We start from the raw sequence: 48,326 nt of genomic DNA, 5'->3' as shown, positions 1-48,326 counted from the left end.
CTATCCTTTTAAGGAACACCTCAATTCTCACATCTGATTCCTGATTGCTATATAAAATTTGCTAATCAAACCAAAATGAAACAAAAATCCCTAAAAATTATTTTAGGATCAATCTTAACCAGCTTATTAATAATTTTCACTTCCTGTCAACCAGTTCCCAAGTGTTACTTACTATCAACCAGTACACAAGGAATTCTTTGACAATGCTGGTGGTGAAGAAAAATTAGAGGGAGTGGAAATTTTAACTCTTAAAGGAATGCAAAGATATCAGATTGATAAAAAGACTGCCGATCAATATAAAATTACTAATATTCAACAATTAAAAGAGCCAGAAATAGCCAAACTTTTTGATTCAGATAAAGATGCTAAAGCCAATTTAGTTTGTTGTAATACTGGTTGGGGTTGTGAGCTAACTATAGACCATCAAATTGAAGCTTATTAACTACAAGATACTGTAGAACATACTCTTAAATATTCAACCTGATAGTATTGAGAGATAATTTTTCATCTTAATAAGATACGCTTTTTTTTCTAATTTTCTCTTTCCATAATCAGGAAATTTATTCCTAACTACTGAATTACAGTTTTTAAATCCAAGCAAAATGAAACAAAAATCTCTAAAAATTATCTTAGGAACAATCCTAACTAGCTTATTAATAATTTTCACCTCCTGTCAACAAGTTCCTAATTCTAAAACTGCAACTATTCGGACTGCTCATAGTACCTGGATAGAAGAGTCATTTCAAACTAATATTGTTAATCTAGGTCTAGAAAAACTCGGCTATGAAGTCGAAAAACCAAAACAAATTGAATATTCTGCTATTTATATTTCCATGGCTAATGGAGATTTAGAATATAGCACCATTTACTACCAACCATCCCATGAAAAATTCTTTGAAAAAGCTGGTGGAGAAGAAAAATTAGAGAAAGTTGGAATTTTGACACCTGATGGGATGGCTGGATATCAAATAGACAAAAAAACTGCCGATAAATATAAAATTACTAATATTCAACAATTAAAAAATCCAGAAATAGCGAAGCTTTTTGACTGGGATAAAGATGGTAAGGCAAATTTAGTTGGTTGTAATCCTGGTTGGGCTTGTGAGTTAAATATAGACCATCAAATCGAAGCTTATGGATTAGAAAATACAGTAGAACATACTCGAGGCCAATATAATCTTCTATTACTAGATGCTATTACTCGCTACAAACAAGGGCAATCAATTCTTTATTTTGCTTATAATCCTCACTGGATATCTGCTATTTTAAAACCAGGTAAAGATGTAGTTTGGTTAGAAGTGCCTTTTACCTCGTTCCCAGATATGAGAAATATAACAGAAAAAGATACATTACTAGATGGAAAAAATATTGGCTTTTCTAGAACTAAACAGCGTATTGTAGCTAATAAAAAATTTCTAGAAGCTAACCCAGTTGCTAAAAGGTGGTTTGAATTAGTAGAAATTTCAGTTGCAGATATGAATGCTGAAAGTTTACGGATTAAAGAAGGAGAAGACAAACCAGAAGATATTTTACGTCATGCTCAAGAGTGGGTAAAAAATCATCAGCAAAAATATGATCGTTGGTTAGAAACAGCAAGACAAGCAGCTAATTAAATTCAAAGCTTTTTAACTTTAAAAAACAAAAAAAATTAGCTGAGAGTATATTTAAAAAATAGATAAATTTAGCTGTAAATACTATTGAAAATTTCCACAATTCCAGCTTGTTTAATTTCCTAATTTACTTGATTCTTAAATGAAGGAAAAAATTATCATCAAATCAAATATTCAACTTGATACTATTTATATAGGTTTTCTTCCCTTAGTGAGATACAATTATCTGTCTTCTTTTCTGTTCCCTAAAATCAAAAACTTTGTACCTCACCAATAGACATCTTGTGAAAAAGAACAAGAATGTATGGAGGTTCCATGCGGCACTAGAAAAAAATCTGAGACTAGAAAAAAATAATGAAGTCTCCATTCTAAAAATTATTGCAGATTATCAGAACTCCATACTATTCAATTTCCCAATTTGATTGCTACTTCATTCAGCCAAAAATTACTAGAAAATAAAATATTAAATCAGAGATTATTTTTTATACTAAAAATTTGCCAATTGAACCAAAATGAAACAAAAATATATCAAAATAATCTTAGGAACTATCCTCACAAGTTTATTAATAATTTTCACCTCCTGCCAACCAGTTCCTAATTCCCAAACTGTCAGCATTAGGAGCGCCTATAATAGTGCTTGGATAGAAGAATTATTTCAAACTAATATTGTTAATATTGGTCTAGAAAAACTAGGCTACAAGGTCGAAAAACCAAAACAAAGTGATTATCCAGTAATTTATATTTCTATCGCTAATGGAGACTTAGAATATAGCACAGTTTACTACCAACCAGGACACGAAAAATTCTTCAAAAATGCTGGCGGAGAAGAAAAATTAGAGGGAGTTGGAACTTTAACCCCTCCAGGAATGCAAGGATATCAAATTGACAAAAAAACAGCCAATAAATATAAAATTACTAGCATTGAACAATTACAAGACCCAGAAATTGCTAAACTTTTTGACTCAGATGGAGATGGTAAAGCAAATTTAGTTGGTTGTAATGTAGGTTGGGGTTGTGAGTCAAAAATAGATTACCACCTCAAAACTTACGGACTGGAAGATATAGTAGAACATAATAAAGGACAATATACAGTTCTCCTGGCAGATGCCATTACTCGGTACAAGCAAGGACAAGCTATTATTTATTATGCTTATAATCCCCACTGGATATCTACAGTATTAAAGCCAGGAGAAGATGTAGTCTGGTTAGAAGTACCCTCCACCTCCTTACCAGAATCTATGGGAAATATAACTGAAAAAGATACATCAGTAGATAGAAAAAATCTTGGCTTTTCTGGAAGTAAACAGCAGATCGTAGCTAATAAAAAATTTCTAGAAGCTAACCTAGTTGCTAAAAGATGGTTTGAATTAGTAGAAATTCCCGTTGCAGATATGAGTGCTGAAAGTTTACGCATTAAAGAAGGTGAAGACAAACCAGAAGACATTTTACGTCATGCCCAAGAGTGGGTAAAAAATCATCAGCAAAAATATGATAGTTGGTTAGAAACAGCAAGAGAAGCAGCTAATTAAATTCAAATCATTTTTACTTTGAAAATTTGAGAAATTTAGCTATAAATACTACCGAAAATTTCCACAATTCCAGCTTGTTGAATTTTATAATTTGCTTGGTACTTAAATTAAGACCAAAATTATCATCAAATCAAATATTCAACCTTATCTATTGATATAGGGTTTCTCAGCTTCATCAGCTTATACCATTTCTCATATTCAAAAAAATGAGGAATTCCGGGGTCATTGTCACGTAAATTTAGACAAAAAATTATTTTTAATTATACTACAAAATTTTTTTGCAAGAGGTCTATTCAGAATAAAAGCTGAATGCTTAATCAATTATTTCATTTGGTGGAATTTGATTCACTGTTTCCTCTGTTTCATCTTCTAAAACTAGGTTAACAGTTTGCTCAATTCCTAACTCTTCTAATTGACGAATTTTGATTTGATCTAAACGAGGACCTTCAGCAGAAATAACAGTAAATTCAAGATTTTGGTAGGATAACTTTTCTCCTCCAGTAGGAATTTTTTGTAATTGATAAATCAAAAATCCCCCCAAAGTCTGATAATCTTCACTCACTGGCAAATCTAAATTTAAAAGTTGATTAACTTCTTCAACACTTAACTGAGCCTGGACAATAAAAGTACGATCGTCCAACATTTGTAAAGCAAGTTCTTCAGTGTCAGTTACTTCATAACTATCACCACTAATAATTTCAGCAATCAAATCCTCCCGCGTAATTAATCCAGCAGTTCCACCAAACTCATCTACCACTATTACCATTTCTGAATGCTGAGGACTATTTGGGATTTGACGCATTCTTTGCATTAATGATAATAACTCATTCAGATACGTTTGTTCAGAAACGAATCTTGCAGGGCGAATCCAAGAGACAACTGAAGTTTGTGGAGATAATAATCCTTGAGCTAAAGGTTTGGCCAATTCTTTAAAATCAATAATACCCTGAATATCATCTATGGATTCACCAACTACAGGATAGCGGGAATGACCAGATACCTGAATTTCATCTAACAAATTTTGAAAAGTAGCTGCAATTGAAATAGTATCTATATTTGTCCGTGGAACCATAATTTCTACAGCTAATACTTCTCCAAATTCAAATACATTGCTAAGTAATTGTCGTTCTTCTGCTTCTAAACCTGTTGATTCAGTAGAAGTAGAGATAATTAATTGCAATTCTTCTGGAGTAACTGGTGCTTTCCAAGCACTGCCAGTATATTGAATTCCTACCAGTCGTAATAACCAATGAGTAGATTGATTTAATATCCAAATAAACGGATTAAAGAAGCGAGAGATAGCTAGACTCAGAGGGCCTAATAATCTAGATAACTGTTCTGAATAAAGTAGCGCTACTGACTTTGGACATAATTCTCCCAATACAATTTGTAGGTAAGCCAAAATAAAAAAGGTGACAATAGGTATAGCTAGGGAGTGGGCGATCGCTTGACTAATATGAATAGGTAGTGGTAAATTTGCTATACATTTTCTGACAATTATAACCATAGTTCCTTCACCAATCCAACCCAAAGCCAAACTAGATAAAGTAATACCTAACTGAGTTGTTGAAAGTAGTCGGTCTATATGTCTTTGAAGTTGCTGAACAATTTTTGCTGGAACATCACCTTGATCTACTAATTGATTAATGCGTGACCTTCGCACAGAAACAATAGAAAATTCTGCCACGACAAAGAAGGCATTTATGGCAATTAGCAGAAAAACTGAAAAGATGCGTGATAGTATATCTGTCCACGTCATATCTCTCCAGATCAGCATTTCTAAGCCTGGCATCTCTAGCAAACTTATTGCCATTGATTTTGCCTCAGACCTATGAACATTTTCATGTTTAAAATTTACAATTTTTGATCAAAAAATTCGGTTTAAAGCCTCCCCACTCAAAATTAAAAATCAACTTAATCTATTTTAATTTTAGACATTTTCAAATTTAACTTTTGAGCTGGATAATCTGTAAGTTCTAAGGACAGTTCTTTAGCATTATCTAATAAAGTAATTGGGATGGTAATAATACCATAATATCTTCTACCATTTGGTGGCAGTTCTCCTGGTAAATCCTCTGTGCTGGCACTAAGAACTCTTCCCTGCTCATCTGTAATATTCAAAAAACTATATAAAAATCTTACAGCTCGATCTCCTTGGTTTTTTAAATTAACATCCAAGACTAGAGAGTTGCCCCACTTGCGAACATCATTAACTTCCAATACTATTCCAGCATCACTACTTACAATTGGAAAACTTTGCTTGGATTTAGTGTCTTGAGAAGACTTGGCCTTAGCTGTTTTTTTCTGGGAATTTTCTTTAGTAGTTTTTTTCTCAGCGATTCCACCATTTATAATAGTATTTTTTACATTGATAATAATTTTTTCCTCCTTTAACATGACCACTTCTTCTCGACGATTTGAACTGTCTTTAGCACCTACTAAATTATTGGTAGGACGAGTATCTGGTTGAGTAATTCCTTTTAAGGCTTCCCTGCCCAGTTTAAATCCCCAAGAAGCACTACCCAAACCAGCACTAAACATTAGAGCCAGCAGACTTAGAGTTAGCACAATACTAGAGTTCATAGTTTTTTCTGTCTAAGCTACGATCTTGTTTTTTGTTATGATATACTATAAATTATTCCTATGTATTAATGTCCAAACTTACCTATTCTAATTTTCTCTTTACTTTTAACTTAAGTCAGGAAAATATGTAATAATATAAAATTAGTGTAAGGCTATATCGTTGATATATAATAACTGAGAAATAAGCGCCTTTGGCCGATTGGGGAGGCAGCGAGCTCATAATTCGCTTTCAGGCTGGTTCGATTCCAGCAGGGCGCATTTCTAATTCACTAAAAAATTTAATATTTCCTAAGTAATGGCAGATGCCATAGTTTTTTGTTGGTTAATCAAAATTTGGTAAACCAAAATCTTGGCTGTTGCATAAATGCGGGATGATTTTAATAGTTTTGTAGAATGGGTATATTGCCTGTTTGTTACATCAAATCCCCTTGCGCGTGGAATTTTATAGAACTCCTGAAGGTATATTTGTCAGGGACCCGCGTTTTTTACCAGGAAGACCGAGGACCGAGGACAGAGTCAGGAATGGGTTTTATAAGAAACCGAGTTTATGGGAGGTAGATGTTAGTATGGTAGGGAATTTAATACTTTCATACTTTCCCCGAAATAATATACTTTTTTATACCGATACTACCTGATTTGATATTAAATGAACTCAGAAGTCAGAATACCACTTTGAAAAAAGAATGCTACAAAAATGTGCATCTCAATCGCAGAACCGAAAAATTGTGGTCATTAGCCTCCCCTTGGATAGGGGATAAAAAGTGGTCGTTTAGGAGCATGGAGTAGGATGGGATGGATGGGTTACCTAACCATATCCAATCGACCAAGAGAAAAGAAACTATTCCTGATGTCAATCCCGATGCTTCAGCTAGAGGTACTGATAACTGATAACTGATAACTGAAATGACCTTGTAGGGAAGTTCCATGGAACCTCACTACTGTGGTCTACTTCTCAAATATAGTCCGTGCTGCTTTCTTTAACTTCTGACTTCTAACTTTGGTAGTCCTGTATAGTAATGGTAGATGGCGATCGACAATGCTGCTTCATGGGAGCAAGATCCTGCCACTACTGTTCCCCTTGAGCAAAATAATTACAATAGACCACCATTACAATGCACCACCACCCTAAATTTTAACTTCTAACTTCAGCAATACTTCCTGAATACGAATTTTGAGCCTCTGCGCTAAAACTTGAATATGAGGTTCAAGCATCATAGTTATATGGTCTCCCGGTACAGTCTCAAGTTCCACAGAACCTTGAGAAAGTTGCTCCCAACCTAAACAAGAATTCTTTTGCAGTTGGTTGCGAATAGCATCAGTCACACCAATGGCGCTATTCCAAACACGAACATCACTACTACGGAAAAGAGTAATAGGAGTCGGATAAAGTTTCTCTGGGTGATAATGACCCATAGCATAAACACTAGCCTTTAAAACTTTGACAAAACCATGTACCTGTCTTGTTGCTGCTGCCGAAGGACGCACATGAAGCTTTTGTACTAACCGCTCTGTTACATAATCTAATTGTTCATCAGGAGAAAAAACCTTCAGATCGTTGTAGGATATCTCTAAATTTTCCTTTAAAAAGTATTCAAATAACCTCACCACCTCACTCATATATTTAGTATCATCCCAACCCGCAATTATAAAACTACTAAATAAGGGAGCAGGAATATCAAAAATAGCAAGTAAACCGATTTCATCTCCCTGTTTTTGTAACTGTTGGGATATCTCAAATGCTACCTGACCCCCGAAAGAATGACCTCCCAAAAAATAAGGACCTTGGGGTTGAATATTTTTTAATGCGTCGATATAGTCGGCAGCGATCGCTTCTACATTTGTTTGAGGTTCTGCTCGGTCATCCATTCCTCGTGCTTGTAGTCCGTAAAATGGTTGGTCTTGACCAAGATGAAAAGCTAGAGAGTGAAGATAAAATGCTGTTCCTACACCTCCAGGAATACAGAAGAAAGGAGGTTTAGAACCCTTTGACTGAATTGTTATTACCGGGGAGGCAAAACCCGAACCTAAACTTTCATCTGCAACTAACCCAATATCATAATTTGCAGATGGTTGTGGGGAAAGCACTTCTTTTGCCAGATAATTAGCTAAAGCTGCAACTGTGGGATACTCAAAAATTAGTGTTGCCTTAAAAGAAGTTCCCAAACTATCTTGCAGAAGATCGCTCAACTCAACAACGGTCAGAGAATCTAATCCCATGCTAGTTAAAGGTTGTTCCCAGTCTAATTGAGATGGATTTACTTGGAGAATATTTGAGATTAATATCTGAAGATGAGATATTAGTAATTCCTGCCGTTTTTCGGGTGTAGTAGCTAAGAGTGTTTTTCGATCCAAGGTGGCTTGCTTTTCTTTTTCTTGCCGATCCAATTCTTGATAAATACTTTTGCCGACAACATCAAGACTTCCTTCTAGAAAACCTGCTTTGCAAGCATGGCGCTGAATTTTATTACTAGAAGTCTTAGGGATAGTTCCTGTTTTCAATAATAAAATTCCATAAACTTGTAACTGATGCTGTTCCGATACAGCTTGACGGATCGTGTTAACCACCTGTTCTACATCCAGTTGTTCTAAGTAAGCCTCCTGAACCTCCTGAACAATAACCAATCTTTCCTCACTTTCCACCTCTACCGAAAATGCTGCACCACAACTAGGTCGTAAAGCTTGATGACTTCTATCTACCGTTAACTCAATATCCTGGGGATAATGGTTGCTACCTCGGATAATAATTAAATCTTTGAGACGACCAGTAACAAATAATTCATCATCAAGCAAAAATCCTAAGTCACCCGTTCTGAGAAACGGACCTTCGTTTGTCTCTTTTAAGTAATTCTGAAAAGTTTCTGTAGTTGCCTGCGGTCTATTCCAGTAACCTTGAGCAACACTCGGACTAGATACCCAAATTTCCCCTACTTGGTAGCTTGAACATTCGGTCAAGGTTTCTGGGTTAACGATCAGAATTTTTTCACCTGAACCAGCACGACCACAACTAACAATTTTTTGCGTACTTTCGCTTTCATCAGCAGCTACTATAATCTGATTTTTAGTAAACTCAGATTTATCAATATTCAGAATAACTGGGGAATCTGTTGTCACCCCTAAAGTAATAGCGACAACACTCTCAGCCATTCCATATCCAGCAGTAAATGCCTGTCTGCGAAAGCCAGAGGGTGCAAAAGTGGAGGCAAACCGTTCGATAGTTTCTGCCCGAACAGGTTCAGCACCGCTCACAGCCAACTCCCAACTACTGAGGTCAAGCATTGCTCGTTCTTCGGGGGTTGTTTGAAAACAAACTAAGTCATAAGCAAAGTTAGGAGCTAAACTTTGAGTGGCTTTGTAATGGGAAATTGCCATTAACCAACGCAACGGTTTTTGCAGAAAATCCAACGGTGACATGATTTTAACTGGGAAATTACCGTAGAGAGGTTGTAAAACTCCTACTACTAATCCCGTATTGTGACTAAAGGGCAACCAAGTCACAGTATGACTTTCGGGTGTAGTTCCAGATTGTTCGTAACCCATAGCTAAATTGTGGAGAATGTTCTTATGAGCGAGCATTACCCCCTTTGGTTTTCCAGTTGAGCCAGAAGTGTATTGTAGAAAAGCTAGGGTATCACCATTAATAGTCGGCTCTTGCCAATGCGCCCCCATATTCTGAGCAATAATATTATTGCTGTCTAACAACTGCATTTTTGCCAGTGTAGAATTTTCAGCAAAGCGACCTTGTAAATAAGCTAATAGAGGTGTGGTAGTAAGAACAAACTTTGCTTGAGCATCTGCTGCAATTGCTTCTAATCTGGAAATTGGCTGGTTAGGGCGGGGTATAGAGGTAGGTATAGCGATCGCTCCAGCATACAAACAGCCAAAAAATCCTGCCATCAATTCTAGTCCAGGAGGATACAATAACAAGACCCTTTCGCCTTTTGCATTCAGGGACTGAAGATTAGCTGCTATGGCCTGGGCCTCTTGTTCTAAAGTTTTATAGGTAAGACTATCACTTTCTGTTTCACCATCTTGGAGAAAAGTATAGGTTTTTTGCTCCGGTTGATTTAGCGTTCTATATTGTAGGAGGTCTATTAAAGTATTAAATTGCATATTATCTGGTAATTTTGTCAATTTATCAATATAAGGTAAATTAATCAAAGCATTAATCCCCCAATTGTATAATTAAATGTAACATCTTGTCAAATCAATTCTTAGAGATGGTAAATATTTATTTTATCCAGAACTAATTTGCTATCTTTTTCAAGATTAAGTTTTTTTAACTATGAATACCACTTATGAAAGCGTCATGTATTTTACATTTAAATTCTCTAGCTAAATTACCCAAGATTAGATATTATTAGCGAACTAACTGATTAAACTCTAACAAAGATACAAAGCAACCCAGATTTTAGTTGGTGATTTATAATTCACAATATTTTCTCAAATTAACAAGTAAAAAATCTGATAAATTTACCTCTGAAATTAAAAGTAATTTGGCAGATGCAAAGTAAACAAAATTAATAATTATTGCTATTCCTAATTCATGGCCTAGTGCTATAAATTGTTCTACTAAAGCAAGTTTTCGACTCCAACATTGCATAATTAATTTTATTTGGTTTCCAAGTTATATGAATAACAGAATAATAACACCATATTTTTTATTCCTGGTACTTGAGAATATAATCAATAAAAATAACAAAGCGCGATCGCATCACAATAACCTCAATAGATCCATCAATCTTAAGTAAATATAGAACTTAGTGTAATTTTTAATTCATCTGCCTAAAATGAAATATAATTTTATATTTTGCTCCCAAGGCCATAAACAATAAAACAAGATGAATCTCACCAAAAAAACTATTGCAGCCTTTGTCTCTCCTGGAATACCCCTTTCTGCTCTTGGCCTTCCTCTTCTAGTTTACCTTCCCCCATTTTATGCAGAAGAAATGGGACTTGGCCTTTCTCTGGTGGGCACAGTTTTTATGATTACCCGTTTCTGGGACGTTTTTACCGATCCAGTTCTTGGTGTTCTCAGCGATCGAGTGACAACTCCTTTAGGTCGTCGGCGTCATTGGATTATATTATCTGTTCCTATTTTAATGATTTGCGTTTACAAAGTATTTATACCGGAAGCACCAGTCACAGGAAATTATCTTCTGTTTTGGATGCTGTTGTTGTATGTTGGTTGGACTCTGCTGAGTATCTCTCATATGTCTTGGGGTGCAGAATTATCATCAGATTATTATGAACGAGCGCGAGTTCAAGGTTGGCGAGAATTTGCTTTAGTCTTTGGTATGTTAGCTGTTTTGATACTTCCGACTATTCTGGAACAGACTGGAGGTGCTGATAGTGGAACTAAAGTTGCTGCTATGGGTTGGTTTACAATTATACTGCTGCCAATCACTGTAGCGATCGCTGTTAGTAATGTCAAAGAAAAACCTGTGGGACCATCTTGTCAACTTGGTTTGTTCAAGTCAACCTCTGTGCTGTTGAAAAATAAACTGCTAATACGAGTGCTAGTAGCAAATTTAATGACTGGTCTTGCTCCAGGAATTGTTGGATCGATCTACATTTTTTTTGTCAGTTATGTCATGCAACTAGGTGAATGGTCTAGTCTAATGCTCTTACTCTATTTCATAGCTAGTTTTTGTGGCATTCCTTTTTGGATGCGTCTTAGTTATAAGTTAGAGAAGCATCGGACTTTTGGTGTTGCTAAAATATATGGTTGTGTAATTCTTATCGGTTTATTGCTCGTTCAACCAGGAAACTTATGGTTGTATGCTTTAGTTAATATTCTTTTCGGCATCGAATCTGGTGCAGGAGCGTTTTTATTGCGCTCAATTATGGCAGACGTTACAGACCATGATAACTTGGAATCAGGGACACAGCGTACAGGTCTTTACTATTCTCTGTTAACCATGACTAACAAAGTTGGTTCTGCTTTGGGAGTTGGGATGATTTATCCTATTTTAGATTGGATAGGTTTTGTTCCTGGGGGCGAAAATACTGCTGGAACAATTGAAGCACTTAAATATATATTTATTTGTGTACCTATTCCAATTAGTCTTTTAGCAGCGATCGTTATCTGGAACTTTCCACTAGATAGCACTCGACAAAAAGAATTACGTCGTCTGTTAACGGAACGTGATTCTATGGTTAGCTCAAAAGACATCTCCGAAAAAGATATAGACTTTTTGTCAGAGTAGACAACAGGAAAAACTTAAGGTGGGAGAAGTGATAACATGGATTGAATGGGACTCAATATAATTGAATACCTCATCTATAATTAAAAAATAATTAGGATTGCTCTCAACATAATAAATAATCGGAGCAGAATCTAAAAAAATCCGATTTAGCTGTTCTAAAACAGTCTCAATTTTCAGAGAATTTAAACAATTTATTGTTCTCGTTGTTGCCACTATTGACATAATTCACTAACCCATTCTTGAGCATCTACCATCTAGGAGTTTTACTTTTAGAGTGTTCGCTCTTAAGTGTGCTTGACATCTCCAGGGGTTGAAACACCATGCTGTGTGTGTTTAACCCACTGCAAAGATGTCCTGTCTCTGGGAATCTACTTATAAAGCTAGTTGAGGCTATATTTGGGCTGAAAAATTGTTTAAGTCCCAGTATTCAAAAGTGAAAGCCGGAACGATATTAAGTTTTGATGCCGATTGAATTCAAAACCCAAAAGCCTTTAATAGAAATACTTTTAGCATTTTTGGTGATGCTAACAGCTTCTAAGCGCATGAGGCAAGTTGTGAGGATTTGCTCAGAAATTTTTTCTGCAACTCCTCAAAAGTGCATAACCTGACTTGCATCAGATATATGTACTGCTAGAGGAAAGAACTTGATTCCTTTTCAACCAAGAGCCATCCCTAAGCATCTACCATCTAGGAGTTTCACTTTTAGAGTGTTCGCTCTTAAGTGTGCTTGACATCTCCAGGGGTTGAAACACCCTGCTGTGTGTGGTTAACTCACTGCAAATGGGATCAATCCACATTTGCTTCAAGCCTATCAACAGATTCCTACACTCTTCGGTATAGACCGAAATCTAGCTGTGAGCTTACCTTTTTTTGTAGCTTTCCGAGTGGTTTTAGTCGGCGGTGTTGGAGCAATAAATCGCTGCTGATCTCTGCCTACTTACTTTTCCTTTCCTTCGGAATGCTAAGCAAACGGAATGCGGAGCTAACAGCCGTCGTAGAAAACGCGCGTTCCCGTCTCCTGGGAGCCGGAATTTCACGCTAACTAGCAGTCATGTCATAGCTACAAACCTTGTTCTTACTCGTATCCGACTATCATAGCAGACTTTTACTCCAGGTTAAAACCCGCTTGTCGTTATTCAACCAGCCATTAAAACAGGCGCTGTGTAATACCTCCCGTCATTTTTTATGTTTTTAACCATTGTCACCCCGTGAGCTTAAATAGTCAACATAGTGATCGAATTGACTTAAAAGTCGTCTAGATTACAATTTTAAGTAACTTTAAGTTATTTGAAGCAACCTTAAGTAACCCACTGTACAGAGGATCAACAAAAATGATCGCAATAAATGAATTAGCTCTTACTCAAGACACATCGAAGTTTTCTAAAATTCTCAATAAACTTATTGAGCAAACAAATTCTGACATTTACGATCCCTTTAAAGAACTTGTTTGGCCAGAAGATATAGAGCAAAACAAGTTGTGGATGTCCCTTAATTTAATGTCGGTTCATGGAACTCGTTTTGAACATGAACTCACTCAAGAACAATTAATTGAATTAAGCAAGTGGGAATTTATTAATTTCTGTAGTCTAAATGTGACAGGTATTCGTGAACTGTTAGTAGAAATGACAGGACGACTTCATACACCAGGGTTTGAATTTCTCTCGGAATATCTACATTATTTAATCGCAGAAGAGAATGAGCATATGTGGTATTTTTCAAAATTCTGTCTGCAATATGGGAAAAAAATCTATCCAGACCGTGCTTTAGCCATGGCAAATTTACCAGAAGCTGATATCGCCAACTTCATGCTCTTTAGCCGTATTCTGATTTTTGAAGAAATCGTTGATTTTTATAATCGTCAAATGGCTAAAGACAGCACTTTACCAAAGTTCATTCAGGACATTAATAAACTTCATCATGCTGATGAAGGTAGACACATCACCTATGGTCGTCAGTATATCAACTTAGTATGCCAGGAGCTAAAAAATAGATATTCAGAACAACGGATCATGGAAATTGAAATAGCTGTGAAAAGTTTTATGAACCTAGCTACACAAAAGCTCTATCGGCGTGAAATCTATGCTGATGCTGGATTTGAAAAACCAGGTCAGATTCGTAAAGAATTACTAGCTAATTCAGTCCGTCACCAATTTAATAATAAGTTATTAGAACGTGTCACTAAATTTTTTACAAAAATCGGCTTATTCTCAAAGCCCAGTACTCACTAACAAACAGACCTGATTATGAGTTAGTCATCTAATTCCTTAAACATTAACAAAATGTTTAAGTCAAAAATAAACTATTAAAATTCAAACGTCTGCGAAATATAAACTTGCAGAATGTTAATTTTAATAGTTTTACATAACAGGTTTTGTCGAACTTAAATTTCTCATTAACTTTTTAAACAAAGAAAAACACTCATGTCCCAAAGAATTCTCACATCGCTACTATGGCAAGCAGCAGAACGTTGGCCAAATCGGGTGTATTTGGATGGAGAACATACATATACATATGCACAAGCAGTTAGCGCAGTTTATCAGTTAGCAAAACGCTTAGAGTCTGTAGGCGTTCAGCGTTGGGATCGAGTGCTAATAGTTGCCCAAAATCGACCCGAAATTTTATTAGCTTTGTTTGCTGCCAATGTTCTCGGTGCGACCGCAACGATCTTGCATCAAGCTAGCACTGAGATAACGCTAAAAAATATTCACAGTCAGCTTCAACCACAAGCAGTGTTGTTAGATGACAAAACGAAGTCACATTTTCACTGTTTTCAAGGTAGTTCCTTACTCGATATTTCAGTGCTCAACAACCTTGAATTTATTCCTTTTGAACAAAGCCTAGAAAGTATTCAAGCCTTAAGTTCCAAGCGGGGAACAATTGATACTGATCCTGCTTTAATTATTTATACTTCGGGGTCAACAGGAAAACCCAGAGGAGTGGTACTGACTCAGGATAATATACTCTTTGTCGTTGAAAAAATTCAAAAGCGACTAGGTTATTCCTTAGAAGACTCAATTGGGCTTTTTCTCCCTCTCTCATTTGATTATGGTCTATATCAAGGTTTTCTTGCTGCACAAGTTGGTGCTAGACTTATTGTGAATAGCTCGGAGTTGGCAGGTCCATCATTGATTGGAACTTTACGCAAAAGAAACATCAACATTCTTCCAGGGGTTCCTAATCTTTTTGAATCCTTGTTAAAAATGTTAGAGAGACGGCAAGAAATCTTACCAGAAATTCGTCTTGCTACTAACACTGGCGCACACTTGAGCGAACAACATATTCTTCGATTACAAAACGCACTTCCTCAAGCTTCAATTTATCCGATGTATGGATTGACAGAATGTAAGCGTGTCTCGATTTTATCTCCCGAAGAAGCCAAAAAACGTCCTGGATCTGTCGGTCGTCCACTTGATGACACGGACGCATTTGTCATTGATGACTTAGGAAATCGACTTTCTCCTGGTCAAGTCGGGGAACTGGTTGTCTGTGGGCGTCATCTTGCTCTAGGATACTGGAAAGCTACTGTTGAAACCGAAGTTCGCTATCGACCTCATCCATCGGGAATAGGACGCGCTCTTTATACAGGGGATAACTTCAAAATAGATGAAGAAGGATATCTCTACTTTGCTGGGCGCAAAGATGAACAAATAAAGCGGCGAGGGTTCCGCCTTCATCCTCTAGAAATTGAAAAAGCAGCTTTGGAATTGGAGGAAGTTAAGAACGCTGCAGTTATACAGCTAGAAGAGCATCTCATTTTATTTATTATTACCGCTCAAGCAGGGATTTCTCAGGAGATGATTTTGTCAAAACTCAGTGAAGTTTTAGAGTCATACAAGATTCCTGATTTTGTCGAGATATTAGAGAATTTTCCCAATACTTTGAATGGAAAAGTTAATCAACGAGCATTAGAGGAAATCTGGCGAAAAAAATCTGAAAAACAATCAATCGCTCCCTTAAGGAAGCAGAAAATTTCATCCTTAACGAATCGGTAGTCAAGTAGTCTACGAAGCAAGAATCCACTCCATGAAATGAGTGGAGTGTCAAAGGCAAATCACTTAGCAGTGCTAAAACTGATATTTGCTGTTAGTTTTACCTTGAAAAAAATAATTGAATGCATAAAAACTTATGCCTAATGTTAAAGACTTAGAAACTCAACAGAAAGCTTTCGATAATTGGCGTTCCCTAGTCGCTAGATTTGGCTCTCCCCTTTATGTATATGATCTTGATATTGTGGAACATCAAGTCAGGGAATTAAAACAGGCTTTGCCTACTAATGCCAAAGTGTTTTATTCTCTCAAAGCTAATCCACTACCAGCTATTGTCAAAACCGTACAAACGGCTGGGTGTTGTTTAGAAGTCTGCTCAAACCATGAACTTAGTGTTGCTTGTAATTCTGGAATTTCTATTGAACAAATCCTCTATAGTGGTCCAGGAAAAACGACAGAGGAAATTGGTCAAGCTATTGCCATAGGAGTCAATCATTTTTCAGTAGAGTCTTATACCGATCTAGATCGTCTGGAAAAGGCTGCTGAAACAGCCCAAAAAAGCATCCGTTTATTGCTGAGGGTTAACCCGATGGAACCACTCCAAGGCGGACTAGCGATGAGTGGTACCCCCTCACAATTTGGTTTTGAAGAAAGTGTTCTACTTAATGGTGCTCAACGACTTAGTCAACTGAGTTCTTATGTGGAGATTATTGGGTATCACATTTACTATGGAACTCAGATCGACAGTGAAGAATCTCTGATTAAATCATTTAAAGCAGGTATTGATTGTACTGAGAGACTTACCAGTCAGCTTGGATTTACCCCTCAAGTGATTGATTTGGGTGGCGGTTTTCCTTGGCCTTTTGCCAATCAAAAATCAGCGATCGCTCTTGATAATTTGCGTTTTCGTTTAGAGCAACTACTGGCTCAACGAAAATACACAGCAGAAGCCGAAATTTGGTTTGAATCAGGACGTTACCTTTCTGCTTCAAGCGGTACACTACTGGCTACAATTCTGGATATAAAACCCGGAAAATTTGATTCTCAATTTGTGGTTTTAGATGCCGGAATTAATCATTTAGGCGGAATGTCAGGATTAGGACGAATTCCCAGAGGTTATGTTTTGATGTATAACCTTTCATCTGAACAAGAAGCTTGGTCAACAGAAACAGCTAATGACGGACGAACCTTAGTTGTTGGTCCATTGTGTAGTCCACTTGATTGTTTGACACGCAGAACCGAGTTGCCTCCATCGGTGAAGATCAATGATATTGTTGCTATTCCAAACGTTGGAGCTTATGGATTAACAGCTAGTTTAGTAGCTTTTCTAAGTCGTCCTGCTCCCTTAGAAGTCTCTTTACGTAATGGAATTCCAGTAGATTTATCAAGTCTGCGAACTGGCCATGAATCTCTGCAATTTTTACTTCCTGAACCAGAAAATTTATCCATCAATATAACAGGAGACAGTATCCATGAACAATACGCTTGAACAACTTAAAGTTTGTATGGTTGAACATTTGAAATTGGTAACATCCGTTGACCAAATTGATAATGACACAGAACTTACAAGCTTAGGATTAGATTCTATGGCAGCCACAAATCTAATGCTTGATCTTGAAGATGAGTTTGAAGTCACCTTTCCCGATGAGTTATTAACTCCCGATGTATTTAAAACTACGAATACCCTTAATTCTGCTATTGAAAAACTTCTTGCTTGACTTATGAAAACATACGATCTCGAAACACTTCTAACAAGAGAATCCTTAAACAATCAGCTATCCACTGGTAGTCGCATACAGCTATCTTCTCTACAGCGAGCTTATTGGATAGGAGAACAAACGAGCTTTGATCTGCACGTTCATCCTCATCTTTATTTAGAGTTTGAGCTATTTGATTGCGACATCCAGGCACTTTACCAAGCCCGAAACACTTTGTTAGCTAGACATCCCATGCTGCAAGCTAAAGTTTTGCCTACTGCTGAAATTTTTGTAGAAGAGGGATTCTTTGATTCTGACATTCCAGAACATGACCTGAGTCAAATGAATCATAAAGAAGTGACTGAGCAGCTTGAACAGATTAGGAAACGACTTTATCGGGCTGACATCAAAGCCGAAAACCCTCCCAATATTCATCTAGAAATTACCAGACTCAAAAATGTAACGCGGATTCACATCAATATAGATTTATTGTTTCTTGATGGCAGTAGCGTTCGCACTGTTTTGTCTGAACTGTCTCAGATGTATACCAATACCTACCAGAAATGGAGCGAGAAATCCTTTGACCTTTCTGGTTATGAAGTCCACCGACGACAAAAGCAGACATCAGAGCGTTATCAACGAACAAAAAACTACTGGTTTGAACGGCTGAAAACTTTACCAGGAGGACCTCTTTTACCCTTAAAATCCAATTCCGTTGTCCCTCGTCGTTCCCACCTCGTTCGCCGTCGCCATGTCCTTTCTGCAATGCAGTGGGAAATCATTACTAAACGAGCTAAAGAACAAGATATAAATCCCACAACCCTCTTGTTAACAGCTTTTAGTTTAATAGTCGCTTATTGGTCAAAAAACCAACATTTTTCCCTGACAATGATGGTTCAGAATCGAGATCCAGAATTTGGGGATCTTTCTGGGGTAGTAGGAAATTTTGCCAGTACTGTCTTGGTAGAAGTGAACTTCAGTGAAGCCAAGTCATTTGCCCAACATACTGATGATATTCATCGCCAGGTTTTTCGTGATGTTGCTCGCTCCATGGTATGTGGTTTAGAGGTCTTACAAGAACGAAATCGCCAGCAAGGGTCTGCTTTTTACGCATCAAGTCCAGTTGCATTTGTCAGTATGTTAGACAAACCTGATGAATCAGTGACACCAGGTATCTTTCAACTCGAAGGAGAGAACATGGTTTTCTGCGGGTTAGAAACGCCCCAAGTGTTATTAGATCATCAAGCCATTAGTAGAACGGATGGAGGTGTTGCGTTAGTTTGGGACACGGTTGACTCAGCTTTTGAGGAAGGAATCTTAAACGATATGTTTGATGCCTACATTTCTCTAGTCTCTCGTTTAGAGAAAGAGGAAACTTGGCAGGAATCTTATTTTGATTTTCGTTCTCCACAACAGCAAGCAAGTCATCAAGAATATAATAAGGTTCAAGCACCTCTTACAGAGCGATGTTTGCATGAATATCTCTATGAGCAAACCCAGAAGACACCAGATCAAACACTGCTTATTGACTCACGACGGACTTTCAGTTATCAACAAGCAACTGAACTTTCCAATCGTATTGCCTGGACTTTACGCGAGCAGTATCAAGTCAAGCCTAATGAATTAATTGCAGTTTATGCTTCTAAAGGTTGGGAACAAGTAATTGCTGCTCAGGCAATTATAACTTCAGGGGCAGCTTATGTTCCCCTCTCTCCTAGCTTTCCCGACAATCGGAAACAGGACATCTTAGAACGCTGTGGTTGCCGTTTGGTCTTAACAAATTCTGCTCATCTCAATGATAGTTGTCTCAAAGAGGTAGAAAAAATTGCTGTTGATGTCAACGATAATCTAGTGAAGAACTGCGAGAACTTACCTCGAATTCAGTCCCCTAATGACTTAGCTTATGTGATTTTTACTTCGGGTTCAACGGGAACACCCAAAGGCGTTGTCCTAAATCATCTTGGACCTGTCAACACCATTGAGGACATCAATCGTCGCTTTGGGATTACTTCACAAGATACTATCTTTGGTATTTCCGAACTGACGTTTGACTTGTCAGTTTATGATATATTTGGTACTATGGCAACAGGAGCTACACTTGTTTTGCCACCAGAGGGGATAAATCGAGAACCTGCCTTGTGCGCTCAATTATGTAAAAAACACGGGGTAACTGTTTGGAACTCAGTTCCAGCCTTAGCGCAACTCTTGGTTCAGTATTTTGAAAGTAATTTATTGACTAGCGACTTATCAGTTCGCTTGTTCATGATGAGTGGAGATTGGATTCCTGTCAGATTACCTGGCAAACTCAAAGAACTGTTTTCATCACGAACTATCAGTTTAGGAGGCGCAACAGAAGGTTCTATTTGGTCTATTTACTACGACATTGATCGTGTCGATCCGAAGTGGAAAAGCATTCCCTATGGCTATCCTCTTAGTAATCAGGAATTTTATGTTCTCGATAGTCGAAAACAGCCACGACCTGATAATGTTTCCGGAGAACTGTATATCGGTGGCGTAGGTGTTGCTCAAGGATACTGGAAAGATGAACAAAAAACAGCCCATTCCTATTTGGAACATCCGGTTACCCATGAGCGAATTTACCGAACGGGAGACTGGGGTGTACGCCGTTCAGACGGTTACATCGAATTTCTAGGACGGGAAGATGGTCAAGTCAAAGTTCGGGGATATCGGATCGAGTTAGGAGAAATAGAAAGCACTCTTCAACGGCATCCGGCAATAGTTAATGCTGCGGTCAAAGTAATTGGAGAACAGCCACAAAATGCTTATCTAGCTGCTTATCTAATTGCTAAAAATGACACAGAGGTAGATTTGCAAGAAGTGAAACAATACGCTGAAGAATTCTTGCCTGATTATATGATTCCTACCCGTTTCATCTTTCTCGAACAACTACCTTTGGGAGCAACTGGAAAAGTTGACCGCAAAGCTCTGCCAATTCCCAGTGATTACCAACATTCTAAAAATAGCGAACCACCTGACACTGAGACAGAAAGGAATTTAGCCAGATTGTGGTCAGAAATTCTGGGCATAGAAACTCTGATGCGAGAGGATAATTTCTTTGAACTAGGGGGAAATTCATTCAGTGCCATTCGTCTCATGGCTTTAATCGCTGATACCTTTGATTTGGATATTCCTGTAACCACTCTTTTACAAAATTCCACTATCAAAGCACTTTCTCAATTTATTGATGAACACTATCACAGTGGAGTAGATAGTAGTGAAACTTCTTTAGTTTCAATTACTGGTCATCAATCTAAACCTCCAATATTCTGGTTCCACCCATCAGGCGGCGGAATCCTCTGTTATAAAGACCTAGCACAGCTTTTATCAGAACGATTTGGTTGTTTAGCCCTGGAAGCATCTGGTACAAGTAGACAAAAAAGCCAGCTGTCCCTATCTGAAATGACCAAACTCTATCTAAAAGAGATCCACTCTGCTAATCCATCAGGTCCATACCATCTTGGCGGATGGTCAATGGGAGGGGTTATCGCTTATGAGGCAGCCCAGCAACTTACGAAGCAAGGAATTAAAGTTGATAGCTTAGTGTTAATTGATAGTCCGGCTCCATTACGTCAAGAGGCTACAGAATTTAAACAACTTATTTCTTGGTTTGTGTCCGATCTTGCTGAAGTAGATCAAGACCTAGCATTGAATTGTCTTCAAGAAGAAAACAATTCTACAAATCTATTGCTTCAGGCACTCACAGAAGCACAACAAAAACATTGGCTACCCGCTGGGAATATACAGGATTTAATTTCTCTTTTTGAGATTTTTCGGTCTAATATTGAGGCACTTCATAGTTATCAGGCTTTGCCCCTAAAAGCTGAGATTCCTTGCCTAGTTGTGATGGCAACGCAAAATGTTGAAGAGCGTGTGGCGAGTAATTCTATAGAGGTATGGCATTCCTTGTTGCCAAAAACAACTTGGTTTTCTGAGCTAGAAGGAAATCATTATTCTCTTTTAAAATCTCCAACAGTTAATCAACTGGCCAAACTGATTTTAGAGACTTCTCAAAATCAATATTAAGTTTTTCCACTTTCTAACAAGTATTGTAGTCGAATAACGGAAATAAAATCGAGAAAAAATGTAAGCATTCAGCCGTCAGCTATTAGCTATCAGCTTTATTACCTTTAAAAGAGGAAAAAGCAACTGAGAGGTTTCAAAGAATTAAAAGTTACTGTAAAAGTCCAACAGTTAACCTTAATAGTCTATCGAACTACATCGTTCATTAAAAAGCTGAGAGCTGACGGCTAATAGCTGAATGCTTACGAAAAAATTATAATTTTTTCTCGATTAATATGAGTCTCATAAGACTATGTTTTTCGAGCATAGTAATTCTAAAAATTGATGAAATAAGTTAAAGTTACTTTAATTTCAACAATCAATAAGAAGATGTTGATATCTTACAGCAGATTCCAATTATATGAAGTACAGATATTAACAATTAAATGAATGCAAGTGCGGGCATCTTGCCCGCGATGGGTGTACCTCACATCTGAGACAAATAACCAATTAAACCATCAAAAACAAGGTGAATTCAATGATTTCAATTAATGACGTTTTCAACGAAAATTTCTATTTAGAGATTAATCCTGATGCAGCAGCATCGGTAATTCAGGGAAACTTTGCTAGTGGATTAGACCACTTTTTAAATGTGGGAATTAATCAAGGGTTGCAATTTTCCCCATTTATCGATTTAGACTATTATAAACGGGTAGCTAATCCAGACCTTGTTGACTTTACCAATCAGGAAGCTTTAGATCACTTACTTGAAATAGGGATCGAAGAAGGTCGTTTATTTTCTCCCTTTGTTGATCTAGAATTTTACAAACAAGCTAACCCTGATCTAGCTAATCTTAGTAATTCTGAAGCTTTACTTCATCTCCAAAATTTTGGCTTAGAAGAGGGACGACAGTTTGCCGAATCTGTTAATCTCGAAGAATATCGCTCTTTTAATCCAGAGCTTGCCACTCAAAACCTTACCAATGCCTTTATTAATCTAGCGACTCAATTTGCTCCTGATGATGAAGGGCGAATCCGGTTTCCCCTAGAAGCTGCTAATGTCTCTTTCACTGATGAACTTGATATCGTTACTCCAGAAATGTTAGAGGGTGGGGTTGATGTGACATTAACCTATTCCAAGTCAGCAAATACAGTAGTTTTGGAAGCTGATTTTACAGGATTACCTTACAGAGTAGATATTGTTCGAGATGACGATCCTTCCACCCCTTACAATCAGTACCCAGTATCCATCGAAGATTCGAGATGGCAGCTTTGGATGCTAACCAGTATCAACACAGTTGAAAGTAATTTTTGGTACGATGGTCAAACTGGCAATCTTATTGGTAATGAGTTTGATATTTTTGAGATAATTCCAGAGACTAATACAGGCATTGATGTTAACAACGACGGTATCGAAGATATAGCCCTTTCTTTGCCTGTTACTCATCAACTTAGTACCCCAGTATTTGAAGGAAACCCAGATGGAACCGGAAGTTTTACCTTTGAATTTGCCTATGACCAATTACTTGATGAACAAGGGAAAGGAGGAACATTCTTTACAGAAGTTCCTTATAACATTAACCGACCTGAAGAGTTTGGACCTTACTATACCCAAGGGGGTCTGCCTATTTCTGAAGCTCCAACTTTTGATGATGTTTTAGAAACGATGCGTTCTCCTTTTGGTTTCAGTATTGGGCATAGTGCTGAACCAGAAGTCAAACCCGACTATCTCCTTTCCCGTGCTAGTTTAATGATTGGTTTTACCAATTTTTATCCAGACCAGATTCCAGATAATGTCATTTTTGAACCCATTGAAGGTATTTATCGATTTACTGAACCAACCGACCTCGTATCCAACACAAATGAACCAGCTCCAGCTAGAGCTGCAGCTATAGAAGCCGAAAAAGAGGATATTTTTGGAGATTCGGGCGACAATATCTTTGATGCAGCCGATCCTAGTGATAATTTTGATGGTAATCAAGATAGTGTTTTTGCTGGAACTGGTGATGATTTAATAGATGCCAGTCAAGCGACTGCTCCTTCGTTTCCCAGTACTCTAGGCAACAACCGTCTCTATGGTAATAGGGGGGATGATACCTTTTTTGCTGGAGAAGGGGATAGTTTATTGGGGGGAAAAGGAGATGATACCTTTATGATTCTTGAGGGTGGCAACAATATTATGACTGGAGGGTTAGGATCAGATATCTTCTGGATCAGCACTAGTGGACTCCCGAATTCAAGTAACACGATTACTGATTTTGAAGCGGGAATTGATCAAATTGCCGTTGGTGGCATTGGTGTTAGTTCAGTCAATGACCTAGATATTAGCCAAAGAGGTGAAGACACGGTAATTTCCTTCTCTGGTATTGAGCTATCTGTGCTGAACAATATTCAAGTTAGTGATCTCTCAGAAGGATCTTTATTCTTTGGTTGAGGACTTAACAAATATAGGAGTATTTCAGGAATTAGGCATCGTACTTTTTACTATCTGAGTAGGAACGAAAATACCTTGTTTCAGACTTTTCTCAATGATCTAATGATATTTTGATAAATGGCGATCGCCTAAACAGGGTCAAAAATTGAGTAAGCATGGCTAAAATCCATACTGCATGAGGAATCTTCTATAAATGCCTAAGAAATGAAAATTAAATAAGATCCAGAATTTATGACACTTGTGGTTGAGCAGTATAATTCCATTGGGGTAGATAATCATCAAAGATAATTTTCAGATTTTGCTTGAAATCCTCTTTAACTTTACCACCTGTTTGATCAGCCCGGTTTAAGATGGTAGTAAATACTTTCAGACCAGTATTTGTCTTTGCTTTGGCCATCAAGTCTTTGACCATCTCTAGGGATTCAAAAATCACACCCTGACAGACACGACTAATATGAGGAAATAGACGATGTTCAATGGGATTATATTTAGAAGTATAGGGGGAATAGTGAGCAATGGAAATTTCTCTTCCTAATTCACGATTCTAGAGCTGGCAAGTCTTGCTTGAACAAGTATTGACCTGAACTATTGCTGCCACCGCCATCACACAGAAGCAGTATGGATGTGGCCTCCTCCACTGGGACAAATATCCCTCATGTTCATTGCTGATTCATCATCAAGTTCGTCTATCCCAAACCGAATTGTATAGTAGTCACACCCAAATAGTAAGCTAATATAACTTATTCCTCCCCATCCCAGTTTCAGCGCTTCTATTGCCCCATAACGACGACGATCTTTTTCTGATAATGACTGATATAGTTTTTGCATTTGTTGCTCTACTTTCACAGGATAAGGATTCATAGAATTAGAAGTTTAACTTGTATAAAGAGCAGCCTATCATTACTTTATCTATTTTTGGATCTTATTTAATTTTCATTCCTAACTGGGAACAGGCAAGATATTTTTAGCAAAAAGGTACGGAAAATGATTTTTTCAGGAACTTTTACTTTTATTGCTGATGCTCAATAAAGATCAAGTTTATTTTCTGGAGATATCTAAAATAATTCGACAATTATTAGCTAATTTCATCTCTGGTAGCATTGGTATTATAAAGTATGGTTCAACAATTAATAATTAACAATTAATAATTACCTCTTTTTACAACGGATAGGATTGAGCTAAAAGGAATTTTTTTCTTCTCTTGGTCGATTGGATATGGCGAGGTTTCTTCGTCATATCCAATCGACCGTTTTTTCTCCATGAATGGAGAGGCTTTATACCATTTATCAAAAAGAATGCTATACCCGATCGGGTGGGGAAGTGTGGGAAGTGTGGGAGGTGTGGGGAGAGGTTAAAAGTAGGAAAAATATATACTAACCGACTAATAATTGTTAAAAACAGACAAAAAATCTTGGTAATTATTGAGGTGTTGAAGTATAGCATTAATGCATGGTAATTGGTATTATACCTTAATGTTTCGGTAAGGAAGGAGGCTTTAGTTATCTAGGAGAGAAGGCTTAAAACCAGGAAAAAACTTAAATTCCCTGTAGATATTCACGCCTGGATTTACACAAACAATACCAGCGGACATATAGCACTACGTCTTTTGGTTACAACAATAAATTTTGGTTGTAAGGCAACAGGGAATAGGGAATAGAGAACAGAGGAATTTCCTAAGCTATTTGCATAGAGCTATAATATAAAATTTTCTGCACTTGTATAGATAACTTTAAGTGATATAATAGAAAAATTATCTCTAGTAAATAATTTTGTTTCTTTGGAAGCTTCGAGGAGCGAATTAGACTGATTACACACATATAGGAGTGATTTCCATAGAGTAAATAAGAATAAAAAGACTGTTATTACTCGGAACTTCTATAGTTCCTAATTAGCCATAAATTGCTTAATTTTGCCATGATTAAACTACCTAATTATAACATAATTCAACAAATTTATACAGGCAGCAGAACTACGGTTTACCGTGGATTAAATACAATAAATAAACAACCAGTAGTCATCAAAGTTCTCAATAAAGAATACCCTACATTTTCGGAATTATTACAGTTTCGGCATCAATATACAATTACGAAAAATCTGAATTTATCTGGAATTGTCAAACCTATATCCCTAGAAAAATATGGTAATGGTTATGCCCTAATTATGGAAGATATAGGGGCAGTTTCTCTCAAAACATACCTAACTCATCAAAAACTCAACCTGCCAAATTTTCTTTTACTGGCAATTTCAATAGTGGAAATTATCGAAGATTTATACCATCATCAAATTATTCATAAAGATATTAAACCTTCCAATATTGTAATTAATCCAGAGACAAAAGATGTCAAATTAATAGACTTTAGTATTTCCACATTATTACCAAGAGAAACTCAAGAAATTATTAACCCTAATGTTCTAGAAGGCACCCTCGCATATATGTCTCCAGAACAAACAGGAAGAATGAACCGAGGTATTGACTACCGGAGTGATTTTTATTCTTTAGGAATTACATTCTACGAAATACTTACAGGTCAATTACCTTTTGTATCAAAAGACCCCATAGAATTAGTTTATTTTCATATTGCGAAAGAACCGACTCCACCTACTGAATTAAACACAGAAATACCTCAAATTATCAGTAATATTATTATGAAAATGCTCGCCAAAAATTCTGAGTCACGCTATCAGAATGCTTTCGGATTAAAACAGGATCTAGAAACCTGTTTAAAATCTTGGCAAGAAACCGAAAAAATTCCGACATTTGAATTAGGAAAACTAGATATTTCAGACCGCTTCAGTATTCCCGAAAAACTCTATGGTCGCCAAAGTGAAGTTGAGAATTTATTAGATGTTTTTGAAAGAGTGGCTCAAGGTGGCAGTGAAATCATGTTAGTAGCAGGTTTTTCAGGAATAGGAAAAACAGCAGTAATAAACGAAGTTCATAAACCAATAGTTCGTCAACAGGGCTATTTTATCAAAGGTAAATTTGACCAATTTCAGCGCAATATTCCTTTTAGTGCATTTGTACAAGCTCTTCGGGATTTAATGGGACAATTGCTGAGTGAAACGGAAAATAAATTACAGGAATGGAAGACTAAAATCCTCTCAGAATTGGGAGAAAATGGGCAGGTAATTATAGAGGTAATTCCGGAACTAGAAGACATTATATCTCCTCAACCAGCCGTAGAAGAATTATCAGGAAGTGCGGCGGAAAATCGGTTTAATTTACTATTTTTAAAATTTATTAAAATATTTGCGACTCAAGAACATCCATTGGTAATTTTTTTAGACGATCTACAGTGGGCAGATACAGGTTCTTTGAAGTTGATGCAATTGTTAATGAGTGAAAAAAATAGTGAATATTTATTATTATTAGGGGCTTATCGGGATAATGAGGTAAATCCAACTCATCCTCTAATATTAACATTAGAAGAAATTGTCAAAACTTCAGCAATTATTAATACTATTACTTTAAAACCTCTGGAACTAATTTCTGATGTAAACCCCTTAGTAGCAGATACACTTCATTGTTCTGAGGAAATAGCATTACCTTTGGCGGAGTTGGTAGCTCAAAAAACTAAAGGAAATCCTTTTTTTATTACTCAATTTCTCAAAGCACTGCACAAAGAAAAATTAATTACGTTTAATTATGAAGTGGGTTATTGGGAATGCGATATTACTCAAGTCAAGTTATTGTCTCTCACAGATAATGTGGTGGAGTTTATGGCAACTCGTCTGCAAAAATTGTCACCACAGACTCAAGAGGTAATGAAATTAGCAGCTTGTATAGGAAATAAATTTGATTTAGAAACTTTAGCTATTATTTCAGAAAAGTCTGTTAGAGAAACAGCTAATAATTTGTGGTCGGCATTGCCAGAAGGATTAATTTTACCAGTGACAGAAGTATATAAGTTTTATACTTCAGAAGAGTCGAGTACGTTGAGAGATTTTAAGGCAATAGAAACTGATGCAAGTTATAAATTTTTGCACGACAGGGTACAGCAAGCTGCTTACTTATTAATTCCAGAAGAGGAAAAACAAATAACTCATTTAAAAATTGGGCGATTATTATTAGAAAATATCCCAGAAACGGAAAGGCAAGAGAGAATTTTTGATATTGTTAATCAGTTAAATTATGGGGTGAATTTAATTAATGATACTAGGGAGCAGGAACAACTAGCGGAGTTAAATTTAATTGCGGGAAAGAAAGCTAAAGCTTCTACTGCTTATAATGCGACGGTTAATTATCTAAATACGGGTCTAGAATTGTTAACAGCTAATAGTTGGGAAACGAATTATGAGTTAATGTTAGCTCTATATGTAGAAGCAGTAGAAGTAACCTATTTAATAGGTGAGTATGAGCAGATAGAACAATTAGCTGAAGTTGTACACCAACAAGTAAAGAATTTATTAGACAAAGTTCCCGTATACATAGTTAAAATTCGCACTGAATTTGCTCAATACAAATTTCTAGAAGGTCTCGATATTGCCACAAAAATTATTAAGGATTTAGGATTAGAATTATCCCCCAGAGAAACAGAAGCAGAATTGTTTTCTGGTATTAAAGAACTTCAGTCATTTTTGGGCGATCGCTCCACTGAAGACCTCAAAAAACTTCCAGAGATGATCGATACCGAAAAGCTAAACATAATGCAAATTCTAGAATTAATAGGGCCACCAGCTTTTTTTCTGGGTTCCCCGTTATGGCCTAGTATAGTTTTTGCCCTTGTCACTTTGTCTGTCCAGTGGGGAAATACATCTGCTTCTGCTTATGGATATACTTGTTACGGAATAATGTTATGGATGCAGGGAGAAATTGCAGCAGCTTATCAATTATCTCAGGTAACATCTAGCGTATTTGAGACTTATGGTGGAAATGCTCTGAACGGAGCTTCAGTAGCATATATGCACCTTCATCATTGGCAGGAACATTTGCGAAATAGTTTACCTTCATTCCTCAAATATTATACCCTTGCTTTATCTAGGGGAGATCTAGAATTTGCTAGTTATAATCTCTTGTTTTACTATTATCATGCCTTTGATAGTGGGGAGGAATTAACACAACTTGCTCAGAAACTTGATAATGCTATTGATACTGTTATTCAAATCAAACAAGAAAGTAGCCTTAGACGGTTACAAATGAATCAACAAACTGTTCTAAATTTAATTCGCTCTGAAAATCCTGGTGTATTAGTTGGAGAAACTTTTAATAATACAGAAACACAACCCCAAGATCAAATACTGGTATATCAAAATTTATACAAACTTTATCTATATTATCTGTTTGGTAATTATCAGGAGTCTCTAAAAATTTCTCTAGCAACACAACCACATATCAATTTAGTTGCTTCTCACTATAGTCAGGTACTGTTATATTTTTATGGTTGCTTGCTCCGACTTGCTCTCTACAATGAAGCGTCTGAGGAAGAACAACAACAGTGGTTAGAAGAAATCAACTCTAACCAGGAACAGATGAAAATCTGGGCGCATCATGCTCCTATGAATTATTTACATAAATTTCATCTCGTAGAAGCAGAAAAACATCGAGTGCTTAATAACTATCTAGAAGCAATAGAACTATATGAACAAGCGATCGCCGGAGCTACAGAAAACGAATATATTCAAGAAGTTGCCCTTGCTAACGAACTCGCAGCTAAATTTTATCTAGAGTGGAATAAAGAAACAATTGCCCAAGCATATCTGATTAAAGCTTACTATGCTTATGCTCAGTGGGGAGCATCTGCTAAACTCAAACACCTAGAAAAATGCTACGGCGAGCTACTTAAACCTATACAAAAACAAGAACCATTATTGACTCGTAGCTTAACTACTGAAACTCTAACATATACAACTAGTGACAGTTCTGTCGCGCTTGACTTCAGCAGTTTAATTAAAGCAACTCAAGCTATTTCAGGAGAAATTCAACTAGAGAATTTACTCTTAGTTTTGATGCGAGTCACTCTGGAAAATGCTGCTGCTCAAAAAGGTTATTTAATCCTAAGTAACGGAGAAAATTTAGTCATAGAAGCTAGAGCTATTCGTGATAGTAACCAAGAGCAAGAATTACAACTAACAGCAAGAGAGTGTCTCCCTATTGACTCCACCTCGGAGCTTCCTACTTCCCTGATTTATTATGTGGCGCGTACTCAACAAACTATTGTACTTGATGATGCTACTAATGAAACTAAGTTTGCTGCCGACTCTTACATTCAAAACTATCAACCCAAGAGTATTTTATGTATTCCCATTATGAATAGGGGTCAATTTATTGGTATATTATACCTAGAAAATAATCTCACTCTAGGAGCTTTTACTAGGGAGCGCCTAGCAGTCTTAAAAGTTCTGGTTACTCAAGCAGCTTTCTCCCTAGAAAATGCCCAGCTTTATGAAAACTTATCTGTCGCTAAAAATCAACTAGAAGAATATAGTCATACCTTAGAGGATAAAGTTAAAAAACGCACGGAAGAATTAAACGAAAAAAATATACGTTTATCTGAAACTATCAAAAAATTACAAAGGACTCAAGCTCAATTAATTCAAACAGAAAAAATGTCTAGTTTAGGGCAGATGGTAGCCGGAATTGCTCACGAAATTAATAATCCCACAAGTTTCATCTATGGCAATATCAATTATGTCAGTCAATATAGCCAAGATTTACTTGATTTAATCAATCTTTATCAACAGGAATATCCTCATCCTACAGCTAAAATAGAACAATTTATAGAAGAAATCGAGTTAGATTTTTTAACTGAAGATTTGGAAAAATCACTAAATTCTATCAAAGTAGGAGCTGAAAGAATTCAAAAAATTGTCCTATCTCTACGGAATTTTTCTAGATTAGATGAATCAGATATGAAAGCTGTAAATATTCATGATGGTATTGATAGCACTTTACTTATTTTACAAAATAAACTCAACCATCTGGGGGAAAAATCTGAAATTAAAGTAGTCAAAAATTATGGGGATATACCATTGGTTAACTGTTACGCTTCCCAGCTAAATCAAGTATTTATGAATATTTTGAGTAATGCTATTGATGCTTTGGAAGAGATGAGGAAAAATAATAGTGAATCAAATCAACAACCTACTATTACTATTACTACGGAAATCACTCAAAACCGGACTGTAAAGATCAAAATTGCTAACAATGGTCCTAGTATTAGTCTCGAAAATCAACAAAAGGTATTTGACCCATTTTTTACTACTAAACCTGTGGGTTCTGGTACAGGTTTAGGTTTGTCAATTAGCTATTCAATTATTGTGGAAAAACACAGGGGCAAACTAAGTTGTAATTCTGCATTAGGGGAAGGGGTAGAATTTGTCATTGAAATTCCTTTTTAATTAAAAATTAAGTATGTAACAAAAAGTAAAGTAGCTCTGAAGCCTCTTCCCTTCTACCTCTTGTGACTTAATTTTATACACAAACGATGCTACCGGACATGATATCAGGAGTCAGGAGTCGTATGGGAATGCTTTTAATACCATGTTTTAGATCGGAAATTATCTTTTTTGTCAAATGAACATCTTCTAAAAATATTTTTATTGCCCTTACTATTCGTAACATTCTTTTTTAACTCCCCCGGCGGGAAGTCCCGCGCTCTCCCGTTTCGGCTGTCGCCGACATGAAAGGCGGAGCCTAGCGGCAGCTATTAGGGGAGCGTCCTATGGGAAAGCCGGGCGTTATGTGTCTGGTTTGTCCTGATTTTCTATGTACTTCTTTAGCACTGAAATACTGACACCACCACAGCTAGCAATAAAATAAGATTCACTCCAAAATACAGCTTTGAAGTAAGTTTGATTGATTTGGGAAGGAAACTCAGCTCTAAGTCTTCTACTACTTACAGATTTTAGATTAGTAACAAATTTAGGCAACTCAAGCTGTGGGTAGTATTGGAATAGCAAGTGTACATGATCGGGTTCACCATTAAACTCTATGAGTTTGCAGTCCCCCGATCGTGCATAGATTGTCTATTATTTCTCCTAATCGTTTGAGCATCTCGTGATCGATTACTTTTTTTCTATATTTCGTGACTAAAACTAAGTGAGCTTTCATGTCAGATACAGCTCTACCACTAGATACAAAATCTTTTTTCATAATTATTTGATTATAGCTGTTGACAATTATATATACGGTCATTATAATATATAGATGTATGGCGCAGGAGATAGATGCTCTATGCTATTGAAATACAAGTACAAGCTAAAACCCCATAAGAGTCAAACGGCTATTATTTCTAATTGGCTAGAAATGGCTAGGAAGCAATATAATTAGGGTTTGCTTATGGAAAGTCTTTTGGTAGGGGTAGGAGACACGAGACTGGAGACACGAGACTGGAGAAATGGAGATTATAGAGGAGGTAGTCGTAAAAATTGTCCCTTGATTTTTCTGCCATAATCATCCCAAAATACTAGCATGCATGAGCTTTTTGGACCGAAACAGGCGCACTTTTTTCGACCAAAAAAGGCTCAAAGCAATATCTGTCAGTGCTTTGATATTTAATCAGCAAGCCCTAATTACCGTTTAGCTGAACGGTTGAATTGGTTTGAAGCCACGCGCACCCCAGTAAATGCTTGTCCACTTAATGTTTCAGTAGTACCAGTAGAACGAATTTATCAGAATATCCCTGAATTTAGAACACAAATACGGGATGGTAGAAAAAAGGACAGCAATGGTAATCCGATAACCAAGAAAGGGGATAAACATCCGAATATAGCCAATGGTTATGTATGTTGGGAAACTGTTCAACTAGCAGATTTAGCACAAACTAAAAAACTATTCGGTGAGTATAAGTCTATGCACTCCCAGGTATTGCAGGATGTTGTCCAGCGTGTACAAACTACTATGGATAACTATACCTTGCCAGATAAAAACGGTAAAACCAGCGGTAGACCAAAATTCAAGGGAAAGCATTACTATAATTCGTTTAGCTATCCTCAGCTATCAAACACCCATATTGTTAAAAATGCTAACGGCCGTTATTGTGTTAATCTACCCAAAATTGGTTTAGTACCTTTTGTTTACAATCGTCCAATACCATTAGGTTTCAAGGTTAAGACAGGTACGGTAATTCGAGAAGCGGATGGATGCTATATCAGCTTCACGATAGAAGATCAAACTGTACCTTATGAGGTTGCAGAAATTCAACCCACTGAAAACAACTCGAAAGGTATTGATTTAGGATTGTTGCATTATGCTGTTACATCTGATGGTGAATTTATAGAAGTACCTAAATTTTTCAGGCTTTCTGAACATCGTTTGTCTAAACTACAGATGAGATTAGCTAAGAAACCAGAGCACATCATACCTTGGAAAATTCTCAAGAGTAAAATAGCTAAACTGCATCAACTAATAGCCCCACAGCGATTGGACTGGCAATTTAAACTAGCTTATCATTTGTTCAGTGATTGTCAGGTGATATTTTTAGAAGACCTACAAATAGCTTCTTTAGTCCGACGTTGCAAAGCAAAGTTAGGCGACAATGGTCAATTCTTACCCAATGGTCAATCAGCTAAGTCAGGACTAAATAAGTCTTTGCAAGATGCAGCTTTTGGTCAGTTTGTTCAGGTTTTGGAGTATGTAGCCTGGAAACTTGGCAAAAGAATTATCAAAGTAGACCCCAAAGGTACATCTCAACATTGTTGGGAATGTCTGAATAAAGTCTCTAAAAGTTTATCAGATCGCTGGCATTCGTGTCCTAAATGTGGACAGGAACTAGACAGAGACTATAACTCAGCACTCCTAATACAAAAAATAGGATTGCTATCAACACAGGAGGAGGACATCACTTCTGTTAAAACTGCACTCAGAGCTGCTCTGGCTGAAGAATCCCGCGCTCTCCCGTAGGGGAGCGTCGGGAGTATGTCAAAATTGCTATAATATCATGTCCGGGTAATCAGTGATAAAAAAACTTTATTCCTTTTAATCTTTTCTTCCCTTCTGCCTTCTGCCCTCAGCATAAGTGCCTTACTTTCTCCAAAGTGTAAGTATTCAACCGGACATGATATAAGACTCAAAACATTACAAACAGAATGAATAGAGAAAGCGATCAAAAAACCCTGCCTTTGAACCTTTCGTTCCCTTCTGCCTCCTGCCTCCTGCCTCCTTAAAACACCATCGGCATTGAATTCATCTCCTCTTCCCGCAACGCTTCAGACAACAAACCCATTTTCACCGGAACATCATACAACCTCCCTTTGCCAAAGCGCGACCAAAAATGACGCAACCCAGGCACAATAACCTTAACTACTTTTAACTCAATATCCGGGCGAGTCTGATCTAATACCAAAGTTTCCATTCCTGCTGCCTGAGCAATTTTCACACAAGTCAAAACATCATCATAAATGTCATCGCTCCAAAGTTGCGGATAATCTTCATAAACTTTAGCAGGTATTTCTGGATGGGGAGCTAAATAAGGATGACTTGCTAAAGTTGCTGTTGTCATCCATTTCTGCATCCCCTCTTCCATCTGACTAATATCTTGCCCATCCATTCCCAACCCTATTTGATTGACTTCCGTTACCGCTCGCAAAATAGCAATTTTTGGGTCAAAATGCGCTCCAAAACCAGTAATAACTCTCTCATATTCTTCACCAACTCGACGCGACACCGCAGTAAAAGCAGGTATCCCTAAATCTGTGGTTAAATCTAATACCCATAACTCCCGCTGATTTTGTCGATAAAACTCTTGCACTTCCAATAAATAGGGGTCGTCAAAACTTGCTAAATCTACCCCCGGACGCTGCAAACGGTTGTACCACCAAATTGCTACACTGTCGCGCTCCACTAATTCCATAAATCCTTGCAAAATTGCTTCTTCTATGGTATTGCCCGCAGCGTTGCCATTGGAATCAGCTACACAAAAATTATGCTTTTTGGGCAATTTATAAGCATAATAACACCAAGCAGTAGGTAAATATTTGTGAGTCTGCTCCGTCAATGACCACACTGGAGTCCATTCAATTTCTTGACTGGCATCAAAAGGTTGCGGAATCCAATCGTGAGCAACTTTACAGTTAGCATTCAATTCCTCCCGGTTAGCATACTGAGTCGGACTAAAAAGCAGACAATTTTCTAGATGAATACCTTGGTCTCCCAACTCAGCTAAGGTTGACTTTTTCCGAGGTTCGTCTCCCTGGAATATTCCCGAATAACGTTCGATCGCTTCACAAAAACCACTGGCTTTAGATTGGCGATCGCTCTTGCCTTTACCTCCACTTTTATGACGCAGGGAACGACGCAAAGCACCGAGACTTTTAGCTGCACCAAAACTATGAATAGCACTATAAGTATGAATTAAAGAATTTTCGGGGTCGGAAACTCGCACCAATGCACTCACAACTCCAGTAATTGGACTGATTAATTTTTCGTAGCGTTTGGTTGTTTGGTCTGGAGTGAAAGCGCGATGACCGCCATCTGTGGTAAAATGCTTTTTGCGACTGGTGAGACTCAGAGGAGAAAATGACATTTCTTGGAGTAACTTGGGATTTCCACAAGCTTGACATTGAGGGCGTTTACTCAAAAAGTGAGTTTCTGTGGAGAGGTTCGTTTGGTTGAAAGTAATTACTTTGCCAGCAAGAGTCGTAAAGTAGGGCATTTCTACCCCGCTTTGTTGTACTATCCATTTCGCAACTTCCGTGGTGATGAGATTAATAGCAGTTGCCAAAGTTGAAGGGAGGAAAACAGAAGGAGGAGGCAAACACCCAGAAATTTCTCTTTTGCTGGTAGTAGAGGCAACAGACTTTTGTTTTTGTCGCAAAACTGTAGCTTCTACTTCCCGATGTCCGCGCAAACGTTGACTCAAACATTCCCAACATCCTGTCTCTTCTGATTCAAATATCGGACCTAACCACAGTAAACTACCTACTGGTTTTGCCAATAACCAAGGTTGATTAGCTGCAATAGCAGTTTTATTGATTTCTGCCAGTTGTGGTTGGAGGTAGTCATCAGTGAGAACAACTAATAAGGCGTTGCGGTCTGATGTGGGTGGGTAGTCTTCCCAATATTTAGTTTTGATACCCACTGCTGTCAAACTTTCGATTAATAAATCTGTGGTTGTTTCTCCCACTGAGGCGACATAAACGGTAATTTTTTCGAGAAAGTCGGCAGCGAGTTGAGGTTCGACGTTGAGTAAAGACCAAAATGCAGCAGCAGGTGGGGATAGTTGGGGAGTTGCTTCTGTTAAATAACCTTTACTTCTGAGGCGATCGAGAACGTATTCTACATCTTCTGGATCTACTATTTCTGCTAAAGTTTGACAGATTTCCTCAAAAGTATGTTTACCATCCAATAGGGGAACGAGCTGACAATAGAATTCTCCGGTGAGCGCCTCAGTGGAATTTTCTCCAAGGAGGTAAACGTGCTTGGGTTCGATAATTTCGATGCGATAGTGGGGTTTGATTTGTGGGTTTGACATGATAATTATTTCAGTTAATTATGTAGGTTGGGTTGAGTCCGCGTTAGCGGAGCTTATCCGCAGGATAAACCCAACAACTCTATTGTTAGGTTACACTCTCATTGCCAACCTCAAGTATTATATCTAATTTCATCACCAGTAGTTAGACAAAGATTTGGTATACTGCTATGTAGTGTATTTAAAATAATGTAGGACTTACGCAAAATAACGTAATTATGTCATTGCGATCGGTTTTTGTTAGGTTTAGTGTTGGGTTGCGCTGGCGCTTAACCCAACCTACACAAAACTAATTTCATCTTTATTCCCATTCTTATAGAGCTACAGGTTCGTAAGGATCTTCATAATAAATCACTTTTCCTTTCAGGGGGCACTCCTGAGAGGATAGTTTTTGTGAAGAAGTCGATCGCATATCATGTTTCAACGTTTGCAGAATTGCTTCAACAATCTGGATGCGTTCTTCGACAGATGTTCCTTCTAGTTTTTTGAGTATTTCAGATTCTATCATGTTTTTTAATCTACACAAGACTTACAACTAATTACGTTATGTTGAATATACTACCATTACTATGCAGGAATATCAACTATTCAACCAGAGTTTTGAGTGGAATTCACAAATCTCCAACCATTCTTACTTTTAACTTTTGACTTTTGACTTTTGACTTGAATACGATCGCTCACCAAAGACCAAACTGGAATTCGAGTATTACTGACACAAGCATCACCACCACAAACATTTGGTGTTTTGTTAATCCCTTGGGAAGTAAGAGTTTGAGTTGCTAGTAGTCTCAAAGCTACATTCATTGCTTCATCAAGGGAAACATATTGACCACTTTGTACTTGATTGCGAATAAACTTTTCTAATTCTGGATCGAGAGTAATTTCCATTATCTTTTTATATTTAAAACTCAAAATTTAGGAGCAAAATTCGTAGGGTGCGTTAGACGGCTAAAATCTAGACTATCAAAGCCATTTAACAATCCGTCGTAACGCACCATTGTAGTCAAAACATTGGGTCAAATGACCAAAAAATAAGGTCTCAAGTCTCCCCTTTCAAAGGGATGAAAAAGCGGTCATTTGCGGAGCATTCCGTTAGGTACTGAGACCAAAAAATAAGGTCTCAAGCCTCCCCTTTCAAGGGGATGAAAAAGCGGTCGTTTGCGGAGCATTCCGTTAGGTACTGATAACTGATAACTGATAACTGATAACTGAAATGACCATGCCCAGAAAACCTCGAAAGTTAATAGCAGGATACTCCTACCATATCACAACCCGTTGCAATAATCGTGAATTTAAACTTATCAGACGAGAATGCCGAGAAGTTTTTCTCTACGCCATCAGGAAAGCTATTGTAGCGCTACGCGCAAGTCAAAAGTCAAAAGTCAAAAGTCAAAAGTAATCCATGATTAAGCTTGAGCTTTTATAAATGTCCACGCCCTATTTGCGTAGTGCTATAACAAGTACAAATTCAAACTCTACGGCCTCAGTCAAAAGTTAGTGTTTAAGCTTTTGTTTGCTAGTGACTATAGACTTAGCTAGAATTTTCATCAGTTGTTCGCATTCATCTAAAAGTTTTGTAATTTTTTCAGCTTCTATCATTTCAGTTTCAATCAGCAGCCTTAACCAATATCGGGTTTCCTTTGCTTCCTTAAGAGCAATTTGTTGTTTACTTATAAAATCTTTCACGCTCTGAGCTGACTGTGATTCTTCTAGATTTGCTCCAATTGACGTTCCAGACCTAAATAATTGATTAGCTAGTAATCTGGGAGTTCCTGGTTGTTGGTCTAAAAAGTTACAAAGTTTAATAATTCTCACTGCAAATCCAAAAGCTCTATCAGTAATTGGAATATAACTGCTCATATACCGTTTCACGGAAGTCAAAAGTTAAAAGTTAAAACTCAAAAGTAATCTCTAAGTGAATTTGAGTATTTATAAATGTCCTAACCTATTTGCGTAGTGCTATAACTACTCATACTTTGTGGAACCAAAAAAAATATAAAGGCCAAAAGCATTGAGATTAACTCTTACTTTTAACCTTTATTTCATCACAATCAATCTTTTCTTCCTATTGCCTTTGACTCGAAAAATCTCCAGCCATTCTTACTTTTGCCTTTTGACTTTTGACTTTTGACTTGATAAGGGACTGCCGAAGGAGGAGGAAAAGGATTTTTGACATTTTGTATTGAGTTGTGATATTCTGAAATTATTCTGCGTCGTCTCCGTCGTAAGAACAATATGATTCACTACTCAACTTATTTACTAGGGGGCACACCCCTCGTGACGCGACGGCGCTCGTCAGGTTTTCTTCGCTAAGTCCTTCCAGGGCGGGTTTGGCAACATGAGTACGGATTACTGGCTGATTGAGATTTGGCTTGATATTCTTTTTTCCCATGGGGATTTTTCTCCAGAGTTAAGTTTTTCTGTAGTATACATTGTTCATCTGGAGTTGGCAAGAAATTTACATTTCTTTTCACTCAGTAGCGATCGATCGGCCTTTTCTTACTTTTGCCTTTTAACTTTTGACTTGAAATAGAGCGATCGCTTCTATTTTATGGAGGCGCGGGGGCGGGTTTACTTAAATGTTGGTTGAGAAGCATTAGTTTAGGGTGAAACCCGCCCCTACCTATTGTTAATTTTTCGGCTATTCTTACTTTTGACTTTTGACTTTTGCCTTTTGACTTGAAATAGAGCGATCGCTTCTATTTTATGGAGGTGCGGGGGCGGGTTTACTTAAATGTTGGTTGAGAAACATTAATTCTAGGGTGAAACCCGCCCCTACCTATTGTTAAATTTTCGGCTATTCTTACTTTTGACTTTTGCCTTTTGCCTTTTGACTTAAAATGATCGCCCTCTTCTTACTTTTGACTTTTACATGAGTGAATTTTGAATTTCTACCCCCTGCCTTCTTCGTAAAAATCACTTCATTAAAACCAACTAACATTAAAATCACAGCACAAGAATTGTTATATAATAAATACGAAAAAAAGTAAGTAGTAAAAACAATGAACTTTATCAGCCCCAAAACTAACTTTGCTTTTAAAAAAATATTTGGTTCTATTCACAGTCAAAACATCCTGATTAGTTTTCTCAATGCCATAGTTTATAATAATCAAAATATTATTCAATCTCTCACAATAATTAATCCTTATAATCCTGGAGTTACTAACACTCTGAAGGAAACTTATTTCGATGTAAAAGCAGTTTTAGATAATGGTTCTACTGTCATCATTGAAATGCAAGTATTGAACGTAGAAGGTTTTGAGAAACGAGTAATTTATAACCTAGCTAAAGCTTATGGAAATCAATTAGATGCAGGGCAAGGTTATATGATGTTGCAACCTTTTATCGCTTTAACAATTACCGATTTTGTTTTATTTGAAAATGAAAAAACGGAGAAAATGATTACTAAGTTTAAATTTAAAGAGGAGACAGAATTGTTTAATTATCAAGATGAATTAACTTTAATGTTTCTAGAATTGCCGAAGTTTCACAAAAAATTATCAGAATTAGAAACCCTGAGTGATAAATGGATATATTTTATTAAATCAGCGCCTTCTTTAGAAGTAATACCTTCTTTATTAGGAGAAGTATCAGAAATAGAAGCGGCATTAAATATAGCGAATAAAGCGAACTTAAACAATGAAGAATTAGAGGAATTAGAGAAACAGGAAACGTTGATCAGAGATAAGAAAGGACAAATTAATTTGGCGATAAAGGAAGGAATCGAAATTGGACGGGAAGAGGGAATTGGTATTGGACGGGAAGAAGGAATTGGTATTGGACGGGAAGAAGGAATTGGTATTGGAAGGGAAGAAGGAATTGGTATTGGAAGGGAAGAAGGAATTGGTATTGGAAGGGAGCAAGTAGTAAAACAAATCTTACGTCAAATTCGGCGAAAGTTTGGAGAAATAGCTCCAGAAGTTCAAACTCAGATAGAGCAGTTATCTCTGGAAAAATTAGATATTTTAGGAGAAGAAATTTTTGATTTAGCAACCATGATAGATTTGGAAAACTGGTTAGCTAATTAACAAACAAAAGGCAAGAGGCAGGAGGGTTAGGAGGCAGGAGGCAGAAGGCAGGAGGAGATTCAAGACTTCAATTTTTGTCACTTTTGAATGCATGACTTTTAACTTTTGACTTAATTGAGAGCGATCACCGTGTTCCCTATTTTTGTGCAACCCAGCAAATAGCTTATTCCCATTCTTTAAGTTCCTCTTCGGGTAGGGGTTCAAAGAATGCACCCCCCAGTTTTCCTGTGAGAAGTCCAGGAGTCCGAGGTTCTTGGTTTTCTGGATTTAACTGTAAACGAAAGTTGTGAATTAACTCATAAATTTCTGACAGTTTCTCCTCTGGAATATTTTGCAGTTCTTCTATTATTTTTTCGATTAACATAATTCTCCAGCTTTGAATAAATTGACAAAAATTATAGTATTCTAATAGAACTAGCTATACAAAAAATGCAAAGATCAATTATTTGGTTCAAATAACTGAACAAAACCCTTTTTTTGTAGTCCCTCTTTAAGTTTTTTATCTCCCGTCCAAAGCAAGCCATTTAATTCTATAGTTAGAGCTATATGAGGAGTATCAGTTTCATCAATATCCTGGCACAACTGATATGCTGTTACTAAATTTTCGGCTAAAATCAAGTCTTCTTTATAGAGATTAATACGTTTGAGCAGTATCTGATAAATCTTAATAATTTCCTCTTCAGTTAATTGACTAGCTTTTAGTATTTTTTCCTTACGCTTAAATAATTCTACTAGCACTTGCTCGCAGATAAAAAAGTCATAATTTGAGCTTAGTAGTAACTCACTAAAACTGGATTTTTCTTTGAGCAATGTTGAAAATAAAATATTTGTATCAACTATAATAGGTGCTTTTTTTTTAATCATAGTTTATGAATTAAAAAGTTTAGATTTAACTTTAGACCAAACGGCAGAGTCAATTTCATTTGCTAATTCAGAAGCTACTTCTTCAGTGAGCTGACTGCTCTGACTTATTGCCTCTAGTTCAAGATGATTTAGTAGTTGTATTAGTTGTTGATAATCAGTTGTTTTTTTGTCAAGCTTGATGATTATATTTTGTTCGTTAACAGTAAGATTGTAATAAGGATTATTGGGCATAGTTTTTAAGTTTATAGACTATCAATTTAATACTGTCTGCGTTCTCATTTAGTTAAATTATAGCACTTATTAATGAAATGTTCGTATGTATTGTTGCGCCAGAATTAAGAAAATAGAGACAATGGAAACAGAAGAATTCGGTACATGGCATTTCAGCTATCGTCCCTATCCTTGTGGCGGTGCAATTTATGAATTGGAAATTTATCCAGTGGTTAACCGTTGTCAAGGGTTAGAAGCAGGAGTCTATCACTATCAACCATTAGAGCATTGTCTCTATCAAATTTCAGATTGGAATTCAGATGTGGAGGAGTTGATAGAGGGTGCTTATAAATCTAGTGGTGAACAAGACAAACCTCAAGTTTTGTTGGTAATAACAGCTAGGTTTGGACGACTATATTGGAAATATGAATCAATTGCTTATGCTTTGATATTGAAGCACGTTGGTGTGTTGTATCAAACTTTTTATGTGATGGCAACAGGAATGCACTTAGCTCCCTGTGCTTTGGGAATTGGAGATTCAGATAATTTTGCTAAGATAACAGGGTTAGATTATTATGAAGAATCTTCCGTTGGGGAGTTTCTTTTGGGTTCAGTGAGAAGCTAGTGCCGCTACGCGGAAGTTAAAAGCGAGTGCGTAATTCTGAGGTTTCCTACGGGGCGTATAAAGTGCGGAAGTAATTCCGCACACAGCCCCTCCAGAATGTAAGACGAACTCAAGACAGTCAAAAGTATTGTTTAGTAAGGCTTTTAGCATTTTGTAACTGGTCAGTTATTTCCGCAATCGTGCACTAGTCATTTCAGTTACAGCACTTCCCGCTTTTATGAGCTACATATTTGGCGACCAAGATACACGTACCACAAGAGTTTTACTATTCAACTTTGTACATCATTTGTCCGAAATCTGCTGTATCAGTACCTCTAGCTGAAGCTAGAGGTACTGATAACTGAAATGACCTAAGGGCAGTATTTTTTTTAACTAGCTATTAGCTTGAGCGCATTTAGCTAGCCTCCTGGGTCGTAACTACGTGAACAGCTAAAAATCCGAGGGTAACGGTCCCCCACTATATTTGAAAAAATTAGTGGTGCGCTTTTTTGGGGGGAAATAATCCCCCATTATACACGCCAGAAAAGCTGATTGCTGACTGCTGAGTGCTGACTGCTGCTTCAATAGTCTAGTCGATCCCGGACAAAGAATCCCAAAATAAGTCATAGTTAAGTTTTTCCTAGTTTCCATATTTTTCTCTATAGCGTTATGCATTAAGGTTAGGACATTTATAAATCCTGAAACCCTTTGACAGTATACTATTCCCTATTCCCTAGTGCATAGCGCTATACAATAATACTCTCAAGCATTACGAAAATCAATCATTGTCTGCAAGTACACATCTGGCATCCCAGTGTCAAAACATCGCCCTTTCACTAAATACCCAGTCATTCCTTCTGTTTTTTGCAATTTATCCAAACAAGATGTTAGTTGAAATTCTCCTTTTTCCCTAGTATTTTGTTTGATGTTTTCTTCTAGATAATCAAATATTTTTGCTATTAAGACATACATCCCAAAAACTCCTAAAAATTCATCTTCTTTCATCCCTGATACATGAAGTCTTTCTTTGGCAAAATTCAGCTCTGGTTTTTCATAAATTGTATCAATATTAATTAGACCGTCGGCAACTAAATTTCCACTAATACAACCATAATGATGTATTTCTGTTCCTGGAATAATTCTCACGCCAATTACACTTTTATTCGCTTGTTCGTAGACTTGTAAAATTTGATTTGTACAAGATTGTTTGACCTCAGAAGCATAAATATGGTCTCCCAGTAATAGCAAAAAAGGTTCATCTCCCACCCACTCTTTAGCACAGAAAACAGCATGACCATAACCAGCTTGTTCGGATTGAGTTAAGAGAGTAATTTTTCTACCTAAATTTTGTAAATATTGACAATATTGTTGTTTTTCCGGAGAGAGCTTTTGATAATAACTGGGGAGAGCTTGGAAAAAATCTGTAAATAGTGGGATATCGCTTTTTTGTACAACTATTCCGACTTCCTCTATTCCACCACTTATTGCTTCTTCAACAATTATTTGAATGATTGGTTTTGCCCTACCATCCTTGTCGATAATGGGAAATAGTTCTTTTTTCACAACTTTAGTTCCAGGAAACATCCGTGTACCAAAACCTGCTGCTGGAATTACGGCTTTTCTAACCTTTGCGATTGATTCTGTCATATCTTTTTTATTTTGGGGTTAACTATAAGCAATTCCCACAGTTATGAGGCACATTTACCGAATAATATTATGTTCGGTTAAATAGTTATTATAATTAAAGTTCGTAGTAGGGCAAGAGCCGTATCTACAGTTCGGGCTCTTGCCCTACTACAAACCATATACTTTATTATAAGTGATTATCCGAACATGATATAAATCCCCCTTAGAAAGGGGAACTTTGAAGACTCCCCCCTTGTTAAGGGGAGCGCGGGAGATCTAAAACTGTACCTCATAGATTAAATAACTGCTATAATCAAACAATAAGTGTTTTGCTAGTTTTTACAGTTGTATCAATGTAATTTTTAATCAATAGAAAGCGATCAAAATTTTGAGTTCTACCACAATATAGATACTATAAATATTTTTGAAATTGGATAATATCATCAATCCTTTACTAAGTCAATATTTTTCTTCTGGTTTGATAGTGGAATCTGCTTTTCAAGATTGATGAGATTATAAACATTTATTGTTGGAGTGGGAACAAATACTTTTATATTGCGTCAATCTACAAATTTTGGTTGATAAATTTAGAACGGAAAAATTATCACATCAGACTAACTTAAGGGTTTTAAGAGCTTTAAGGGTTTTAAATTCTAAGGATTCAGGGTAACTGTAATAGAAAAGTATTAACTGTAATAAATAAAGTTGTCATTTTTGACCGCAATGGCTAAGATGATATAGAGAAATAAATTTAAGGGTGCATTGGAATAGAAAAAAAGTAGAACATTCTCTAGATATTTCTAGTTATGTCTATACGGAATGTCATTGATAAAAACAGTAATACCTAGGAATTTTACTAGCTCTGAGGCAAGAAAAGAAAAGTAAATATGCCAAATAATATTGGTCTAATCTTGACTAATAATTTTTTTTGTCAAAAATTAGGTTGCTGTGCCAAAAATTCCAAATTTGCATTGATTTTAGTAAGGAGAAAAAAAACAAATGGCTCAATTCTTTGGTTCAAACGGAACAGATAATATCAAAGGTACCCAAGAAGATGATATTATCCGTGGTCGTGGGGATGAAGATAAGCTTGATGGTAAAGATGGTAATGACTTTATTGATGGTGGATCAGATGATGATGACCTAGAAGGGGATGACGGTAATGATACCATACTTGGTGGTACTGGTGATGACAAGATAGATGGTGATGATGATAATGACTTGATTTTCGGTCAAGAAGGTGATGATGATATTAAAGGTGGAAAAGATGAGGATAGTATTTCTGGTGGTAGTGGTGATGATAAAATCAAGGGTGATGATGGTGATGATTTGATTTTGGGTGATGATGGTGATGATACTCTCGAAGGTAAGAAAGGAGATGATATTCTTGTTGGAGGTTTAGGTGATGATAAACTCCGTGGAGGTTCGGGTGATGACATCTTTGTTTATACAGCTATTGGTGAAGGTATAGATGAAATTAGCGATCTAGAAGCTGATGATGATACTATTGGTCTTCTTGGAGAAGTATTTGACCCCAATAACAGTGGCGGGATAAATTTTGTTACATTTACTAATGTTGATAATGATGAAGTAGCTACCTCACTAAGTAACCCAAATTTATTAGATGGTGTCAACATCAATGAAAACTTCCCAACTATTATCTTTTTTGATGAAGACGACAATGGTAAAAAAGGTACATTAGCTTACCTCCGAGGTGATGTAACTGATATTCTTGCCAGAGTCTCAGTCAAAAAAGGAGAATTAAGTCCTGAGAATTTTGAGTATGTAACAGTTAACTCTCCTGAATTCAATGATGATGGTACAGGAATTGATTTTAGTACAGGAGGAGTTATCAGCGTTGAATCATCTGTACTGGAATTACTAGACATTAGCTTAGAAAATCTTGAAATATTAATAACTGATGGAAGTAATATAGACCTTAATGCTAATTTTTTCGTTATTTCACAACAGATAACAGATATTACAGCACTGCAACAACTGTTAGTAAATATTGAATTTAGCAGCACAGTTTTATTTTTATTCAGTACAGCAGAGAACACATTTTTAGCATCGTTTGATGGTGATGAAGTAGACATTATTACTGAGTACGAAACAGTATCTAATCTCGAAGCATTTACAATTGACAACCTGAATATTAGTACAGATGACTTCATTAGTAATCAAAATCAAGTATCAATTAGTGTATCTATACTTGAAGAATTAGGAGTTACTTTAGAGACTCTAACCAGCGTTGTTATAGGTGCTGATGATGTCGCTCCGGTAACAGAAGAATTACTACTTTTTTCAGAAGAAGAATTTGACAGCATAGAAGTTTTTGCTCAAAGATTAAGCATTCTTGTTGGTAATAATGCTGCTCTATCTGTTGCCAACATTGAGGGGCAAACTGTTTTACTATTCTCAGATGGTAGTCAAGAAGGAATTACTATTATCCAAGAATTCGATCGAATTATATCTAATATAGAATTATTTAGTAGTGTTAACCTAAGTCTCTTCAATGAAATCGAAGTAACAACAGCTGATAATATTGTTTCTGCTACAGATAATCCTGATGAATTCTTCATTCTTGAAACAATTGAAGGCGGATTTACAATTGAAGACTTTGACGATAATACAGACATTATAAAATTACGGTCAGAAGATTTTGGCGATCTGACAAATGAAGATTTAACAAGAGCATTAGTTTCAGTATTTACCACTGCTGAACAGGTAGAAGGTGCTAATTTTCTAATTATTGACCAAATATTTGCTTCTATAGAAGAAGTCGAAATACGATTAACTGAGTTGGAAATAACTGACTCTATTTTCTTGACTTACACCGATGAGTCAGACAATACTGTTTTCGCTTTTTCACGAGAGGGTACAGTTGAAGTTATTGCTACCTTATCTACTGATGAAGAAACCGATGTAGAAATTGATACAGATAATATCTTTATCATAGGTGGCAATGAGGACGATGGCGATCTAATAGAAATTAATGCTAGCGTCTTACAATCATTAGGTGTCACAGCGGAAACTTTTAGCAGTATCAATATTGCAGCCAACTTTAACCAACAAGTTCAACAAAGTTTCTTGATTTTTGAGTCAGAGACTTTTGCGAGTCTAGAAATTCTGCAACAACGACTGGCAGCGCTAGTAGTCGAACGTTCGGTTCTAATACTCGCTGAAATCGAAGGTACTACTGAGTTAGTCTTTTTCGATGGTAGTGAATTTGAGATGATCACAGAAATAGAGCTGGAAAATATTAGTGATTTCTCTATTGAGAGCTTAGACTTGTTCACACCATTTGATATCACAACAGAGCAGCTAGAAATTGACCAGGAAATACTAACTCAGCTAGATATCGCATTAGAAAATTTCACTAGCATTAATATTGCAGCTAACTTTAACCAAGAAGTGCAAGAAAGTTTATTGATTTTTGAGTCAGAAACTTTTGCCAGTTTAGAAGTTCTGCAACAACGTCTAGTAAGTCTGGTGGTAGATCGTTCAGTCCTGATATTAGCTAATATTGATGGTCGCACCCAGTTAGTATTGTTCGATGGTACTGAGTTTGAGATTGTTGAAGATTTTCAAGTAGAGTTAGAAAATATTGGTGATTTTGATGTTGATAACTTAGAGTTTGAGGACTTTGAGGATGATGAGGACTTTGAGGATGATGAGGACGACGAGGATGATGAGGACGACGAGGATGATGAGGACGATGAGGATGACGAGGACGATGAGGATGACGAGGACGATGATGGTGATGTAGTAGAAATTAATGCTAGTGTCTTACAATCATTAGGTGTCACAGCAGAAACTTTTACCAATTTCAATGTTACTGCTAACTTTAACCAACAAGTTCAAGAAAGTTTCCTGATTTTTGGGGAAGAAACTTTTGCGAGTCTAGAAATTCTGCAACAACGACTGGCAGTACTGGTAGGTCAACGTTCGGTTCTAATACTCGCTGAGATCGAAGGTACTACTGAGTTAGTCTTTTTCGATGGTAGTGAATTTGATATGATCACAGAAATAGAGCTGGAAAATATTAGTGATTTCTCTATTGAGAGCTTAGACTTGTTCACACCATTTGATATCACAACAGAGCAGCTAGAAATTGACCAGGAAATACTAACTCAGCTAGATATCGCATTAGAAAATTTCACTAGCATTAATATTGCAGCTAACTTTAACCAAGAAGTGCAAGAAAGTTTATTGATTTTTGAGTCAGAAACTTTTGCCAGTTTAGAAGTTCTGCAACAACGTCTAGTAAGTCTGGTGGTAGATCGTTCAGTCCTGATATTAGCTAATATTGATGGTCGCACCCAGTTAGTATTGTTCGATGGTACTGAGTTTGAGATTGTTGAAGATTTTCAAGTAGAGTTAGAAAATATTGGTGATTTTGATGTTGATAACTTAGAGTTTGAGGACTTTGAGGATGATGAGGACTTTGAGGATGATGAGGACGACGAGGATGATGAGGACGACGAGGATGATGAGGACGACGAGGATGATGAGGACGATG

32 protein-coding genes, 1 tRNA gene and 3 pseudogenes are annotated in these 48,326 nt (G+C 36.8%); 19 read left to right on the top strand and 17 right to left on the bottom strand.

Going from position 1 to position 48,326, the window contains the following annotated elements:
• Positions 1–229: 229 nt before the first annotated feature.
• The 3 genes and pseudogenes from ACP6PM_RS28475 to proX (ACP6PM_RS28465) all read left to right on the top strand — a co-directional run.
• A pseudogene (locus ACP6PM_RS28475) lies at positions 230–442 on the top strand (glycine betaine ABC transporter substrate-binding protein); the annotation flags it as partial.
• Between the two features lie 160 nt (positions 443–602).
• Positions 603–1,613, top strand: coding sequence for a glycine betaine/L-proline ABC transporter substrate-binding protein ProX (gene proX / locus ACP6PM_RS28470; RefSeq protein WP_426590256.1), 1,011 nt, complete (start codon positions 603–605; stop codon positions 1,611–1,613).
• 509 nt (positions 1,614–2,122) lie between these two features.
• Positions 2,123–3,139, top strand: a complete 1,017-nt coding sequence (proX, locus tag ACP6PM_RS28465; RefSeq protein WP_426590255.1) for a glycine betaine/L-proline ABC transporter substrate-binding protein ProX — start codon at positions 2,123–2,125, stop codon at positions 3,137–3,139.
• A gap of 313 nt (positions 3,140–3,452) precedes the next feature.
• Here proX (ACP6PM_RS28465) and ACP6PM_RS28460 read toward each other — a convergent pair whose 3' ends face one another.
• Positions 3,453–4,952: a hemolysin family protein gene (locus tag ACP6PM_RS28460; RefSeq protein WP_426590254.1), complete on the bottom strand. Its 1,500-nt coding sequence runs from the start codon at positions 4,950–4,952 to the stop codon at positions 3,453–3,455.
• Between the two features lie 101 nt (positions 4,953–5,053).
• Entirely contained in the window at positions 5,054–5,722 is a 669-nt protein-coding gene (locus ACP6PM_RS28455; RefSeq protein ID WP_426590253.1) for a hypothetical protein, read from the bottom strand.
• Positions 5,723–5,907: 185 nt separating this feature from the next.
• Between ACP6PM_RS28455 and ACP6PM_RS28450 the strand changes: the two genes are divergently transcribed.
• Positions 5,908–5,980, top strand: a tRNA-Ile gene (locus tag ACP6PM_RS28450).
• An 867-nt stretch (positions 5,981–6,847) separates the two neighbouring features.
• On the opposite strand, the gene ACP6PM_RS28445 is transcribed toward ACP6PM_RS28450, so the two are convergent.
• Both ACP6PM_RS28445 and ACP6PM_RS28440 read right to left on the bottom strand, forming a co-directional pair.
• Entirely contained in the window at positions 6,848–9,880 is a 3,033-nt protein-coding gene (locus tag ACP6PM_RS28445) for an AMP-binding protein (RefSeq protein WP_426590252.1), read from the bottom strand.
• A 262-nt stretch (positions 9,881–10,142) separates the two neighbouring features.
• Entirely contained in the window at positions 10,143–10,322 is a 180-nt protein-coding gene (locus ACP6PM_RS28440) for a hypothetical protein (protein ID WP_426590251.1), read from the bottom strand.
• A 238-nt stretch (positions 10,323–10,560) separates the two neighbouring features.
• On the opposite strand from ACP6PM_RS28440, the gene ACP6PM_RS28435 reads away from it, so the two are divergent.
• The 7 genes from ACP6PM_RS28435 to ACP6PM_RS28405 all read left to right on the top strand — a co-directional run bounded on the left by ACP6PM_RS28435 (position 10,561) and on the right by ACP6PM_RS28405 (position 24,065).
• Positions 10,561–11,928, top strand: a complete 1,368-nt coding sequence (locus tag ACP6PM_RS28435; protein WP_426590250.1) for an MFS transporter — start codon at positions 10,561–10,563, stop codon at positions 11,926–11,928.
• A gap of 1,331 nt (positions 11,929–13,259) precedes the next feature.
• A complete protein-coding gene (locus ACP6PM_RS28430) occupies positions 13,260–14,156 on the top strand; it encodes a diiron oxygenase (protein ID WP_426590249.1) in 897 nt (298 codons plus the stop codon).
• Between the two features lie 192 nt (positions 14,157–14,348).
• The gene (locus ACP6PM_RS28425; protein ID WP_426590248.1) at positions 14,349–15,920 is read left to right on the top strand and encodes a class I adenylate-forming enzyme family protein; all 1,572 of its coding nucleotides are present in this window, start codon (positions 14,349–14,351) and stop codon (positions 15,918–15,920) included.
• 133 nt (positions 15,921–16,053) lie between these two features.
• Entirely contained in the window at positions 16,054–17,403 is a 1,350-nt protein-coding gene (locus tag ACP6PM_RS28420; protein WP_426590247.1) for a type III PLP-dependent enzyme domain-containing protein, read from the top strand.
• The gene (locus ACP6PM_RS28415) at positions 17,387–17,632 is read left to right on the top strand and encodes a phosphopantetheine-binding protein (protein WP_426590246.1); all 246 of its coding nucleotides are present in this window, start codon (positions 17,387–17,389) and stop codon (positions 17,630–17,632) included. Before ACP6PM_RS28420 ends, ACP6PM_RS28415 begins: the two co-directional genes overlap by 17 nt.
• A 3-nt stretch (positions 17,633–17,635) precedes the next feature.
• The gene (locus ACP6PM_RS28410) at positions 17,636–21,655 is read left to right on the top strand and encodes a non-ribosomal peptide synthetase (RefSeq protein ID WP_426590245.1); all 4,020 of its coding nucleotides are present in this window, start codon (positions 17,636–17,638) and stop codon (positions 21,653–21,655) included.
• Positions 21,656–22,169: 514 nt separating this feature from the next.
• Positions 22,170–24,065 (top strand): calcium-binding protein, encoded by a 1,896-nt coding sequence (locus ACP6PM_RS28405; RefSeq protein WP_426590244.1) that lies wholly within the window; start codon positions 22,170–22,172, stop codon positions 24,063–24,065.
• Positions 24,066–24,294: 229 nt separating this feature from the next.
• Here the strand turns inward: ACP6PM_RS28405 and ACP6PM_RS28400 are convergent, their stop codons facing one another.
• Both ACP6PM_RS28400 and ACP6PM_RS28395 read right to left on the bottom strand, forming a co-directional pair.
• Positions 24,295–24,543 (bottom strand): ISAzo13-like element transposase-related protein, encoded by a 249-nt coding sequence (locus ACP6PM_RS28400; protein ID WP_426590258.1) that lies wholly within the window; start codon positions 24,541–24,543, stop codon positions 24,295–24,297.
• Between the two features lie 125 nt (positions 24,544–24,668).
• Complete coding sequence (locus ACP6PM_RS28395) at positions 24,669–24,926, bottom strand: hypothetical protein (protein ID WP_426590243.1); 258 nt, start codon at positions 24,924–24,926, stop codon at positions 24,669–24,671.
• A gap of 1,053 nt (positions 24,927–25,979) precedes the next feature.
• Between ACP6PM_RS28395 and ACP6PM_RS28390 the strand changes: the two genes are divergently transcribed.
• On the top strand, positions 25,980–31,403 hold the full coding sequence (locus ACP6PM_RS28390; protein WP_426590242.1) for a trifunctional serine/threonine-protein kinase/ATP-binding protein/sensor histidine kinase: 5,424 nt from the start codon (positions 25,980–25,982) through the stop codon (positions 31,401–31,403).
• A 73-nt stretch (positions 31,404–31,476) separates the two neighbouring features.
• Here the strand turns inward: ACP6PM_RS28390 and ACP6PM_RS28385 are convergent, their stop codons facing one another.
• Together ACP6PM_RS28385 and tnpA are read right to left on the bottom strand one after the other, a co-directional pair.
• Entirely contained in the window at positions 31,477–31,626 is a 150-nt protein-coding gene (locus tag ACP6PM_RS28385) for a hypothetical protein (protein WP_426590241.1), read from the bottom strand.
• A gap of 116 nt (positions 31,627–31,742) precedes the next feature.
• A pseudogene (tnpA, locus tag ACP6PM_RS28380) lies at positions 31,743–32,157 on the bottom strand (IS200/IS605 family transposase).
• 54 nt (positions 32,158–32,211) lie between these two features.
• Here tnpA and ACP6PM_RS28375 point away from each other — a divergent pair.
• Positions 32,212–32,334, top strand: coding sequence for a helix-turn-helix domain-containing protein (locus tag ACP6PM_RS28375; RefSeq protein ID WP_426590240.1), 123 nt, complete (start codon positions 32,212–32,214; stop codon positions 32,332–32,334).
• A gap of 261 nt (positions 32,335–32,595) precedes the next feature.
• The gene (locus tag ACP6PM_RS28370; protein ID WP_426590239.1) at positions 32,596–33,906 is read left to right on the top strand and encodes an RNA-guided endonuclease InsQ/TnpB family protein; all 1,311 of its coding nucleotides are present in this window, start codon (positions 32,596–32,598) and stop codon (positions 33,904–33,906) included.
• Between the two features lie 259 nt (positions 33,907–34,165).
• Here ACP6PM_RS28370 and ACP6PM_RS28365 read toward each other — a convergent pair whose 3' ends face one another.
• The 3 genes from ACP6PM_RS28365 to ACP6PM_RS28355 form a co-directional block, all read right to left on the bottom strand.
• Positions 34,166–36,475, bottom strand: coding sequence for a TOMM precursor leader peptide-binding protein (locus ACP6PM_RS28365; RefSeq protein WP_426590238.1), 2,310 nt, complete (start codon positions 36,473–36,475; stop codon positions 34,166–34,168).
• 310 nt (positions 36,476–36,785) lie between these two features.
• A complete protein-coding gene (locus tag ACP6PM_RS28360) occupies positions 36,786–36,980 on the bottom strand; it encodes a hypothetical protein (RefSeq protein ID WP_426590237.1) in 195 nt (64 codons plus the stop codon).
• Positions 36,981–37,060: 80 nt separating this feature from the next.
• The gene (locus tag ACP6PM_RS28355) at positions 37,061–37,360 is read right to left on the bottom strand and encodes a DUF433 domain-containing protein (RefSeq protein WP_426590236.1); all 300 of its coding nucleotides are present in this window, start codon (positions 37,358–37,360) and stop codon (positions 37,061–37,063) included.
• Between the two features lie 325 nt (positions 37,361–37,685).
• Between ACP6PM_RS28355 and ACP6PM_RS28350 the strand changes: the two genes are divergently transcribed.
• The gene (locus ACP6PM_RS28350) at positions 37,686–37,871 is read left to right on the top strand and encodes a hypothetical protein (protein ID WP_426590235.1); all 186 of its coding nucleotides are present in this window, start codon (positions 37,686–37,688) and stop codon (positions 37,869–37,871) included.
• A 95-nt stretch (positions 37,872–37,966) separates the two neighbouring features.
• Here ACP6PM_RS28350 and ACP6PM_RS28345 read toward each other — a convergent pair whose 3' ends face one another.
• Together ACP6PM_RS28345 and ACP6PM_RS28340 are read right to left on the bottom strand one after the other, a co-directional pair.
• Complete coding sequence (locus tag ACP6PM_RS28345; RefSeq protein WP_426590234.1) at positions 37,967–38,332, bottom strand: four helix bundle protein; 366 nt, start codon at positions 38,330–38,332, stop codon at positions 37,967–37,969.
• Between the two features lie 343 nt (positions 38,333–38,675).
• Entirely contained in the window at positions 38,676–38,864 is a 189-nt protein-coding gene (locus ACP6PM_RS28340; protein WP_426590233.1) for a microcyclamide/patellamide family RiPP, read from the bottom strand.
• Between ACP6PM_RS28340 and ACP6PM_RS28335 the strand changes: the two genes are divergently transcribed.
• Both ACP6PM_RS28335 and ACP6PM_RS28330 read left to right on the top strand, forming a co-directional pair.
• Positions 38,811–39,005 (top strand): hypothetical protein, encoded by a 195-nt coding sequence (locus tag ACP6PM_RS28335; protein WP_426590259.1) that lies wholly within the window; start codon positions 38,811–38,813, stop codon positions 39,003–39,005. The genes ACP6PM_RS28340 and ACP6PM_RS28335 overlap by 54 nt on opposite strands.
• Positions 39,006–39,474: 469 nt before the next feature.
• The gene (locus tag ACP6PM_RS28330; protein WP_426590232.1) at positions 39,475–40,500 is read left to right on the top strand and encodes an Rpn family recombination-promoting nuclease/putative transposase; all 1,026 of its coding nucleotides are present in this window, start codon (positions 39,475–39,477) and stop codon (positions 40,498–40,500) included.
• A gap of 163 nt (positions 40,501–40,663) precedes the next feature.
• Here the strand turns inward: ACP6PM_RS28330 and ACP6PM_RS28325 are convergent, their stop codons facing one another.
• From ACP6PM_RS28325 to ACP6PM_RS28315, 3 genes are all read right to left on the bottom strand, one after another.
• A complete protein-coding gene (locus ACP6PM_RS28325) occupies positions 40,664–40,864 on the bottom strand; it encodes a hypothetical protein (RefSeq protein WP_426590231.1) in 201 nt (66 codons plus the stop codon).
• Positions 40,865–40,938: 74 nt separating this feature from the next.
• Entirely contained in the window at positions 40,939–41,364 is a 426-nt protein-coding gene (locus ACP6PM_RS28320; RefSeq protein WP_426590230.1) for a PIN domain-containing protein, read from the bottom strand.
• 3 nt (positions 41,365–41,367) lie between these two features.
• Positions 41,368–41,595 (bottom strand): hypothetical protein, encoded by a 228-nt coding sequence (locus ACP6PM_RS28315; protein ID WP_426590229.1) that lies wholly within the window; start codon positions 41,593–41,595, stop codon positions 41,368–41,370.
• A gap of 85 nt (positions 41,596–41,680) precedes the next feature.
• On the opposite strand from ACP6PM_RS28315, the gene ACP6PM_RS28310 reads away from it, so the two are divergent.
• On the top strand, positions 41,681–42,199 hold the full coding sequence (locus ACP6PM_RS28310; RefSeq protein ID WP_426590228.1) for a SagB/ThcOx family dehydrogenase: 519 nt from the start codon (positions 41,681–41,683) through the stop codon (positions 42,197–42,199).
• Between the two features lie 741 nt (positions 42,200–42,940).
• Here ACP6PM_RS28310 and ACP6PM_RS28305 read toward each other — a convergent pair.
• The gene (locus ACP6PM_RS28305) at positions 42,941–43,825 is read right to left on the bottom strand and encodes a sugar phosphate nucleotidyltransferase (protein ID WP_426590227.1); all 885 of its coding nucleotides are present in this window, start codon (positions 43,823–43,825) and stop codon (positions 42,941–42,943) included.
• Positions 43,826–44,803: 978 nt separating this feature from the next.
• Here ACP6PM_RS28305 and ACP6PM_RS28300 point away from each other — a divergent pair.
• Positions 44,804–48,326: pseudogene (locus ACP6PM_RS28300) on the top strand (hypothetical protein); the annotation flags it as partial.

Source organism: Dapis brunnea BLCC-M229, assembly GCF_050015995.1.
Classification (GTDB): domain Bacteria; phylum Cyanobacteriota; class Cyanobacteriia; order Cyanobacteriales; family Microcoleaceae; genus Trichodesmium.
Note: the sequence above shows the minus strand (reverse complement) of the source record. Positions and strands in the feature narration are given on the sequence as shown.

Bases quoted from the DNA above. Each gene is read 5' to 3' on its own strand.
- proX (WP_426590256.1), top strand. From the start codon at position 603: ATGAAACAAAAATCTCTAAAAATTATCTTAGGAACAATCCTAACTAGC.
- proX (WP_426590255.1), top strand. From the start codon at position 2,123: ATGAAACAAAAATATATCAAAATAATCTTAGGAACTATCCTCACAAGT.
- ACP6PM_RS28460 (WP_426590254.1), bottom strand. From the start codon at position 4,952: ATGGCAATAAGTTTGCTAGAGATGCCAGGCTTAGAAATGCTGATCTGG.
- ACP6PM_RS28455 (WP_426590253.1), bottom strand. From the start codon at position 5,722: ATGAACTCTAGTATTGTGCTAACTCTAAGTCTGCTGGCTCTAATGTTT.
- ACP6PM_RS28440 (WP_426590251.1), bottom strand. From the start codon at position 10,322: ATGCAATGTTGGAGTCGAAAACTTGCTTTAGTAGAACAATTTATAGCA.
- ACP6PM_RS28435 (WP_426590250.1), top strand. From the start codon at position 10,561: ATGAATCTCACCAAAAAAACTATTGCAGCCTTTGTCTCTCCTGGAATA.
- ACP6PM_RS28430 (WP_426590249.1), top strand. From the start codon at position 13,260: ATGATCGCAATAAATGAATTAGCTCTTACTCAAGACACATCGAAGTTT.
- ACP6PM_RS28425 (WP_426590248.1), top strand. From the start codon at position 14,349: ATGTCCCAAAGAATTCTCACATCGCTACTATGGCAAGCAGCAGAACGT.
- ACP6PM_RS28420 (WP_426590247.1), top strand. From the start codon at position 16,054: ATGCCTAATGTTAAAGACTTAGAAACTCAACAGAAAGCTTTCGATAAT.
- ACP6PM_RS28415 (WP_426590246.1), top strand. From the start codon at position 17,387: ATGAACAATACGCTTGAACAACTTAAAGTTTGTATGGTTGAACATTTG.
- ACP6PM_RS28410 (WP_426590245.1), top strand. From the start codon at position 17,636: ATGAAAACATACGATCTCGAAACACTTCTAACAAGAGAATCCTTAAAC.
- ACP6PM_RS28405 (WP_426590244.1), top strand. From the start codon at position 22,170: ATGATTTCAATTAATGACGTTTTCAACGAAAATTTCTATTTAGAGATT.
- ACP6PM_RS28395 (WP_426590243.1), bottom strand. From the start codon at position 24,926: ATGAATCCTTATCCTGTGAAAGTAGAGCAACAAATGCAAAAACTATAT.
- ACP6PM_RS28390 (WP_426590242.1), top strand. From the start codon at position 25,980: ATGATTAAACTACCTAATTATAACATAATTCAACAAATTTATACAGGC.
- ACP6PM_RS28385 (WP_426590241.1), bottom strand. From the start codon at position 31,626: ATGTTACGAATAGTAAGGGCAATAAAAATATTTTTAGAAGATGTTCAT.
- ACP6PM_RS28375 (WP_426590240.1), top strand. From the start codon at position 32,212: ATGTATGGCGCAGGAGATAGATGCTCTATGCTATTGAAATACAAGTAC.
- ACP6PM_RS28365 (WP_426590238.1), bottom strand. From the start codon at position 36,475: ATGTCAAACCCACAAATCAAACCCCACTATCGCATCGAAATTATCGAA.
- ACP6PM_RS28360 (WP_426590237.1), bottom strand. From the start codon at position 36,980: ATGATAGAATCTGAAATACTCAAAAAACTAGAAGGAACATCTGTCGAA.
- ACP6PM_RS28355 (WP_426590236.1), bottom strand. From the start codon at position 37,360: ATGGAAATTACTCTCGATCCAGAATTAGAAAAGTTTATTCGCAATCAA.
- ACP6PM_RS28350 (WP_426590235.1), top strand. From the start codon at position 37,686: ATGACCATGCCCAGAAAACCTCGAAAGTTAATAGCAGGATACTCCTAC.
- ACP6PM_RS28345 (WP_426590234.1), bottom strand. From the start codon at position 38,332: ATGAGCAGTTATATTCCAATTACTGATAGAGCTTTTGGATTTGCAGTG.
- ACP6PM_RS28335 (WP_426590259.1), top strand. From the start codon at position 38,811: ATGAGTACGGATTACTGGCTGATTGAGATTTGGCTTGATATTCTTTTT.
- ACP6PM_RS28340 (WP_426590233.1), bottom strand. From the start codon at position 38,864: ATGGGAAAAAAGAATATCAAGCCAAATCTCAATCAGCCAGTAATCCGT.
- ACP6PM_RS28330 (WP_426590232.1), top strand. From the start codon at position 39,475: ATGAACTTTATCAGCCCCAAAACTAACTTTGCTTTTAAAAAAATATTT.
- ACP6PM_RS28325 (WP_426590231.1), bottom strand. From the start codon at position 40,864: ATGTTAATCGAAAAAATAATAGAAGAACTGCAAAATATTCCAGAGGAG.
- ACP6PM_RS28320 (WP_426590230.1), bottom strand. From the start codon at position 41,364: ATGATTAAAAAAAAAGCACCTATTATAGTTGATACAAATATTTTATTT.
- ACP6PM_RS28315 (WP_426590229.1), bottom strand. From the start codon at position 41,595: ATGCCCAATAATCCTTATTACAATCTTACTGTTAACGAACAAAATATA.
- ACP6PM_RS28310 (WP_426590228.1), top strand. From the start codon at position 41,681: ATGTATTGTTGCGCCAGAATTAAGAAAATAGAGACAATGGAAACAGAA.
- ACP6PM_RS28305 (WP_426590227.1), bottom strand. From the start codon at position 43,825: ATGACAGAATCAATCGCAAAGGTTAGAAAAGCCGTAATTCCAGCAGCA.